General features: G+C 73.1%; 42 protein-coding genes and 1 other RNA gene (1 of these 43 running past the window's edge). 13 read left to right on the top strand and 30 right to left on the bottom strand.

Features of this window, described 5'->3' with window-relative positions; translation table 11 throughout:
- Positions 1-92: 92 nt before the first annotated feature.
- Genes IE180_RS30775 through IE180_RS30785 form a run of 3 tightly spaced genes read left to right on the top strand, consistent with a single transcriptional unit; the run spans position 93 to position 5,351 of the window.
- Positions 93-1,025 carry a protein kinase family protein gene (locus IE180_RS30775; protein WP_190160237.1) on the top strand — a complete coding sequence of 311 codons (933 nt, stop codon included), beginning with the start codon at positions 93-95 and terminating at the stop codon, positions 1,023-1,025.
- Positions 1,026-1,029: 4 nt separating this feature from the next.
- Complete coding sequence (locus tag IE180_RS30780) at positions 1,030-3,195, top strand: serine/threonine-protein kinase (protein WP_190160238.1); 2,166 nt, start codon at positions 1,030-1,032, stop codon at positions 3,193-3,195.
- Between the two features lie 50 nt (positions 3,196-3,245).
- Positions 3,246-5,351, top strand: a complete 2,106-nt coding sequence (locus IE180_RS30785) for a serine/threonine-protein kinase (RefSeq protein ID WP_190160239.1) — start codon at positions 3,246-3,248, stop codon at positions 5,349-5,351.
- A 12-nt stretch (positions 5,352-5,363) separates the two neighbouring features.
- Here the strand turns inward: IE180_RS30785 and IE180_RS30790 are convergent, their stop codons facing one another.
- The 13 genes from IE180_RS30790 to IE180_RS30850 form a co-directional block, all read right to left on the bottom strand.
- A complete protein-coding gene (locus tag IE180_RS30790; protein WP_190160240.1) occupies positions 5,364-6,011 on the bottom strand; it encodes a hypothetical protein in 648 nt (215 codons plus the stop codon).
- Positions 6,012-6,023: 12 nt separating this feature from the next.
- A complete protein-coding gene (locus tag IE180_RS30795) occupies positions 6,024-6,689 on the bottom strand; it encodes a hypothetical protein (RefSeq protein ID WP_190160241.1) in 666 nt (221 codons plus the stop codon).
- 8 nt (positions 6,690-6,697) lie between these two features.
- Positions 6,698-9,016, bottom strand: a complete 2,319-nt coding sequence (locus tag IE180_RS30800; RefSeq protein WP_190160242.1) for a DUF6571 family protein — start codon at positions 9,014-9,016, stop codon at positions 6,698-6,700.
- Between the two features lie 52 nt (positions 9,017-9,068).
- A complete protein-coding gene (locus IE180_RS30805) occupies positions 9,069-9,488 on the bottom strand; it encodes a hypothetical protein (protein ID WP_190160243.1) in 420 nt (139 codons plus the stop codon).
- 49 nt (positions 9,489-9,537) lie between these two features.
- Positions 9,538-10,770 carry a type VII secretion-associated serine protease mycosin gene (gene mycP / locus IE180_RS30810; RefSeq protein ID WP_190160244.1) on the bottom strand — a complete coding sequence of 411 codons (1,233 nt, stop codon included), beginning with the start codon at positions 10,768-10,770 and terminating at the stop codon, positions 9,538-9,540.
- A 17-nt stretch (positions 10,771-10,787) separates the two neighbouring features.
- On the bottom strand, positions 10,788-12,239 hold the full coding sequence (locus tag IE180_RS30815) for a WXG100 family type VII secretion target (RefSeq protein WP_229861061.1): 1,452 nt from the start codon (positions 12,237-12,239) through the stop codon (positions 10,788-10,790).
- A gap of 92 nt (positions 12,240-12,331) precedes the next feature.
- On the bottom strand, positions 12,332-12,787 hold the full coding sequence (locus IE180_RS30820) for a DUF2563 family protein (RefSeq protein WP_229861063.1): 456 nt from the start codon (positions 12,785-12,787) through the stop codon (positions 12,332-12,334).
- Between the two features lie 120 nt (positions 12,788-12,907).
- Positions 12,908-15,211 carry a xanthine dehydrogenase family protein molybdopterin-binding subunit gene (locus IE180_RS30825; protein WP_190160246.1) on the bottom strand — a complete coding sequence of 768 codons (2,304 nt, stop codon included), beginning with the start codon at positions 15,209-15,211 and terminating at the stop codon, positions 12,908-12,910.
- A complete protein-coding gene (locus IE180_RS30830) occupies positions 15,208-16,704 on the bottom strand; it encodes a (2Fe-2S)-binding protein (RefSeq protein ID WP_190160247.1) in 1,497 nt (498 codons plus the stop codon). Before IE180_RS30830 ends, IE180_RS30825 begins: the two co-directional genes overlap by 4 nt.
- The gene (locus IE180_RS30835; RefSeq protein ID WP_093875856.1) at positions 16,701-17,576 is read right to left on the bottom strand and encodes an FAD binding domain-containing protein; all 876 of its coding nucleotides are present in this window, start codon (positions 17,574-17,576) and stop codon (positions 16,701-16,703) included. The genes IE180_RS30830 and IE180_RS30835 overlap by 4 nt, the downstream gene beginning before the upstream one ends.
- Before the next feature lie 224 nt (positions 17,577-17,800).
- Positions 17,801-19,435 carry a beta-N-acetylhexosaminidase gene (locus IE180_RS30840; protein ID WP_190160248.1) on the bottom strand — a complete coding sequence of 545 codons (1,635 nt, stop codon included), beginning with the start codon at positions 19,433-19,435 and terminating at the stop codon, positions 17,801-17,803.
- Positions 19,436-19,721: 286 nt separating this feature from the next.
- Complete coding sequence (locus IE180_RS30845; RefSeq protein ID WP_056558193.1) at positions 19,722-20,006, bottom strand: DUF3039 domain-containing protein; 285 nt, start codon at positions 20,004-20,006, stop codon at positions 19,722-19,724.
- A gap of 30 nt (positions 20,007-20,036) precedes the next feature.
- Positions 20,037-20,597 (bottom strand): YqgE/AlgH family protein, encoded by a 561-nt coding sequence (locus IE180_RS30850; protein ID WP_190160249.1) that lies wholly within the window; start codon positions 20,595-20,597, stop codon positions 20,037-20,039.
- A gap of 278 nt (positions 20,598-20,875) precedes the next feature.
- On the opposite strand from IE180_RS30850, the gene murA reads away from it, so the two are divergent.
- Positions 20,876-22,216, top strand: a complete 1,341-nt coding sequence (murA, locus tag IE180_RS30855) for a UDP-N-acetylglucosamine 1-carboxyvinyltransferase (RefSeq protein ID WP_190160250.1) — start codon at positions 20,876-20,878, stop codon at positions 22,214-22,216.
- 133 nt (positions 22,217-22,349) lie between these two features.
- Here murA and IE180_RS30860 read toward each other — a convergent pair whose 3' ends face one another.
- The 6 genes from IE180_RS30860 to IE180_RS30885 form a co-directional block, all read right to left on the bottom strand.
- Positions 22,350-22,631: an HU family DNA-binding protein gene (locus IE180_RS30860; protein ID WP_015033921.1), complete on the bottom strand. Its 282-nt coding sequence runs from the start codon at positions 22,629-22,631 to the stop codon at positions 22,350-22,352.
- A 383-nt stretch (positions 22,632-23,014) separates the two neighbouring features.
- Positions 23,015-24,445 carry an NAD-dependent malic enzyme gene (locus IE180_RS30865; RefSeq protein WP_190160251.1) on the bottom strand — a complete coding sequence of 477 codons (1,431 nt, stop codon included), beginning with the start codon at positions 24,443-24,445 and terminating at the stop codon, positions 23,015-23,017.
- A 413-nt stretch (positions 24,446-24,858) separates the two neighbouring features.
- Complete coding sequence (locus tag IE180_RS30870; RefSeq protein WP_190160252.1) at positions 24,859-27,138, bottom strand: HelD family protein; 2,280 nt, start codon at positions 27,136-27,138, stop codon at positions 24,859-24,861.
- Between the two features lie 587 nt (positions 27,139-27,725).
- Positions 27,726-28,862 (bottom strand): uroporphyrinogen-III synthase, encoded by a 1,137-nt coding sequence (locus IE180_RS30875; RefSeq protein ID WP_190160253.1) that lies wholly within the window; start codon positions 28,860-28,862, stop codon positions 27,726-27,728.
- 84 nt (positions 28,863-28,946) lie between these two features.
- The gene (locus IE180_RS30880; protein ID WP_190160254.1) at positions 28,947-30,302 is read right to left on the bottom strand and encodes a nitrate/nitrite transporter; all 1,356 of its coding nucleotides are present in this window, start codon (positions 30,300-30,302) and stop codon (positions 28,947-28,949) included.
- 156 nt (positions 30,303-30,458) lie between these two features.
- The gene (locus IE180_RS30885) at positions 30,459-31,502 is read right to left on the bottom strand and encodes a LysR family transcriptional regulator (RefSeq protein ID WP_190160255.1); all 1,044 of its coding nucleotides are present in this window, start codon (positions 31,500-31,502) and stop codon (positions 30,459-30,461) included.
- A gap of 68 nt (positions 31,503-31,570) precedes the next feature.
- Here IE180_RS30885 and IE180_RS30890 point away from each other — a divergent pair, with 68 nt between their 5' ends.
- Entirely contained in the window at positions 31,571-32,836 is a 1,266-nt protein-coding gene (locus tag IE180_RS30890) for an MFS transporter (protein ID WP_229861066.1), read from the top strand.
- Between the two features lie 71 nt (positions 32,837-32,907).
- Here IE180_RS30890 and ssrA read toward each other — a convergent pair.
- From ssrA to ftsE, 5 genes are all read right to left on the bottom strand, one after another.
- Positions 32,908-33,301: a transfer-messenger RNA gene (ssrA, locus tag IE180_RS30895) on the bottom strand.
- Between the two features lie 102 nt (positions 33,302-33,403).
- On the bottom strand, positions 33,404-33,943 hold the full coding sequence (gene smpB, locus IE180_RS30900; protein WP_229861068.1) for an SsrA-binding protein SmpB: 540 nt from the start codon (positions 33,941-33,943) through the stop codon (positions 33,404-33,406).
- Between the two features lie 18 nt (positions 33,944-33,961).
- On the bottom strand, positions 33,962-35,149 hold the full coding sequence (locus tag IE180_RS30905; protein WP_190160256.1) for a S41 family peptidase: 1,188 nt from the start codon (positions 35,147-35,149) through the stop codon (positions 33,962-33,964).
- Positions 35,150-35,227: 78 nt separating this feature from the next.
- On the bottom strand, positions 35,228-36,145 hold the full coding sequence (ftsX, locus tag IE180_RS30910) for a permease-like cell division protein FtsX (RefSeq protein WP_190160257.1): 918 nt from the start codon (positions 36,143-36,145) through the stop codon (positions 35,228-35,230).
- A gap of 21 nt (positions 36,146-36,166) precedes the next feature.
- The gene (gene ftsE / locus IE180_RS30915) at positions 36,167-36,856 is read right to left on the bottom strand and encodes a cell division ATP-binding protein FtsE (protein ID WP_030692056.1); all 690 of its coding nucleotides are present in this window, start codon (positions 36,854-36,856) and stop codon (positions 36,167-36,169) included.
- 234 nt (positions 36,857-37,090) lie between these two features.
- On the opposite strand from ftsE, the gene IE180_RS30920 reads away from it, so the two are divergent.
- Positions 37,091-37,273 (top strand): hypothetical protein, encoded by a 183-nt coding sequence (locus tag IE180_RS30920; RefSeq protein WP_030692057.1) that lies wholly within the window; start codon positions 37,091-37,093, stop codon positions 37,271-37,273.
- Between the two features lie 79 nt (positions 37,274-37,352).
- Here IE180_RS30920 and IE180_RS30925 read toward each other — a convergent pair whose 3' ends face one another.
- From IE180_RS30925 to IE180_RS30940, 4 genes are all read right to left on the bottom strand, one after another.
- Positions 37,353-38,336, bottom strand: a complete 984-nt coding sequence (locus IE180_RS30925; protein WP_190160258.1) for a hypothetical protein — start codon at positions 38,334-38,336, stop codon at positions 37,353-37,355.
- A gap of 1,177 nt (positions 38,337-39,513) precedes the next feature.
- The gene (gene prfB, locus IE180_RS30930) at positions 39,514-40,617 is read right to left on the bottom strand and encodes a peptide chain release factor 2 (protein WP_190160259.1); all 1,104 of its coding nucleotides are present in this window, start codon (positions 40,615-40,617) and stop codon (positions 39,514-39,516) included.
- Between the two features lie 48 nt (positions 40,618-40,665).
- Positions 40,666-41,904 carry a serine/threonine-protein kinase gene (locus tag IE180_RS30935; RefSeq protein ID WP_190160260.1) on the bottom strand — a complete coding sequence of 413 codons (1,239 nt, stop codon included), beginning with the start codon at positions 41,902-41,904 and terminating at the stop codon, positions 40,666-40,668.
- 107 nt (positions 41,905-42,011) lie between these two features.
- Positions 42,012-43,739 carry a serine/threonine-protein kinase gene (locus tag IE180_RS30940; RefSeq protein ID WP_190160261.1) on the bottom strand — a complete coding sequence of 576 codons (1,728 nt, stop codon included), beginning with the start codon at positions 43,737-43,739 and terminating at the stop codon, positions 42,012-42,014.
- Between the two features lie 509 nt (positions 43,740-44,248).
- Between IE180_RS30940 and IE180_RS30945 the strand changes: the two genes are divergently transcribed.
- From IE180_RS30945 to IE180_RS30960, 4 genes are all read left to right on the top strand, one after another.
- The gene (locus tag IE180_RS30945) at positions 44,249-48,184 is read left to right on the top strand and encodes an FHA domain-containing protein (RefSeq protein WP_190160262.1); all 3,936 of its coding nucleotides are present in this window, start codon (positions 44,249-44,251) and stop codon (positions 48,182-48,184) included.
- A gap of 136 nt (positions 48,185-48,320) precedes the next feature.
- Positions 48,321-49,682: an ABC transporter substrate-binding protein gene (locus IE180_RS30950; RefSeq protein ID WP_190160263.1), complete on the top strand. Its 1,362-nt coding sequence runs from the start codon at positions 48,321-48,323 to the stop codon at positions 49,680-49,682.
- Between the two features lie 7 nt (positions 49,683-49,689).
- On the top strand, positions 49,690-50,997 hold the full coding sequence (locus IE180_RS30955) for a carbohydrate ABC transporter permease (RefSeq protein WP_190160264.1): 1,308 nt from the start codon (positions 49,690-49,692) through the stop codon (positions 50,995-50,997).
- Positions 50,994-51,905, top strand: a complete 912-nt coding sequence (locus IE180_RS30960) for a carbohydrate ABC transporter permease (protein ID WP_190160265.1) — start codon at positions 50,994-50,996, stop codon at positions 51,903-51,905. Before IE180_RS30955 ends, IE180_RS30960 begins: the two co-directional genes overlap by 4 nt.
- A 10-nt stretch (positions 51,906-51,915) precedes the next feature.
- On the opposite strand, the gene IE180_RS30965 is transcribed toward IE180_RS30960, so the two are convergent.
- The gene (locus tag IE180_RS30965) at positions 51,916-52,515 is read right to left on the bottom strand and encodes a TetR/AcrR family transcriptional regulator (protein ID WP_229861070.1); all 600 of its coding nucleotides are present in this window, start codon (positions 52,513-52,515) and stop codon (positions 51,916-51,918) included.
- Positions 52,516-52,682: 167 nt separating this feature from the next.
- On the opposite strand from IE180_RS30965, the gene IE180_RS30970 reads away from it, so the two are divergent.
- Genes IE180_RS30970 through IE180_RS30980 form a run of 3 tightly spaced genes read left to right on the top strand, consistent with a single transcriptional unit; the run spans position 52,683 to position 55,835 of the window.
- Positions 52,683-53,606 carry an ABC transporter permease gene (locus IE180_RS30970; protein ID WP_190160267.1) on the top strand — a complete coding sequence of 308 codons (924 nt, stop codon included), beginning with the start codon at positions 52,683-52,685 and terminating at the stop codon, positions 53,604-53,606.
- Positions 53,599-54,384 carry an ABC transporter ATP-binding protein gene (locus IE180_RS30975; protein ID WP_190160268.1) on the top strand — a complete coding sequence of 262 codons (786 nt, stop codon included), beginning with the start codon at positions 53,599-53,601 and terminating at the stop codon, positions 54,382-54,384. Before IE180_RS30970 ends, IE180_RS30975 begins: the two co-directional genes overlap by 8 nt.
- Before the next feature lie 38 nt (positions 54,385-54,422).
- The gene (locus IE180_RS30980) at positions 54,423-55,835 is read left to right on the top strand and encodes a glycosyltransferase 87 family protein (protein ID WP_373302836.1); all 1,413 of its coding nucleotides are present in this window, start codon (positions 54,423-54,425) and stop codon (positions 55,833-55,835) included.
- Between the two features lie 48 nt (positions 55,836-55,883).
- Here the strand turns inward: IE180_RS30980 and IE180_RS30985 are convergent, their stop codons facing one another.
- Positions 55,884-57,671, bottom strand: the end of a protein-coding gene (locus tag IE180_RS30985; protein ID WP_190160269.1) for an NAD-glutamate dehydrogenase. 3,180 nt of this gene lie beyond the right edge of the window; the window shows 1,788 of its 4,968 coding nt (coding positions 3,181-4,968); its start codon lies beyond the right edge, outside the window; its stop codon occupies positions 55,884-55,886.

The following is a 57,671-nucleotide window of genomic DNA, read 5'->3' on the forward strand; positions in this document are numbered from 1 at the left end:
GCTGTCCCTGGCACGGGCCCTCTCCTCCCGTCTCGATAGGCTCGTCCCGCCTCCGTCGTCACGGGGTGCCGGAACGACGGGGGGACGCACACGTGGAACAGTCGCGCACGAGGGAGGGATCCGCGCGCCGGATCGGCCCGTACCGGCTGATCACCCGCCTCGATCCGCCCGACCGGCCCGACCGGCCCGACCGGCCCGGCTCCGCCGTCCCCTGCCGCCGTTTCATCGCCCGTACGGGTGACGGCGAGCGCACGGTCCTCCTGAGCGCCCCGCTGCCCGGCGCCGACCCGGCCCGCTTCGCCGCGGAGGCCGACGCGGCCCGCCGCCTCCTCGGCGCCTGGATCGCGCCGGTGACGGACCTGGCCGCCCCGGGCGAAACCCCCTGGTACGCGACCCCCTACCTCCCTGCGCTCCCCCTCCCCGTGGCCCTCGCCGTCCACGGCGGGCCGCTGCCCGAGGCGACCGTACGGGCCGTGGGCAGCGCCCTCGCCGAGGCGCTCGCCGCCGCACACGCCCAGGGCCTCACGCACGCCGGAGTCTCCCCCGCCGCGGTCCTGCTCACCGCCGACGGCCCCCGGCTGACCTGCTTCGGCGCGGTACGGGCCGCCTCGGCCGACGGTGAGCGGCGCACCGGCCTCCCGGGCCTGGACCCGGGCTCCCTCGCACCCGAGCAGGCGACCGGCGGCCGCCCGCGCCCCCCGGGCGACGTCCACGCCCTCGGCGCCGTCCTCGCGTACGCCGCGACCGGCCACACCGTGCCCGAACGTGACGAACTCCCGGCCGGGCTCAGGCCCGTGACCTCCTCCTGCCTGGCGCGCGACCCCGCGGACCGCCCGACCGCCGCCGACCTGACGACGGCCCTCGCACCGCCCACCCCGCACCGGACGGTCCTCGACACGGCCGGCGCCCTGTTCACGCCCGGCTGGCTGCCGGGCCGGGTGGTGGCGGCGCTGGCCCGCCAGTCGTCCGAACTCCTCGCGGCCGAACTCCCCGCCGACGCCCCCGACACCCCCTCCCGGACCTGACCCCATGCTGTCGCCCCTGACCCACGACGACCCGGCCGCCGTCGCCACGTACCGCCTCCTCGCCCGCCTCGGCTCCGGCGGCATGGGCACGGTCTACCTGGCGCGCACGCCCGGCGGCCGCACGGTCGCCCTCAAGACCGTGCACGCGCGCCTGGCCACCGACCCGGCCTTCCGCAGCCGCTTCCGCCTGGAGACGGACGCGGCACGGATCATCGGCGCGCGGCACGGAGCGGCCGTCGTCGACGCCGACCCGCTGGCCGAGACACCGTGGCTGGCCACCGAGTACGTCCTGGGGCCGCCGCTCGACGACGCCGTCGCGCTCGGGGGCCCGCTCCCCGAACCGACCGTCCGCGCCCTCGGCGCCGCACTCGCCGGGGCCCTCGCCCAGCTGCACTCCTCGGACGTGGTCCACCGCGACCTGAAGCCCTCGAACGTCCTCGTCACCGCGTACGGCCCGAAGGTCATCGACTTCGGCATCGCCCGCGCGGCCGGCGACGACCACCTCACCCGCACGGGGGCGGCGGCCGGCACGCCCGCCTTCATGTCGCCGGAGCAGGCGAGCGGCGAGGAACACACCGCGGCGGGCGACGTGTTCGCCCTGGCCGGCGTCCTCGTCTTCGCCGCCACCGGCCACGGCCCCTTCGGCACGGGCTCCCCCGCCGACCTCCTCTACCGCGTCCGCCACGCCGAACCCGACCTCACCGGCGTCCCGGAAGCCCTCGTACCCCTCCTGACGGCCTGCCTGTCCAAGGACCCGTCGTCCCGCCCCACCACGGGCACCCTGACGGAACACCTCCACGACGGCCACGGCGACTTCGCGGACCACCTGCCGCCCCTCCTCCTCGCCGACATCGCCCGCCGTGCGACGGACGTCTGGCTGCACACGCCCCACCGCCTGCCGGCACCGGCGGGATCCGCCGTGTCCGAGACCGTTTCCCACACCCCGCTCTCACGCCGCCGCGCCCTCCTCCTGGGCGGCGGCTCCGTGCTGGGCCTCGCGGGCGCGGGGGCGGGGGCGTGGACGTGGCTGAGCGCGCGGGACGACGCCGGGAGCAATCCGCCCACCGCGGGTCCGACCGCCGTCCCGGCCGCGACGGCGACGGCGGGGGACGGGGCGCCGGCGGCGCTGTGGCGGGGGGAGCACCTGGACAGCGGGGAGAGCATCACTCCGCTGCTCGCGGGGGACGTCGTGGGGTTCGCGGGGACGGCGGCGTTCCGGGCACTGAACACCTCGAAGGGCACCGAACTGTGGGCCGACAGGACCCCGCAGCCGAACCAGATCACCACGGACGGAACGTACTTCTACACGACCGGGCGCCCCAACGACGGCACCGTCGCGCTGCAGATCCGCACGCTCGCGCCCCGCACCGGCAAAGAGGCGGCCCGGTCCATCGAGCTCAAGGGCTTCGAAGGCTCCCGATTCGGCACGAACGTCCTCACCGCGTCCGGCGGGCGGCTCTACGCCACCTCCCACATCGATGACGGAGGGTCCGGCAACCACACCGGCCGGTACCTGATCTCCGTCGACCTGCGCACGGGCAAGGAAGTCTGGCGGCAGCCGTCCACGTGGGACGACTCCCGCCTCTGGCTCTCCCGAATCGTCGGCGGCCTGCTGCTCCTCGCCAAGAACAGCGGCGACCTCAAATCGTTCGACCTCCAGGTACGGGACGTGCGCACCGGGCGCCGACTGTGGCTGCGGAGCATCCCGCTCGAGGACTCCCTGCACTACCGGCCCGGCCAGCTCGCGACCGACGACCGGCACGTGTACCTCGGCGGTGACCGCCTCCGGGCGCTGCGTCTCGCCGACGGCGCCGTCGCCTGGGAACACGGCAAGGGCTCCTCTTTCGGATTGCCGGCCGTCTCGGGCGGTCTCGTCCACGCCAACGAGGCCGGCCGCGGTCTCGTGGTCGTCAGCGCCGACAGGGGTGCCGAGCGCTGGGAGGAGGCGCCCTCGGGCCGCAGCCTGTCCCCCGAACTCACCAGTGTCCCGGTGGTCGGAACGAAATACGTGTACGCCCCCGTCCGGGGCGGACTGAGCGCGGTCGACCGGACGACCCGCCGTTCGGCCTGGGTGTTCCCGACGGACGCGACCCGGTACGTCGTCGACAGAACGCGGGCCCGGATCCTCGGGGCGGGGGCGTTGTCCGTCGTGGCCGTTCCGTTCGCCTGATCCCGTCCCGGCCCAAGCCCTCGCACCTCGTCGACCCGGAAAGCAGCCTCGTGACCCCACAGCCCCTCGCCGCCGGCGACCCGCTCCGACTCGGTCCGTACCGCCTGCTCGGCGTCCTCGGCGAGGGCGGCATGGGCAAGGTGTACGTCGGCCGGGACGGCACCGGTACGACCGCGGCCGTCAAGGTCCTGCGCCCCGAACTCGCCCACGACCGGCACCTCGCGCAGCGGTTCGTCCGCGAGGCCGACGTGGCGCGGGCCGTCACGAGCAAGGGCGTGGCGCGGGTCCTCGGCGCGCAGACGGAGGGCGGACGGCCGTGGATCGCCGCCGAGTTCCTCGCCGGTCCGACGCTCGACGAGGCCGTCCGCGCGTACGGCCCGATGGACGTGCCGGCGGTCCGCGCCCTCGCCGCCCGGCTGGCCCGCACGCTGCACGACATCCACGCGGCCGGCCTGGTCCATCGCGACCTCAAGCCCGCGAACATCGTGCTCACCTCCACCGGTCCCCGGATCATCGACTTCGGCATCGCCCGCCCCGAGCACGGCCTCACGCTCACGACGACGGGCCAGATCCCGGTCACGCCGGGGTACGGGGCTCCCGAACAGGTCCTCGGACAGCGCGTCGGCCCGGTGTCGGACGTGTTCTCGCTCGGCGCGGTCCTCGCGTACGCGGCGAGCGGGCGGCGCGCCTTCGACGGCGCGCACGTGGCCGCGGTCCAGTACGAGGTCGTGCACGGGGCACCGGACCTGAGCCTGGTGCCGCCGGAGCTCCGGGAGCTGATCGGCCCGTGCCTGGCGAAGGACCCGGCGTTCCGCCCGGCTCCCCCGCGGATCGCGGAGGCCTTCGCCCCGCCGAAGGGCGCCGTCCGCGCCTGGCGCAAGGGCCCGCTGGCCGAGGACATCAAGCGGCGCGAGACGGCCACGAAGCGTCTGGCCGCGCCCGAGGACACCGCCGTACCGTCCTCGTCGCCGTCCCGGCGCCGCTTCCTCACGACGACGGCGGCCGGTGTGGCCGTGCTCGGCGCGGGCACCGGGGCCGGGGCCTGGTGGCTGAACCGGGAGCGGTCCCCGACCGCCGACGTGCCGCCGGCCGTGGCGGCCCCGGAGGCGGCCTTCGCCTCCCTCATCGACAGCGAGCCAGGCAAAGCCCCGAAAGCCCTATGGGGCCCTCTGGACGTCACCGTCCCGCGCGGGAGCCTCCCCCTGCCCGTGCGGGACGTGCTGATCGTGCAGGCGAGGACGGGCGGCCTGCTGGCCCTGTCCGTCACGGACGGCAAGGAACGGTGGCGGGCCGAAGGCATCCGCGCGGACGCTGGTTTCGTCTCCGTCGCCGACCGACTCGTCGTCGGTGCCGACGGGAAGGGCGTCCTGAAAGCGTTCGTCGCCTCCACGGGCGCCCCGGTCTGGCAGACCGGCGGCGATGCCGACGACGTCCTCGCCGCCGACGGCACTCAGGTCTACCTGGTGACGAAGGACAACCGGCTGCGTGCCGTGAACGCCTGGACGCTGGAGACGTCTTGGGAGCGTCCGATGCTCTCCCCCCGTTCCCCCAAAGGTCCTGCGAAGGCGGCCGCGGGCGGAAAGCGGCTCGTCGTCCACGGCCGAGACGGACAGGTCGACGTCGTCGACACCATGACGGGCACGACCGTGTGGAAGGTCGAGGGCCAGGGCGTCCACGGCCAGGTCCCCGCGATCGGCGGCAACACCGTCTACCTCGGCGGCCCCAAGCTGATGGCCAGACGCCTGGACGAGGGCGGCCATCTGTGGTCGAAGGACACGCTCAACTTCGCCAACCGGGAACTGGGCTGGTCCACCCCCACCGTCGACGGAGAATTCGTCGTCGCCATCGACGGCCACTGGGGCTCCCGCTTCAGCACCCTCGCCACCATCGACATCCCCCACATCGAGTGGTCGGAATTCCTGGATCATCTGCGCAGCACAACCGGTGTCCCCACCGCCCCGGCGGTGGAGGGCGAGACGGTGTGGCTGCCCGAACCCGACGGCGGTGCCGTCCGGGTGCTGAGGAGGACCACCGGCAAGAGACTGTTCACCTTGAGAATGCAGCGTAAGGGCCCCTACCAGCTCGTCAGCGACGCCCACCGCGTCTTCGTCGCACGCGGCGGAGGGATCGCGGCCATGCCGGTCTACGACGAGTGAGAGCTCCCGCTCCTACCGCCGCGCCTTCGCCGGCACGCCCCTCACCAGTCCCGTCCCCGTACATCCCAGCTCGGCGGCGACGTGCCGGGCCGCCGCGTTGGCCAAGGTGATCTGCTCGTCCCTGATGCCCGCGTGGTCGGCCTCGTTCTCGTCCGCGCGTTCCAGTTCGGCGTCGAGGACGATCTCGTGGGCGGGCGCCGGCATCCGGCAGGTGAAGTAGACCGAGGCGAAAAGGTCGGACGAGGTCGCGAGACGCCCGGTGGAGTAGGCCGTCACGGACGTCTTCGCGGCCTCGCCCGTCGGGACGGCGAGGGCCTCCCGGAGGGTGATGTTCAGGACGTTCTTCTCGTCCCCGGCCGCCTCCAGCGTGCAGAACGGGATGCCCTCCATGCGCTGCTTCCCGCCCTGCGGCGTCCGCGCCGCCTTCCGCAGCTCGCCGAGGACCCGTTCCGGATCGGACCGGTCGGCCGTCAGCCGGACGTCCTTGCCGGCGATGGCTTCGAGTGCCGAGGCCGCGTCGGGCTCCCGGGCGAAGCCCCCGCAGACCTCCGAGGCCGGCTGTCCCTGGGGGGCGGCGTCGTCGCTTCCCGACGTGCAGCCGGCCGTCGCCATCGCGAGGGCGGCGACCGGGAGCAGGATGCTGTGGGCGGTGGGGCGCATGGAAGAACCTTCTCAGGAGGACTTCGCGGCACGGGTCGGCACGCCGGTCGCCAGTCCGTCCCCCTCACAGCCCAGCTTCGCCGAGACGTCCCGGGCCGCCGCGTTGGCGAGGGTGATCAGGCGGGTGCGCTGCTCCTCGTCCGTCTCCTCGACGTCCGCCGGGCCCCGGACTGCCGTCTCGACGACGATCGGGTGGGCGGGCGCCTCGAGGCGGCAGGAGAAGAAGAGCTTGCCGAGGGTGGACGAGGAGAACGCCTCGACCCCGGTGGCGTACGAGGTCACGGACGTGGCGAGCTCCGGGCCCAGGTACGGCCCCTTCCCCACCGCGTTCACCTCGATCTTGAGGTTCTTCGACGCCTCTTCGGCGGCCTGGAGGCCGCAGTACGTCACCGGCTGCGGCCGGTACGAGTCGGCCCACGGCGCGGCGGCGTCCCCGCGCAGCCTGTCGAGGGCCTTCTCCGGCTTCGACAGATCGTCCTCGAAGCGCTCGCCGCCGAGGACGGCCTCGAGCGCCGCCGCGACCGGGGCGTCCTCGGCGAAGCCCCCGCAGGTCTCGGCGGCCGTCAGGCCCTCGGGTTCCTTCGCCGTTCCCCCGCCGCCGCCACCGCATCCGGTGAGGACGGCGGCGACGGCGAGGGCCGTTGCGGCCCCGGTCAGTACGGACCGCGTGTGCGTCACTGTGTGCGTCACTTCTTCTCGTACGGGTCGGGCAGCGAGTTGTCGCGGGCGTGCATGCGCGAGTCCCGGACGTACTTGACCAGTTCCTCGTCGAGGTAGTTGCGGTCCTTCTCGCTCCAGCCGGGGGCGTTGGCGTAGGCGATGCCGGGGCGGAGGGCGTTCTCCTTGCCCATGGCCAGTGCCTCGTCCGAGAGGTCGTCCGACTTCTTCTTGAGCAGCTCGTCCTTCTCGTACTTCTCCGCCATGTCGTCGGCCTCCATGCCGATGACGGTCGTGACCGCGCCGCCCACCGTCTCGGCGGCCAGCGGGACCAGGACGCCGCCGGCGCCGCCGGTCAGGACCGCGATGCCACCGGCCGCCGCCGCGCCGACGCCGAACTTGACCCACTCGGTCGTCCTGCCGACGGCCTTCTTGTGCTCCTCGGAGTCCTTCTCGTAGTCCTTGTCGATCTGCGCCATGCGGGACTCGTCGAGGATTCCCTGCGTCTCCGACCCGATCCGCAGGGTGGTCCGCGCGTCGGTCAGGTCCCGGTCGTCGAAGGTGGAGCCGGGCTTGGGGCCGACCTGGTCGAGGACGCTGGTCGTGTACAGCGACTCGGCCGCCGAGAGCGTGGAGTGGCCGGTCTCGCTCTGCGCCACGATGCCCATGAAGTTGACGGCGTCGCCGCGGTTCCAGAGCAGGCCGGTGTCGAACTCGGAGCCGAACCGCGACCCGCCCTTGCCGTCGTTGAAGCCGAAGGGGGAGTTCCGCTTCTCCTCCATCGTCGTGTCGCTGTCCGTCTCCAGGGAGCGGTTCAGCTCGTCGATGTAGGCGGCGCCCATCTTGCCGAGGCTGTCGTCGATGCCCGGCTGCTCGTGCATGTACTTGGGGTCGCTGCCGTACCGCTCGACGACCTTCTGCATGACCTCCGCGTTCTCCTTGGTCCGCACGTCCTTGAGGCCCTCGGCCTCGGCGTCGTACGGGTGGCCGGTGGTCGCGGACTCCAGGGCGTGACCGAGGGCGTTGTAGCCGGGCTCCTTGGTCCGGTCACCCTTGTCGTTGATCTCCTCGGGCCACTCGCGGTCCTTGGTGAAGTAGTCGAACGGGTCGAGCTTCTTGTCGTCCTTGGTGTTCTCGGGCGTGAGGTCGATGTCGCCGTTGAAGAAGTCCGTGGACGCCTTGGGGTTGTGCCCGAGGCCCTCCATGAAGCCGACCATGGGGTCGTTGCCCAGGTCTCCGCCCATCCAGTTCAGATGGCTCGGGCCGCCGGTCAGCTGGTGCCAGGCCCGGTCGGCGGGCAGGCGTCCGTCGCCGGTCATCTTGCGTTCGGTGATGACGAGCCCGGTGCCGTAGTCCTTGAGGAACTTGTCGTCGTAGTCGCCGACCCGCATCAGGTTGCTCATGACCTGGAAGCCGTACGGGCTGGTGCCGCGCGTGTGGATCGGCTCGCTGCCGGCCTTGATGACGTCGGCCTTCCACTGCTCCATCTCGGGGCTCGTGGAATGGGTCGCGGTGGCGAGCGTCAGACTCCAGTTCGTCTGGAGTTCCTTCAGCTTGTCGCGGTGGTCGACGCCGAGCCGGGAGCCGTCGCTCGGGTCGCCCATGTCGGCCCAGTACTCCATGCTGCCCTTCGGTCCGACCTCCAGGGCGAACTTCTCGGCGAAGTACGGGTCCTTCTGATTGGCCTTGAACAGGGCGTTGAGCTTGTCGATCTCCTCGGGGGTGGCGTCGTCGCCCTTCTTGTACAGCTCGTAGGCGGCGTGCGCGTCCTCGGCGTCCTGCGCCTTGGAGGCGGCCTTGAGGGAGTCGTAGCTCGTGCCGGAGAAGTTCATCTTGTCGCTGCCGACGAGTCCGCGCAGGGCGCGGGAGGCGACGTCGTCGGCGTCGTTCGCCCGGTCGATCGCGGCCTTGATCGCCGACCGCATCGCCTCGAAGTCGGCCTGCTCGGGCTTGGGACCGTCGTAGTCCTTGGAGCGGCGGTCGGGGTGGACCAGATAGCTGACGACACCGTCGGGGTCGATGCGGATGCCCTTGCCCGGCGCTTCCTGGACCAGCTTCTCCAGCTCGGACTTGGCCGCCTGGAACTCGCCCTGCGCGTCCCGCAGGATGTTGCGGATGCTGCTCGCCTCGGTAAGGGCGTCGCCGAACTCCTTGGCGGTCTTGCGGACGAACGCCTGGGTCACGCCGGCGTTCTCGCCCTTCCAGTCGGCCTTGTCGGCCTTGCCCTGGAGGCCGGTCTCGGCCTTCTCCTTGGTCTTCTCCAGCTTGGTCACCGTCTCCCCCCAGACGGTGACGGCCTCTTTGAGGCCGCTGAGGTTGGCATGGAGGACCTGTTCGAACTTCAGCATCTGTTTCCCTCGTCAGCCGTGCGCGATCGTCGTGGCCGTCACCGGCTCCGGCTTATGTGAAGTGCTTGTCGAGATCGGACATGGAGAAGTTCGCGATGAGCGACTCCTCGTGGTTGACGTGGCTGACCACGGTGTCCTCGAGGTGGTTGTGGATGTGCGCGCAGGCGCTGAGGAGCGCCTCGGCCTGGTCGCGCCAGGTGTCCCACATCGTCCACATCGCCGATCCGGTCAGGAACCCGTCGCCGTCGAGGCTCTTGGCGGCGGTGTCGGTCTGGGCGCCCGCGTGGAAGGCGTCCCGCTCGAACCAGTGGAAGAGTTCCTGGGCCTCGTTGCCGATGGCCTTGAGGTCGGCGGAGGTCACCTTGTAGTCGCTGGCACCGCCACCGCCGCCGCCACCCTCGGCGGGCACGCTGTTGAGCCTCATCGCCGCGGTCTCGCTGCGGACTTGGCTCCATTCCTCGTCGAACGACATCTACTTCCCCATGAGTGAGTTACGGACGGCCGACGGCAGGGGGTCGGGCTCAGCCCCGCCGCGAACGGAGTACGGGTACGGCGACGGCGGCACCGATCAGCACGACGGCACCGATCCCGAGGCCGATCCAGAGGCCGGTGTTGCCGCCGGCGTCGTCGGTTGCGGCGGCCCGGGGGGCCGGGGCGGGGGTGGACTGCGACGGCAGGGGATCCGCGGAAGCGGAGCCGGACGGGGTCGCGGTCGCGGTGTCGGCGAGGTCGTCGATGGGCCGGACGTCGGCGGGGCCGGGGTCGCCCGACGTCTTCAGGGTGCGAAGAGGACGGATGGCGCCGAAGCCGATGTAGTCGCTGCGCTTCTCACCGCCCTTGGGCTTCGCGGCCGTGTCGAGCATGACCTTCAGGACCTGGTTGTTGGTCCAGTCGGGGTGCTTCGACCAGAGGAGCGCCGCGGCGGCCGAGGCCAGGGCGGTGGCGTCACTGGTACCGGACGACTTGCACATGCCCGTGCCGCCGCCGCAGGCGTGCACCATGTCCTTGCCGGGGGCCACCAGGTCGACCTGGGAGCCGTACTGGGACGTCGAGACGTGCTTCGCCTTGTCGTCGACGGCGCCGACACCGACGACACCGGGGGTCGCTGCCGGGTACTCGACCTCATTGCCCCTGTCGGCGGTGTTCCCGGTGGCTGCGAAGACCAACGCCCCCTTGCCCAGGGCGTACTTCACCGCCTCGGTGAGCTGTGTCGAACCTTCCGACGCGCCCTGCGAAATGTTGATGACCTTCGCCCCCGAGTCGGCGGCATAGCGGATGGCCTGCGGCATGACCCTGTTGAATTCCTCGTTGGCCGCCGCCTGACTGACCTTGCCCGTGTCCGCCCCGGGCACACGAACGGGAAGGATCTTGGCTCCCGGCGCCAGTCCGAAGGATCCGCTGCCGCCGTCGCGCGCACCCGTGCCGGCGATGAGGCCGGCCATCCCCGTGCCGTGCCCGGTGTAGTCGGTGTACTCGTCGCCCGGCTTGTCCGTGGCGAAATCCTTGCCCTGGAGGACCTGGCCCCGGAGATCCGGGTTCCCCTTCTCCACACCGCTGTCGAGAACCGCGACGGTGACGCCCTCGCCCGTGCTCAACCGCCAGATCTCCTCCGCGCCCATGGCGTCCAAGTGCCATTGCTGGGCGCGGAAGTTCTCCGCGTGGGCAGGCACGGAAGCGATGCCCACCAGCAGCATCCCCAAGGCGGCCGAGGCGGCGCCCCGGACACTGCTCCGACGAACACTGCTGGTACGCATCTGCTTCCTCGCGCTGATCAGTCGATGACGGGCGGCGCCACGCGGCGGCCCTGCTGCCAGGTCTCCTCGTCCTCGACGAGGTAGTCGGGACGCTCTCCGTTCTGCTCCTCGCGCTCGCCCGGCTTCGCGGCGTTTCCGCGGACGAGGCCCGAGCCGCCGGCCGTGAAGGGCTTCCCGCCGCCCGCGGCACCGGCGCGCTGCGCCTTGCCGCCGACGACTCCGCCGGTCTCGCCGGCGAGACGACGGCCGCCGGTGATGCCGCTCTGGCCGGACGCGCCACCCATGGAGCCGCCCATGCCGTGCGCGCCGCCCATGCCGCGACCCATGCCCGTACGGCCCTGCCCGGCGGGCTCGTTGCCGATGACGGTGCTGCGCGGGATGCCGGTCTGCGGCCGGCCCGTGGTGCTGGGAACCTGGCGGCCGCCGCTGATGCCCTCGCGGGGCGTGCCGGGGCCGGTACGGAGGCCGCCGGTCACCGGGCCGCGGGGGTTGCCGGTGCCGCCGGTGACGGGCGAGGTGGGACCGAAGGGGCCGGGTCCGCCCTTGACGGTCAGCGGAGGCACGCCGGTGGTCACGAACGGAGGCGTGCCTCCGTCCGGCTTCGTGATCGGCGGCGGACCGCCCGGGAGCTGCGTCGTCGGCACGGTGATGTCCGGCTTCGGCGGCGTCTTCACGCTGTCGATGCCCAGGTCCACGGAAGGCTCGGGCCGGATCTCGGGCTTGACGACGTGCGTCGGCCTGGTCGGGTCATCCGCGGGCGGAGCCGTGGGCGCGTCAGGAGTGGTCGGGGTGCCGGGCGGCGGGGTGTGCGTGGTGTGCGTCCCTGTGCTCGTGCCCGTACCTGTGGAGCGGTCGCTGCTCTGCGATGTGGACCCGATGTAGCTGCCCGTGCCGCGATCACCGGTGTAGTCCGGCACGAACGCCCCCGGCGGCGGCGGGAACGTGGGCGGCACCTCGTTCTTCATGCGGAAGCTCGACCACTGGTAGGTGGAGGAGAGGCGTTCCATCTCGGCCGCAGCCGCCTGCTGGTTCTCTCTCTCCTTGGCCTCGATGGCCGCCAGCTCCTCGCTGGGGGACATCTGGTTCCTGGCGTTGCGGGCGATGGTCTGCGCGTCGGGGTCGTTGTGGTACTTCTGCGCCGCCTGCAGGTTCGCCTTGGCCGCCTCGTGCGAGGTGTACCGGGGGATGGCGCTCTGGGCCGAGGCGATGGCGGTCGAGTTGTCCTCCATGCAGACAGCGCCGTGCTCGGCGTAGTCCGAGAGGCTCGTGGTCGTGTTGGCCACGTTGGTGGCCCACTCGACGAACGCCTTTTCGGCCTCGCCCTCCCAGTCCATGTTCCTCATGCTGGCCCGCAGCTCACCGGCGATCTTGGCCATCTGCTGCGAGACGCTCTTCAGTCGCCGCGCCGCTTCGCCCACCTGGAAGCTGCTCGCCTCGTCCAGCCACGCCAGCATCTGCTCGTGCTTCATGGCAGCGAAGTTGGTTCCGCCGCCACCGCCGCCCTCTGCAGGCCTCATTCCTCGCCTCTTCCCCGTGTCCCCGAAATTCTGTCCGCGCCCGACTACTTGAAGGAGCCGTCGCCCTCGGCGGCGTCGTTGCCTCCGGCGCCCGTCTCCTTGTCCGCCTTCTCCTTGGCGTCGTACGTCCGCTGGTGGATCTGGATCATCTTGCGCTTGATGTCGTCGTCCATCTCCTCCATGCCGTTCTTGGAGGCGACGACCGCGATCCCGAGTCCTTCCAGGCAGTCGTTGAGCAGGCCGGAGAGCTCCACCAGCTTGCCGAGGACCTCGTCATAGGCTGCGTAGGCGCTCTGGGCCTCGGCCCAGGCGGCTCCTCCCCCGCCGAACTGCGTGCGGGTGACCGGGTCGGCCTTGAGCTTGCCGGGGCTCGCGTCGGAGCCCTTGAGCTGGGTGATGAGCTCGTCGACACCCTGCTTGAACTTCTGCATGGAGTCGGCGCTGTACTTGACGGCCTGCGTCCGCATCCCGGACGCCATTCCTTCCATCGCAGCAAGCATGCTCGCGCTCCTCCCCCGGTGAACCACCATGCCGTGTACCGCACAAGTCAAAAGTCCACTGTAGTCAGGAACGACGACAGTCCGCACCTCTCAGTTGCACAAGCAACGGACATCACATGGTTACGAATTGGGCACGGCGACCGCCGCCTGGGGGCGGATCGGGAGGCGGTTGACCGGGCGGCCCGTCGCCGCTCGCACGGCTGAGGCCACTGCGGCGGGTGAGGTGACGACGGGGACGGCGCTCGCCGCCTTCGCGCCGAAGGGGGCCACGACGTCGCGTTCCTCGACGAGTTTCACGATGCGAATGTCCGGGGCATCCAGGGATGTCGGGAGTGCGTAGCCCGTGAAGTCGGGGTGGCGGACCAGGCCGCGGGCCGTGCGGAGGTTCTCCGTGAGGGCCGCGCCGACGCCCTGGGTGACGCCCGCCTCGATGCGGGCGGCCAGCTGGGCGGGGTTGAGGACGCGGCCGACGTCCTGGGCGACGGCCATCTCCACCACGCGTACCGCGCCGAGTTCGATGTCGACGTCCACGACCGCGCGGATCGCGCAGAAGGCGAGGCCGACGAAGGCGTCGCCCTGGCCGGACTCGTCGAGGGGTTCGGTGGGGTGGGGGCGGCACTGGGCGGTGGCCCAGAGTTCCTTGCCGTCCATCGCCTCCGTGACCGTGGTCGAGAGGACCCCGTCGTACGAGGTGATCTTGCCGTCCGTGATCTGGAGCAGCTCGGTCGACATGCCGAACTTGTGGGCCAGCGGCTGGAGCAGCTGCGTGCGGACCATCTTCGCGGCGCGTTCGACCGCGCCGCCCGACACCCACGTGTGGCGGCCGTGGGCGGCCGGGCCTGCCGGCGGCTGGTCGGTGTCGACGGGGGCGACGTGCACCTCGTCGACGCCGAGGGTCTCCTGCACGATCTGGCGGGCGAGCGTCGAGAAGCCCGAACCGGTGTCCACCGCCGAGCAGATGACCGTCGCCGTCCCGTCCACGACGCGGACGGTGGCCGTCGAGACCTCGTCGGTGCCCTCGGCGCCCAGCATGTGCACCATGCCGAGCGCGTAGCCCACGCCCCGCCGTACCGCGCCGGGTTCGCCCGCGCCCTCCAGGCCGCCGGGCAGCAGCCAGTCGCCCTCGGGGGTGTCCTTGGGGAGGGCGGGCAGCGGGAAGTCGCGTACGGCGGCGAGGAGTTCGGCCACCGGGGCCGGGCACGTCACCGTCTGGCCCGTCGGCAGGATGTCGCCGGTCGCCATGGCGTTCCGCATGCGCAGCTCGGCCGGGTCCACGCCCAGCTTCGCGGCCAGCTTGTCCATCTGGGCCTCGTACGCCGCGCACACCTGCATCGCGCCCTCGCCCCGCACGTGGCCGGACGGGGGGTTGTTGGTGCGGACGGCCCAGCCCTCCACGAAGGCGTGCGGGACGACGTACGGGCCGCAGGCGAAGGCCACGGCCGCCGCCAGGGACTCGGAGGAGGAGTCGGCGTACGCGCCCGCGTCCAGCAGGATCTGCGCCTCCACCTTCACCAGGCGTCCCTCCGCGTCCGCGTGGTGGCGGTAGCGCAGCAGGGTGGGGTGGCGGTGGGCGTGGCCGAGGAAGGACTCCTCGCGCGTGGCGGTGAGTTTGACCGGGCAGCCAGTGCGCAGCGCGAGGAGGCCCAGCGGGATCTGGAAGCCCGGGTCCTCGCGGTCGCCGGTGGCGCCGGGGACTCCGGTGACGACGAGCTTGACCTGCTCGGGCGGCAGGCCGAAGCAGGCGGCGGCCAGGTCGCGGTCGGTGTGCGGGTCGGTGGAGGCCGTGTAGAGCTCGACGCCCCCGTCGGGACGCGGAACCGCGAGGGCCGCCTCGGCTCCGATCGGCGCCGGGTCCTGGCGGCCGATCCGGTACAGGCCCTCGACGACGACCTCGCCCGTCGCCTCGGGGTCGCCGAAGCGCAGCGGGATGTGCCGGATCAGGTTTCCGTCGGGGTGCAACGCCTCGGCCGCGAAGGCCTTCTCCGGGTCGGTGACGGGTTCGAGGACCTCGTACTCGACGGCGATCGCCGCGGCCGCGAGGCGCGCGGTGTCCGGGTGGTCGGCGGCGACGGCCGCGAGTGCCTCGCCGTGGTGCCGGACCAGGTCGGAGGCGAAGACGGGCCGGTCGGCGACCCTGCGGCCGTACGTCGCCGCGCCGGGGACGTCGGCGGCCGTCACCACGGCCCGTACGCCCGGCATGGCGGTCGCCGCCGTGGTGTCGATCGACACGATCCGCGCGTGGGGGTGCGGCGAGCGCAGGATCGCGGCCCAGAGCAGCCCTTCGGCCCACAGGTCGGAGGCGTACGGGAAGGTGCCCTCGGCCTTCGCCCGTGCCTCGGCCTGCGGGAGGGAGGCGCCGATTCCGCGCGTGGCCTGTTCCTGATCGGGGGTGTCCAGAGCCGCGGTCGTCGCGTCGCTGCTCACGCCATGCCTCCGTCGTGCGGGTGGGGAATCTGGTGCGGGACACGGACCTCGTCGGCCGCTTCGGGCGAGGTCGCCGCGGCGGCCTCGCGTTCGGCGACGACGTCCCGGACGGCGTCGAGCACGCCGCGGTAGCCGGAGCAGCGGCAGAGGTTGCCGGCGAGGGCCTGGCGGGTCTCCAGCTCCGTGGGGGCGTGGTTGCCCTCCAGGAGGTCGTGCACGGTCATGCACATCCCGGGGATGCAGAAGCCGCACTGGACGGTGCCGCACCTGGCCATCGCCCGCTGCACGTCGGAGGGTTCGCCGTCGACCGCGAGGCCCTCGACCGTCCGCACCTCGCTCCCGGCGGCGGTCGCCGCGGGCACCAGGCAGGAGGCGACGAGCCGGCCGTCGACCTGTACGTTGCACGCGCCGCACTCGCCCTGCGAGCAGCCGTCCTTGGCTCCGGCGAGGCCGAGGCGCTCGCGCAGGACGTAGAGCAGCGACTCGCCGATCCAGGAGTCGGTGACGGGGCGGTCGGTGCCGTTGACCCGCAGCGTGTACGAGGTGTGGGGGTGCTCGTCGCTGTCCGTGCTGCCCGTGGTCTCCGTGACGTGCACGCCGTCCGTGGTCACGGGGTCGACGACGACGGTCGGCACGGCGACCGCGGGGGCCGCCCCGTCCGGAGCGGTCTCCGGCACGGCCTCGGGGGCGGGCTCGGTCTCGGGGGCGGTTTCCTCCACGGCCTCCGGCACCGCCTCGTGAGCCGCCCCCGGCTCCTGTGCCGGCGGCTCCTCCGGGAGCGCCCAGGGCGCGGGCGCGCCGCCCGGCAGCGTCACCGGGGCCTCGGCGTAGGGGGCGGGGGGCGCCGGGGCCTCCCCGGGCTCCCCCTGCTCCCCCGGTCCGGCCTGTTCGGCCGGGTCCGGGACGGCGGGGATCTGCCACTGGCCCGTGGAGCCCGGCTCCGCGGCGGGCGCCACGGCCTCGTCGAAGCGCCACTCGGCCGTCGCCTGCGGGTCCTCGACGTGCTCGACGGTGTTCTCGACGTACGCCGGCGGCCGGAAGTGCTGCCCGCCGTGGAGCGAGCCGTCCTGGAACGAACCGTCCTGAGGCGAGCCGCCGTGGAGCGAACCGTCCTGGGGCGAGCCGCCGTGGAGCGGTCCCTCCTGGAACGGCCCGTCCCGGAACGGTCCTTCCCGGAACGAGCCGTCCCCGGGCGTGCCGTCCCGCTCCCCGTACTCGCCCCCCTCGTACCCCTCGAAGTACTGCGTCTGCTGCGCCTCCGTCGGGGCGTGCACCGTCCAGGTGCCCGTCGCCGCGGGGTCCGTCGCCGGGGCGAGCGGCTGGAGCGGGGTGATCATCGGCGGTACGTAGCCGTGGCCCGGCGCCTCCAGGGGGACGCCGTCCAGCATGAAGTCGGGCGGCAGCTGGACGAAGGCGGTCGCGTCGCCGTCGTAGCCCTCGCTCTGCGGGATCGGCTCCCAGCCGCCCGTCTGACCCGTGTGCTCGTCGCTCATGCCAGTGCCCTCCCCAGTGCCCGTCGGGCGAGTGCGGCGACCGTGCGCCGCAGGTGCAGTACGGCCGGCGGCAACTGTTCGTCGCCCGGCGGGTCCGGGATGCAGGCGGCGGCGACGTACTCGCCGAACGCCGCGAGCGCCTCCGGCGCGAGCCCCCGGTCGTTGTCCCAGTCCACCAGCGAGGCGATCCAGCGCTCGGCCTCCAGGGGGCGCAGCGGCATGGGCGCGACGGCGCCGACGGCGCAGCGCACGCCGCGCCGGGCCGGGTCGAGGACGACGGCGACGGAGGCGGTGGCGCGGGCCGGGCCGGTGCGGCCGGTGGCCTTGAGGAAGACCTGGGGGGCGTGGAGGAGCGGGACGCGGACGAAGCCGACGAGCTCGCCGGGGGCGAGCAGGTCGCGGCCCGCGAGGAGGTGGGAGACGGGGATCTCGCGGCTGCCGAGGGGGCCGAGGACGACGAGGTCGGCCTCCAGGGCGGCGAGGACGGGCAGCGAGTCGCCGGTGGGCGCGGCGGTGACGATGTTGCCGCCGAGGGTGCCCGCGTTGCGGATCTGGGGCGGCCCGGCCGCGCGGGAGGCGGCGGCGAGGGCCGGGATGAGGGCGGCGAAGTCGGGGCGGCCCATCCGGGCGTGGGTGAGGCCCGCGCCGAGGAGGGCGTGCCCGTCCTGGTACTGCCAGCCGCGGATCTCGTTGATGCGGCTCAGGCCGACGAGTCCGGCGGGGCGGAGCTGGCCCTTGTTGACGGCCGCCATGAGGTCGGTGCCGCCGGCGACGGGCACGGCGGCCGGCATGGCGGTGAGGGCTGCCACGGCCTCGTCCAGCGAGGCGGGCAGCGTCACGGACTGCGTTGTTTGTGGTGCGTGCGTGGTCAACCCGCTGCCCCTTCCCGGTGTCCCGGTGGTCCCCGACTGTGCCCGGCCGTCGCGCCTGCGTGTGGGCGTACCGTACGTGCTCACAGGCCGGACGTGGCAACTCTGGCACATCTTCCGAGGAGTCCGGTGCGAGGGTCCGCGAAGGACCGTTCGTCCGGGACGTCCCGGGTGTGACGGCGACTTCCGTTTCGCCGCTCCCGGGTGACGGGGGGACAGGGGGTCTCTCACACGTTCGGGGGTGCGCCCTCCAGGGGCCTGCCGGCCACTCCCGGCCGCCGCTGCCAGGGGCGGGGCCCGGTGGGCGGGCGGTGGTCGACGCCGAGGGCTTCCAGGCGCCGGTAGTGGGTGCGCATGCGGCGCTCGAACCCGGCGTGGTCGCGCGCCTCCGGCGCGGGCAGCGCGGACCAGGCGACCTCGGCGAAGGCGGCGAGGCGCGGGAAGACCTGGTAGTCGACGCGGGAGCGGTTCTCCATCACCTCGGTCCAGACGTTGGCCTGGGTTCCCATGATGTGGGCGGCGGCCTCCGCGGAGAGCCCGGGCGGGACGGGTTCGAAGCGGTAGACGTCCGCCAGGGTGCGGACGTGTCCGACGGGCACCGGCTCGTCCTCGCCGGGTGCCTGGCGGTGGTCGAGGTAGACGTGCTGTTCGGGGCACATGACGACGTCGTGGCCTGCTTCGGCGGCGGCGATCCCGCCCGCGTACCCCCGCCAGGACGACACGGCAGCGCCCTCGGCGAGGCCGCCCTCCAGGATCTCGTCCCAGCCGATGAGGCGGCGGCCGCGGGCGGCGAGCCAGCGGTCGAAGTGGCGGATGATCCAGGACTGGAGGCCGTCCTCGTCGCCGACCCCCAGCTCCGCGATGCGGGCCTGGGCGGTCGGGGAGGCCTTCCACTGGTCCTTGGGGCACTCGTCGCCGCCGACGTGGACGAAGGGGGACGGGAAGAGGTCGAGGACCTCCTCGAAGACGCCTTCGTAGAAGCGCAGGACGGCCTCGGTCGGGGCGAGGACGTTGGGGTTGACGCCCCAGGTGTCCCAGACGGTGAGGGCCGCGGTGTCGACGACGTCGGTGTTGCCGAGTTCGGGGTAGGCGGCGATGGCGGCCTGCGCGTGGCCGGGGAGGTCGATCTCGGGGACGACGGTGATGTGCCGCTCGGCGGCGTACGCGACGATCTCGCGGATGTCGTCCTGGGTGTAGAAGCCGCCGTGCGGGGTCTCCGTCCAGAGCGGCGAGGCCCGGTGCCCCCACTTGGTGCGGGCCCGCCAGGCGCCGACCTCGGTGAGCTTCGGATGGCGCTCGATCTCGACGCGCCAGCCCTGGTCGTCGGTGAGGTGGAGGTGGAGGACGTTCAGCTTGTGGGCGGCGAGCAGGTCGAGGTAGCGCAGGACGTCGTCCTTGGGCAGGAAGTGCCGGGCGACGTCGAGGAGCAGCCCGCGCCAGCCGAAGCGGGGGGCGTCCTCGACCGTGGCGTACGGCAGGTCCCAGGTCGCGTTCCGCCGTACGGGTGCCTTGCGGTGCGCGTCGGGGCCGAGGAGCTGGCGGAGAGTCTGGGCGCCCCAGAAGACCCCGGCGGGGCCGCCGCCCTCGATGACGACGGCGGCGTCCGGGTCCTCGGTGGTCAGGCGGTACGCCTCCGGGCCGCGTCCTCCGGCGATCCGCAGCCGGATCGCGTGCGGCCCGGCGCCGTCGGCGAACGGCAGCCCGGTGGCGGCGCCCAGCGCGGTGCGGAGCCAGCGGGCGGCGGCCCCGGTGCCGGGGCCGGCGTCGAGCGTGGTCAGCCCGTCGAGCGGTCGGCGGCCCGGGGCGCCGCTCCGGCACTCGGTGGACGAGGGGGCCGGGATCAGGTCCAGGGGGAAGGTCATCGTGTCGGTCCTCCACCGCCGAATGCACGTGTTGCAGCATGCGCAACGGATGTTTCGCACTGCACAACAGACGTGAGACTAGGCGTGCCCGGGCGGGCCGACAAGAGGTCTCGACCACTTCGCCCGCGCCGCCCGCCGCGCCCCCGCGACGCGAAACGCCGCCGCCCGGCCGCCCCGCGACGCGAAACTCCCCCGCCCGCCCCGTGGCGCGAAACGGCCCCCGCCGCGCGCACCGGAGTGCGCGCGGCGGGGGCCGCGGAAGGGTCGCCCCGACGTCAGGGCCGCGCTACTTGTCCTTGCCGCCCTTGTCCTTGTCGCCGCCGGCGCCCATGGAGTCGTAGATCTCCTTGCACATCGGACAGACCGGGTACTTCTTGGGGTCGCGCCCCGGCACCCAGACCTTTCCGCACAGTGCCACGACGGGCGTGCCGTCGAGGGCGCTCGCCATGATCTTGTCCTTCTGGACGTAATGGGCGTAGCGCTCGTGGTCGCCGTCACCGTGGGACACCTGCGGCGTCGGCTCGACGAGGGTTCCCGTACCTGCCCCGCGCTCGGGCTCGAGAGTGCTCATAACCGCCAAGGGTACTGAAAGCCCGGGGCCTCAGTTGAGGGACGGGTCGTCGGGGTACGTGGCGATCATCGCGAGGTCGCCGCGCTGCCGCCGCAGCACCTGCCGCCAGAGCGTCTCGGGGTGCGGCGAGGAGACGTCGCCGGGCTCCGACTCGACCACGTACCAGGCGCCGTCGTCGAGCTCGGTCTCCAGCTGGCCGGGGCCCCAGCCCGCGTACCCCGCGAAGATCCGCAGCGAGCCGAGGGCCGGTCCGAGCAGCTCGGGCGGGGCCTCCAGGTCGACCAGGCCGATCGCGCCGTACACCCGCCGCCAGCCGAGCGGGCCCTCGTCGCCGGGGATCACCGCCACCCCGAGGGCCGCGTCCAGGGAGACGGGGCCGCCCTGGAAGACGACGCCCGGTTCGCCGGCGAGGGCGGCCCAGGGGGCGAGGATGTCGCCGACGGTGACCGGCGTGGGCCGGTTGAGGACGACGCCGAGCGAGCCCTCGTCGTCGTGGTCGAGCAGCAGGACCACCGCGCGGTCGAAATTCGGATCCGCCAGCGCGGGGGTGGCCACGAGCAGCCGTCCTGTGAGCGAGGACACCTCGGTCATGCGACACATGATCCCGCATCTTCGGCATTCGCGGGGGTTGTCGGGCGGGATGGCGGGAAGGCGGTCCCCACCGCAGTTCAGGACGGACGGGGGCGCGGCGCCGGGCCGCACGGCGAGAACAAACGGACGGTAACACTCCGCAAGATCATGGGAACAGAGGGTGTTGTGCCGAATTCATTACATCTGACAGGCCCCATGGGGCACCCGATCGGGGTCTCATGGGCCCTTACCCTTTTCTCTGGCCACCCGTCGGACCCCACTTTCGGAACGCGAGATTCATGACCGGCACAGACGATGTCCTGCTTGTCCACGGCGGAACCCCGCTGGAGGGCGAGATCCGCGTCCGCGGCGCGAAGAACCTCGTGCCCAAGGCGATGGTCGCCGCCCTGCTCGGCAGCGGCCCCAGCCGCCTGCGCAACGTTCCCGACATCCGTGACGTCCGCGTGGTCCGCGGGCTGCTCCAGCTGCACGGAGTGACGGTCCGCCCGGGCGAGGAGCCCGGCGAGCTCGTCCTCGACCCGACGCACGTCGAGTCCGCGAACGTCGCCGACATCGACGCCCACGCCGGCTCGTCGCGCATCCCGATCCTCTTCTGCGGCCCGCTGCTGCACCGCCTCGGCCACGCCTTCATCCCGGGCCTGGGCGGCTGCGACATCGGCGGCCGGCCCATCGACTTCCACTTCGACGTGCTGCGCCAGTTCGGCGCCACCATCGAGAAGCGGGCCGACGGGCAGTACCTGGAGGCCCCGCAGCGCCTTCGCGGCTGCAAGATCCGCCTCCCGTACCCCTCGGTCGGCTCGACCGAGCAGGTGCTGCTCACGGCGGTCCTCGCGGAGGGCGTCACCGAGCTGTCGAACGCGGCCGTGGAGCCCGAGATCGAGGACCTGATCTGCGTCCTGCAGAAGATGGGCGCGATCATCTCCATGGACACCGACCGGACCATCCGGATCACCGGTGTCGACCGCCTCGACGGCTACACCCACCGGGCGCTGCCGGACCGCCTGGAGGCGGCCTCCTGGGCGTCGGCGGCCCTGGCCACCGAGGGCAACATCTACGTGCGCGGCGCCCAGCAGCGCTCGATGATGACCTTCCTCAACACGTACCGGAAGGTCGGCGGCGCCTTCGAGATCGACGACGAGGGCATCCGCTTCTGGCACCCGGGCGGCTCGCTGGACGCGATCCACCTGGAGACGGACGTGCACCCCGGCTTCCAGACGGACTGGCAGCAGCCGCTGGTCGTGGCCCTCACGCAGGCCTCCGGCCTCTCCATCGTCCACGAGACGGTGTACGAGTCCCGGCTCGGCTTCACCTCCGCGCTGAACCAGATGGGCGCGCACATCCAGCTGTACCGCGAGTGCCTCGGCGGCTCGGACTGCCGCTTCGGCCAGCGGAACTTCCTGCACTCCGCGGTCGTGTCCGGCCCGACGAAGCTCCAGGGCGCCGACCTGGTCATCCCGGACCTGCGCGGCGGCTTCTCGTACCTGATCGCGGCGCTGGCGGCCCAGGGCACCTCCCGGGTCCACGGCATCGACCTGATCAACCGCGGCTACGAGAACTTCATGGAGAAGCTCGTCGAGCTGGGCGCGAAGGTCGAGCTGCCGGGCAGCGCGCTGGTCTGACCGCCTTGCGGGGCCCCGCCGGGCGGCGGGGCCCCGCAAGGCGCCACGGGCCTCCACGGGCCCGTACGCGCACGAACGGAAGGGCGGCCACCCCCTGACAGGGTGGCCGCCCTTCCTGCGCCTACAGGCCGCCTTACTTGCCCTTGGCGGCTTCCTTGAGCTTCGAGCCCGCGGAGACCTTCACGCTGTAGCCGGCCGGGATGTCGATCGGGTCGCCGGTCTGCGGGTTACGAGCGGTGCGAGCGGCACGGTGGGTGCGCTCGAAGGTCAGGAAGCCGGGGATGGTGACCTTCTCGTCACCCTTGGCGACGACCTCACCGACGGTCTCGGCGAGAGCGGCCAGCACGGCGTCGGCGTCCTTGCGGGTCACCTCGGCGCGGTCGGCCAGGGCGGCCACCAGCTCACTGCGGTTCATGTTGTTACTCCCGTGTTCTTCTTGCCTGTGAGGCGTGCCACGCGGCGGAAGCCGCGCGATTGGGTACAGCGAAGCCGATGCTGCCAGGGCCCTCGGACAGTCCCCGGACCCGGGTCAAATGACAGACCCTCGCGCCCAAACACGCATCCTGCCCCCACCAGCGGCGGGAACGCCAATCCGGCACCCCCTCGGGTCACACGAAAAGCGCCGGAGCCCCGTGGTGGTGACGTTGTGTCGACACCACGAAAACCGCGCGGAGCCGAAAAGCCACCCTAAAGGCGGGTTTACGGCTCCGCGAATCGCGACGCGCCGTCAGCGCCGGTCGGCGGGGTGCCGTGGCGCGGCTCGGCGGGGTGCCGTGGCGCCCGTCGGCGACGCGCCCGTCAGCGCCCGCTCGGCGCCGTGCCCGCGCCCGCGGTCTTCGCCGCGGTCCGGACCGCGCCCGCGACCGCGCCCGCGACCTTGTCGTTGAAGACCGACGGGATGATGTAGTTCGGGTTCAGCTCGTCCTCGGTGACGACGTCGGCGAGGGCGGAGGCCGCCGCCAGCATCATCTCCGTGTTGACCGTGCGGGACTGGGCGTCGAGCAGACCGCGGAAGACGCCCGGGAAGACCAGCACGTTGTTGATCTGGTTCGGGAAGTCCGAGCGGCCGGTGGCGACGACGGCGGCCGTCTGCCGGGCGGCGGCCGGGTCGACCTCCGGGTCGGGGTTCGCGAGCGCGAACACGATGGCGCCCTCCGCCATGGCGGCCACGTCCTCCGCGCCCAGCAGGTTCGGGGCCGAGACGCCGATGAAGACGTCCGCGCCGACGACGGCCTGCCTGAGGGTGCCGGTGACGCCCTCGGGGTTGGTGTTGTCGGCGATCCAGCGCAGCGGCGAGTCGGCCGGGGCGTCCACGAGGTCCTCGCGGCCCGCGTGCACGACGCCGTGGATGTCGGCGACGACGGCGTGCTTCACGCCCGCCGCGATCAGCAGCTTGAGGATGGCGGTGCCGGCGGCGCCGGCGCCGGACATGACGACCCGGACGTCGCCGATGCCCTTGCCGACCACGCGCAGCGCGTTGGTGAGGGCGGCGAGGACGACGATCGCGGTGCCGTGCTGGTCGTCGTGGAAGACGGGGATGTCGAGGGCCTCGCGCAGCCGGGCCTCGATCTCGAAGCAGCGGGGCGCGGAGATGTCCTCCAGGTTGATGCCCGCGAAGCCGGGGGCGATCGCCTTGACGATCGCGACGATCTCGTCGGTGTCCTGGGTGTCGAGGCAGATCGGCCAGGCGTCGATGCCGGCGAAGCGCTTGAAGAGGGCCGCCTTGCCCTCCATGACGGGCAGCGAGGCCATGGGGCCGATGTTGCCGAGGCCGAGGACGGCGGAGCCGTCGGTGACGACCGCGACGGAGTTGCGCTTGATGGTGAGGCGGCGCGCGTCCTCGGGGTTCTCGGCGATCGCCATGCACACGCGGGCGACGCCCGGAGTGTAGATCATCGAGAGGTCGTCGCGGTTGCGGATGGGGTGCTTCGACGCCATCTCGATCTTGCCGCCGAGGTGCATGAGGAACGTGCGGTCCGAGACCTTGCCCAGGACGACGCCCTCGATGCCGCGCAGCTGCTCGACGATCTCGTCGGCGTGCGCGGTGGAGGTGGCGGCGATGGTGACGTCGATGCGGAGCTTCTCGTGGCCGGAGGCGGTCACGTCGAGGCCGGTGACGGATCCGCCGTGGGACTCCACCGCCGTGGTGAGCTGGGAGACCGCGGTTCCGCTGGCGGGAACCTCCAGCCGGACCGTCATCGAGTACGAGACGCTGGGCGCCGTTGCCATGGCCGAGTTCCTCTGCTTTCCCTGAGCTTCGTTGCTACGCCGCCCTGGGCTGGTTGCCCTGGCGGCGCCCTCCGATGGTCGCACCTACCTGCCGGTAGCAGGTAATACGGTCATTTTGTTTTCGGAAAGTAGTTTCCACCATACGAGAAGTCGCGGGGAAACAGAAGAGGCCCCCGTCACCGGAGGTGACAGGGGCCTCATCTTTGTACATATGTCTAAGTGGCACCGACCCGCCATGCTCGCCTCGCGGCAAGTGGTCCCTCTGAGGGACGAAGGTTGGGCCCGGGGGCTTGGATCGAGCCGGTGCCACGACAAGGCTAACAAACCACCCTGCTCGGTGATTCCAGCGCCGCAGGTTGACCTGAAATCAGCCCCGCCCGGCGGAACGGACCGACCCCCGCGCCCCTGCCCGCTCAGTCCCGCAGCAGGTCCGGGACCCCGGCCCCGTCCGGCACGTCCCGGTCGCCCGAGAGCACCGTCAGCGCCTGCGTGGACCGGGTCAGCGCCACGTAGAGCACCCGCAGGCCGGCCGGGGACTCGTCCGCGATCTCCGCGGGAGAGACGACCACCGTCGCGTCGTACTCCAGGCCCTTCGCCTCCAGGGAACCGAGCGCCACCACCCGCTCCCCGAGCCCCGCGAGCCAGCCCGCGGCCTCCGCGCGCCGGTTCATGGCGACGACGACACCCACCGTCCCGTCCACCTCACCGAGCAGCCGCTCGGCCTCCAAACGCACGGTTTCGGCCAGATCCGCCCCCTTGCCGAGGGCGACGAAGCGGGGCTCGACCCCCGTCGAGCGGACCGCCCGCGGCGACTCCTTGCCCGGCATGGCGAGCGCGAGGACCTTGGCGGCCAGCTCGGCGATCTCCGCCGGGTTCCGGTAGTTCACGGTGAGCTCGAAACGGCGGCGCGGCCGCGAGCCGAGCGCCTCGTCCCGGGCCTCCGCGGCCTCGTCCGGATCCGACCAGGAGGACTGCGCCGGGTCGCCGACGACCGTCCAGGTCGCGTGCCGGCCCCGCCGCCCCACCATCCGCCACTGCATGGGCGTCAGGTCCTGGGCCTCGTCGACGATCACGTGCGCGTACTCGGTGCGCTCCGCCGCGAGCCGCTCGGCCCGCTCCCGCTGGGTCTCCTCCCTTACGGGCATCAGCTCCTCGAGACCCGTGAGCTGGTCCAGCGGGTCGTACTCCCGCTTCTTGCGGGGCCTGGCCGGGGCGCCGAGCAGCGTGTTCAGCTCGTCGAGGAGGGCGACGTCGTGGACGGACAGCTCCCGGCGGCGCAGCGAGCGCGCGACCCGCCGCACCTCGCCCTGGTTGAGGATCCGGCGGGCCCAGCGGCCCAGCCGCCGCTCGTCGGCCATCGCGTCGAGGACCTGCCGGGGCGTGAGCTCGGGCCACCAGCCGTCGAGGAAGGACAGGAACGAGTCCTCCGTGGACACGTCCTCGTCGAACGACGAGCGCAGCTCGGCGGCGAGCTCGGGGTCGCTGTGCCGGCCGACGGCGCCCGACTTGGCGTACAGCGCGTCGAGGAGCAGCCGGCGGGCACGCGGCCGCAGCAGGTTCACGGGGGCGGTGCCGCCGAGGACGTTGTGCCGGATGCGGCGCAGCTCGTCGGCCTCCAGCTCGAGGCGCCGGCCGAAGGCGACGACGCGCAGCAGCTGCGGGGCGCCGGGGCCCTCCAGGGCTCCCCGGGCGGCCTTCCGCAGCACGTGCACCATGCGGGAGGAACCCTTGACGCGGGCGACGGCCGGATCGTCGTACGCGGTGGCCTCGGCCCCGTCGACGAGCGAACCGACGGCCCGGATCGCCACCTGCCCCTCCTCGCCGAGCGACGGAAGCACGCCCTCGGTGTACGAGACGAGGAGCGGGGTCGGGGAGACGATCAGGATGCCGCCCGCGTACCGCCGCCGGTCCTGGTAGAGCAGGTAGGCGGCACGGTGCAGCGCGACCGCCGTCTTCCCGGTGCCCGGCCCGCCCTCGACGTACGTCACGGAGGCGGCGGGCGCCCGGATGACCAGGTCCTGCTCGGCCTGGATGCTGGAGACGATGTCCCGCATGGTGTGGCTGCGGGCCTGGCCGAGGGCTGCCATCAGGGCCCCGTCGCCGATCACGGGCAGCTCGCGCCCGTCGAGGGTGGCCCGCAGCTCGGGGCGCATCAGGTCGTCCTCGACGCCGAGGACCCGGCGGCCCTTGGACCGGATCACCCTGCGGCGCACGACCCGGCCGGGGTCGACGGGGGTGGACCGGTAGAAGGGCGCGGCGGCGGGCGCGCGCCAGTCGATGACGAGCGGCGCGTAGTCGGAGTCGAGGACCCCGATCCGCCCGATGTGGAGGGTCTCGCCGATGTCGGCGGTGTTGTCGGCGCGCACGGCGTCCTCGGCGGGCTCGACGGAGGTGTACGCGCCGTCGGGGCCCTTCTTCCCGTCCTTCCCGTACAGCAGGTCGATCCGGCCGAAGAGGAAGTCCTCGAACTCGTTGTTGAGCCGGTTGAGGTGGATGCCGGCCCGGAAGACCTGGGCGTCGCGCTCGGCGAGCGCGCCGGGCGTGCCGACCTGGCCCCGCTGGGCGGCGTCGTTCATCAGGAACTCCGCTTCGTGGATCTTCTCCTCCAGACGGCGGTAGACCTGATCCAGATGTTCCTGCTCGACACCGATCTCACGGTCTCTGACCGTGTCCACGGCTTCCTGCGCGGCCACCTAAGGCCCCCTTCTCACGTGCACTGGGCAGCCGTCGAGCGTACGCCACGGGGGGCCACCGTGTCAGGCGCGGGCCCGCTTCCCCCCGACACCCCCACCCGACCCCGCCCATGCCCGGCGGGGCGGCGCCCCTTCCACCACCCACCCGTGTGAACCCGCCGCCCGGGTGAACGGCGCCCCCGCCCACCCGCCGTGTGGGCCCGCACCCGGCGGGCGGAGCCGCTTCCGCCACCCGCCGTGTGGGCCCGCACCCGGGTGGGCGGAGCCGCTTCCGCCACCCGCCGTGTGGGCAATCGTCCCGCAGGGGCGGGACGGGTGGGCACACGGGACGGCGCCCTGAGTGGCGCCTCCGCGTTCCGGGCCCGGACCCGCACCACGTCGTGCGGCGCACGTTCCGGTGCGGGTCAAGGCGCAGCAGCCTCGGGCGCCGACAAGGGGCGCCGTTCCGTTGTGCCCACCCTCCCCCGAGCTCTCGGCTCCGCTCGAGCAGGGGGGACCCCCTTCGCCCCGGCGGAACGACCGCCCACAACGGGGGCTCGAGGGCGCCGGTCCGGCAGGGCGCGCGTCCGCGGCCGGGGACGGCGCGGTCAGCCGTCGTACTTCTCCTCCGGTGGGGCGTCCAGAGCCAACCGGTACCCCCGCTTCACCACCGTCTGGATCAGCTTCGGCGTGCCGAGCGCGGAGCGGAGGCGCGCCATCGCCGTCTCCACGGCGTGCTCGTCCCGCCCCGCCCCCGGCAGCGCCCGGAGGAGGTCGGCGCGGGAGACGACCCAGCCGGGGCGGCGGGTGAGGAGCCCGAGGAGGGCCATCCCGGCGGGTGGGACGGGCCGGAGGCCGCCGTCGACGAGGACGGCGTGCCCGCGGATCTCGACGCGGTGCCCGGCGACCGGCAGGACCCGGGAGCGGGCGGGCAGCTCCCTGCAGAGGAGCTGGACGAGCGGACCGAGCCGGAAGCGTTCGGGCTGGTGGGTGTCGATGCCCTCGGCCTGGAGCGGCAGCGCCGTGACGGGCCCCACGCACACCGCGAGCACGTCGTGCCGGAGGGCCGCGACGAGTTCGTCCCGTACGCCCCGCTCCGCCGCCCGGGAGAAGAGGGAGGCGGCGGCCGGCGCGCTGGTGAAGGTCACGGCGTCGAGGCCGCGGGCGAGGGTCGCGTCGAGGAGCCGGTCGAGGGGGCCGAGGTCCTCGGGGGGCATCCAGCGGTAGACGGGGACGCCGACGACCTCCGCCCCACCGGCCGTCAGGGCCTCCACGAAGCCCGGCAGGGGCTCGCCGTGGAGTTGGAGCGCGATCCGCCGTCCGGCCACGCCTTCGTCGAGGAGCCGGTCGAGGACCTCGGCCATGGATTCGGAGGAGGGCGACCAGGTCTCGGTGAGGCCGGCGGCCCGTACGGCTCCTTTGACCTTGGGTCCGCGGGCGAGGAGTTCGACGTTCCGGAGGACGGCGAGGAGTTCGTCCCCGTGTCCCCAGCCCTCGGCGGCCTCGACCCAGCCCCGGAAGCCGATCGCCGTGGTGGCGACGACGACGTCCGGGGCGTGGTCGATGAGCTCCTTGGTGGCGGCGAGGAGTTCGGTGTCGTCGGCGAGGGGCACGATCCGCAGCGCGGGGCCGTGGACGACGGCCGCACCGCGCCGGCGCAGCAGCGCGATGAGCTCGTCGGCGCGTCGTGCCGCGGTGACGCCGATCGTGAAGCCGGCGAGGGGGCCGTGTTCTTGCTCGTCCATGGGGTCTGAGCCTGACGGGGATGCGTGTCGGTCTGGGTTCGCCCGTATTTCCTGGTCGTTACGGTACGCGCCGGGCATCGGGGGTCACACCCGCGCGTAGCCGGACCGGGGCTCGGGTTCCGTGACGGCCTCGGCGGTGTCGGGGGCGGTGCCGGGGGCCCGAAGGTATACCGCCCAGGTGACGGCCATGCAGGCCGCGTAGAAGGCGAGGAAGGCGACGAAGGCGGCGGTGCCGGTGCCGGCGGTCTGGAAGGACTGGCGGAAGGCGAGGTTGATGCCGAGGCCCCCGATCCCGCCGACGGCGCCGATGAGGCCCATGGAGGCGCCGGAGAGCCGTCGTCCGTAGGCCTCGGCGGCTTCGCCCGTGAGGCCCTTGCGGTGGCCCTGGGCGAGGAAGATCGCCGGGATCATCTTGAACGTGGAGCCGTTGCCGAGGCCGCTGAGGACGAAGAGGCCGATGAAGCCGACGAGGAAGACGGTGAGGGACTCGGTGACGGAGGCGTAGATCACGACGCCGGTCGCGACGGCCATCGCGGCGAAGGTGCCCAGGGTGATGCGGGCGCCGCCGTGCCGGTCGGCGAGGGAGCCGCCGACGGGCCGGATGAGGGAGCCGAGGAGCGGGCCGATGAAGGTGAGCGAGGCGGCCTGGAGCGGGGTGCGGCCGAACTGGGTCTGGAGGACGAGGCCGAAGGCGAAGCTGTAGCCGATGAAGGAGCCGAAGGTGCCGACGTAGAGGAAGGCCATGATCCAGGTGTGGCGGGCCGTGGCGGCTTCCCTGAACGCTCCGGTGTCGTTCTTCACGGGGGCGAGGTTGTCCATGAAGAGCGCGGAGCAGACGGCGGCGACGACGATCAGGGGCAGGTAGACGCCGAGCACGATCCTCGGGTGCATCGCTCCGGCGGTGCCGATGACGAGGAGGCCGACGAGCTGGACGACGGGGACGCCGATGTTGCCGCCGCCCGCGTTGAGGCCGAGGGCCCAGCCTTTCTTCCGCAGCGGGAAGAAGGCGTTGATGTTGGTCATCGAGGAGGCGAAGTTGCCGCCGCCGACGCCGGTGAGCGCGGCGACGAGGACGAAGGTGGTGTACGGGGTGCCGGGGTGCATCACCGCGAAGGCGAGGCCGGTGGGCAGCAGGAGCAGCAGGGCGCTGAAGATCGTCCAGTTGCGGCCGCCGAAGCGGGCGACGACGAAGGTGTACGGGATGCGGATCAGCGCGCCGACGAAGGTGGCGGTGCCGATGAGGAAGAACTTGCCTGCCGGGTCGACCCCGTACTGGGGGCCCATGAAGAGGACCATGACCGACCAGAGGCTCCAGATCGAGAAGCCGATGTGCTCGGAGAGGACGGAGAAGAGCAGGTTCCTCCGGGCGATCCGTTCGCCCTTCTCGCGCCAGAAGGTCTCGTCCTCCGGTTCCCAGCGTTCGATCCAGCGGCCACCCATCTCGCACCTCCACGGAGTCGGATCCCTGATGCGACCGACGCTAGGGAGGGCGCGTTTCAGGCCGGTGCCATGAGGTGACGGTGGCGGAACCTTGCTCTCACCCGGCGTGCGGCCGCCGTGTGAGCGCCCCCGCCGAGCCCTGCTCCGCGCCCTGTCCTACGCGGGCGCCCCCGACTCCCCCTCGGCCACTCCCGGCTCCCCCTCGGGCGCCCCCGGTCCCCCCTCGGGCACTCCCGGCTCCCCCTCGGGCAGCCAGGCGTCGGCCGGCCGGGTGAGCCAGCCCTCCCGGGCGCCCAGTTCCGCCGCCGCCCGGCGCAGGGCGTCCAGGCCGAGGTGACGGAGTCCCTTGCGCCACACCAGGCTCACGGGCGAGAGGGGGACGGGGTCGACGAGGGGCCGGATGACGCAGTCCGGCATGGGCGGGAAGTCGATGACGGCGAGGACCGGGTGGCGGTACTTGGCCATGAGCCGCCGGAACTCCTCCTTGCCGACGGCGAGCGGGGCGGGCGGGGCGATCTCGATGCCCCGGCCGGCGAAGAGGCGGGCGGCGAGGTCGGTCCACTCGGGCGTGCGGTCGTTCCCGGCCCCGGCGTAGATTCGCTCTCCGGCGAGCCGGCCGAGCGGCACCTCGGGCAGGCCGGCGAGCGGATGGTCCTCGGGGAGGATCACGGCCATCGGCTCGTACCGGACGAGCTGGGAGTCGAGCCGCACCCGGATCCGGGCGTCGAGTCCTCCGTACCGGCCGAAGGAGGCGTCGATCCGGCCGGCGAGGATCTCCCGCGCGGCGCCGGTGAGCCCGCTCTCGTAGCGGGCCATCAGCTCCTGCTCGGGGGCGAGTTCGCGGGCCCGGCGAAGGACGTCCTCGGGGGCGAGGCCGGGGCTGTTGAGGTCGACGAGGAGCGGCCGGGGCTCGGCGCGGAAGGCGTCGGTCAGCTCGTCGTGGGCGGCCAACACCCGGCGGGCGTACGGGAGGAGGCGCTCGCCGTCGGCGGTGAGGGTGACCTGCCGGGTGGTCCGCACGAAGAGTTCGGTGCCCAACTCCCGCTCCAGGCGCCGGATGTCGCGGCTGAGCGCCTGCTGGGCGAGGTAGAGGCGGGCGGCCGCGCGGGTGAAGTGCAGTTCTTCGGCGACGGCGGTGAAGCCGCGCAGGAGGCGGGGGTCGATGTCGTACGAGGAGGTCGCCACCGCCGCATTCAACATCACAGGTGCGTCAATCGCCACCGAGAAGGTGTTGGACCGGCCGGGCCCCGCCCCCGGACCCTTGGTCCATGCCGCCACCGGACCTCACCCTCACCCCGACGGGCCCGGCCCTCGCCCCCCGCTACCGCCCCGCCGCCGCGAGACCCGCGAGGTTCGCGAGGCCCGCCGGCCCCTACCTCCGTCTCTTCGCCCACCCCGGCACCCGCGCCTTCACCGCCGGCAACCTGATCGCCCGGCTGCCCATGGGTATGTTCGGCGTCAGCGCCGTGATCATGATCGCCGCGGCGTACGGCTCCTACGCCCTGGCGGGCGCTGTCACCGCCACCAACCTCGCCGTCGGATCCGTCACCGGCCCGCTGATCGCGCGGCTCGTCGACCGGTACGGCCAGGCCAGGGTCGCGGTCCCGGCCACCGCCTACGCGGTCCTGGGCCATCTGGTGCTGCTGCTCTGCGTCCACGAGCGGACCCCCGCCTGGGCGCTCTTCCTCACGACCGCCGTCACCGCCACCGCCCCGAACACGGGCGGCATGTCCCGGGCCCGCTGGGCGCACCTCTTCCGCGACGACCCGGACGCGCTGCACACCGCCAACGCCTTCGAGCAGGCCGCCGACGAGCTCTGCTTCATGCTCGGCCCGGTGCTGGCCGCCGTCCTGTGTGCGGCGCTCTTCCCCGAGGCCGGCACGCTCACCGCGGGGCTCCTCTTCCTCTCCGGCGTGCTGCTCTTCGCCGCCCAGCGCTCCACCGAGCCGCCGGTCGCCCCGCGCACGGCGGCGGGCTCCCCGCTGCGCACCCCCGGCATGGCGCCGCTGCTCGTGGTCTTCCTCGCCACGGGCGCCGTCTTCGGCTCCATGGAGGTCGTCGCCCTGGCGTACGTGGACGGGCCCGTCGCGGGTCCGGTCCTCGCCCTCCAGGCGGCGGGCTCCTGCGCGGCGGGCCTCCTCTACGGCCGTGCCCGGCGCACCGTCCGGCTGCGCACCTCTCTGGCCGCGATGACCGTCCTGATGGCGATGCCGCTGCTCGCCGCCTCGACGGGTTCCCTGCTCGCGCTGGCCGGCGGCCTCCTCGTGGCGGGCATGGCGACGGCCCCGACGATGGTGACGGGCATGGGCGTGATCCAGCGCCTCGTCCCGGCGGCGCAGCTCAACGAGGGCATGGCCCTCGTTGTGACCGCCCTCCTGGCGGGCGTCGCGGCGGGCTCGGCCGGCGGCGGCTGGGCCGCCGACCACGCGCCCTTCGCGTCCTTCGGGTTCCTGCTCCCGGTGACGGCGGCGGCGGTGGCCCTGGCCCTGTGTGCGGCGACCGGGGCGGGCCGGGGCCCCCGCGACCGGGCGTGACGGGCCCGCGTCCACGCATGACAAAGGCCCGGCGGTCGCGAACGACCACCGGGCCCGTGCCCACATGGGATGAGTGGAGATGGCGGGAATCGAACCCGCGTCCAACGGTGCAGAATCAGGGCTTCTCCGTGTGCAGTCTGGTACGAGTTTCTCAGCCCTCCGGATCACCCAGACAAGTCCGGAACGGGCTCAGTCACTGTTTGATTTCCCTCCAACCCCCGTGACCGGGGCTAGAGGTTTAGATCCCTAGATGACGCCAGGATCCGGGTCGGGACCGTCCCCGGGCTGACGCTCCTCACAGAGGCTTCTGTTCGTTACCTAAAATTAGGCAGCGAGGGCGAAGCGGGAGTTATCGCTCTTGGTGTTGGCGATTATTGGTTGCGACATATGGTTTACGAGATCATTGCCGCTTCCTCGACACGCTTCCCACTGCTTCGACATCCGCTGTCGAAACCGATCATCCCCATGTTGTTTTTTCAAAAGACACACCCTCTGTGGGGTGCAGCACCCATGGTACGTGACCGACGGGTGCGGTTGCCAGCGCATTAACCTCGGAGGCGGGCGACGCTAGGCGCCCTGCGCGGCCCGCTGCCTCCGCCGTGCCGCCGCGATCGCCCGGTTCGTCTCGCGCGTGTCCTGCTTCTCCCGCAGGGTCTGGCGCTTGTCGTACTCCTTCTTGCCCTTGGCCAGCGCGATCTCGCACTTCACCCGGCCGTTCAGGAAGTACAGCGAGAGGGGCACGATCGTGTGGCCCGTCTCCTGCGACTTCGACTCCAGCTTGTCGATCTCGGCCCGGTGCAGCAGCAGCTTCCGCTTCCGCTTCGCGTGGTGGTTGGTCCAGCTGCCCTGCAGGTACTCGGGCACGTGGATGTTGTGCAGCCACGCCTCGTGGCCGTCGATCTGGACGAAGCCGTCGACCAGCGAGGCCCGCCCCATGCGCAGCGACTTCACCTCGGTGCCCATGAGCACCACACCGCACTCGTAGGTGTCGATGATGTGGTAGTCGTGCCGCGCCTTCTTGTTCTGCGCGATGAGCTTGCGCTCCGGCGCCTTGTCCTGGTTCTTCTTGGCAGGCTTGCCCTGCACGTTCACGAGTCCCTTTGCCATAGTGCGGTCATTTTCGCACTACGAGCCCCCTCCGAGGCCACTCAATACCGTTCTCGCCCGCTCCTCGGCCCCCTGCCCCGCCGCCAGGTCCGGAGTGATGCCACGGCCGTCGACGGCGTGCCCGGCGGGGGTGCGGTAGTGGCCGACGGTCAGCTCGGCGACGGAGCCGTCGGGCAGCGCGCTCGGCATCTGGACCGACCCCTTGCCGAAGGTCCGCGAGCCGACGGTCACCGCCCGCCCCCGGTCCTGGAGGGCCCCGGTGAGCAGCTCGGCCGCGCTCATCGTGCCCCCGTCGATCAGCGCCACCAGGGGCCTGCCGGTGTCGCCGCCGCCCTCCGCGTACACGGCCCGCTCCTCGCCCTCCACGTCGTACGTGGCGACGAGCCCGCCGTCGAGGAAGGCGGAGGCGGCGACGGCGGCCTCCGTGACCAGGCCGCCCGAGTTCCCCCGCAGGTCCAGGAGGACCCCGGCGCCGGCCGGGGCGGCCCGTACCGCGTCACGCACGCGCGTGCCCGCCCCCTTGGTGAAGGCGGCGACCCGGATCAGCACGGCCCCGTCGTCGAGGCGGCGGACGGTGACCGGGTCCGTCGCGAGCCGGGCCCGGCGCAGGGTCTGCGTCCAGGCCGCGCGGCCGCGCTCGACGCGCAGGACGACGGTGGAGCCGGGAACGCCGTCGCCGCGCAGCAGGGAGACCGCCTCGGAGACGGAGAGCCCGTCGACCGGGCGCCCGTCGACGGAGACGAGCCGGTCGCCGGCCCGCAGCCCGGCCCGGTCGGCGGGGCCGCCGGGCTGCACCCGCGTCACCCGCACCCCGTCCTCACCGGCGCGGCCCGCGGAGAGGCCGACCCCGGTGTAGGCGCCGTCGAGGGCCTGCTCGAACTCGGCGTACTCCCTCTTGTCGTACACCGCGCCCCAGCGGTCCCCGCTGCGGCTGACGAACTCCTCGGCGGCCTTCTTCCCCGACTTCCCGTCGGCCATGGCCGCGGCGGCGGCCCGCGCGAGAGCGGCCCTGTCGACGGTCGCACCGCCCGCGGCGCCCCCCTCGTCACCGCCGGACGCGCGCGCCGCCCTCGCCGCGGGCTCCTGCCGGGGCAGCGCACCGGTGACGGCGGCGGTGGCGAGGACGCCGGTGAAGACCAACGTCAGAACGGCCCCACGGAGCACTCCGCGGGGCCGGATGCAGAGATCGTCGGTGCCGGCCGGCATGCCGCCCACTCTAGGACAAGGCGATGGCGCCGCACGGGCTTTGGCCGTACGACGCCATCCACTGTCAGAGGTGACTTGTCACACCTTCAGGTACTTGCGCAGCGCGACGAAGGCGGCCACGGCGGGCATGAGGAGCCCGATGGCGATCACCAGCGGCAGCTTGGCGAGGACGGCGTCCCAGCCGATGAAGTTGACCAGCTGCATCTTCTCGGCGAGCGCGATGCCGTGGTCGATCAGGAAGTACCGGCCGACGAGCAGCAGCACACAGGCGACGCCGCCGCCGAGGAGTCCGGCGAAGGCGGCCTCCATGATGAACGGCATCTGGATGTAGAAGCTGGACGCGCCGACCAGCCGCATGATGCCGGTCTCACGGCGGCGGCTGAAGGCCGAGACGCGGACCGTGTTGACGATCAGCATCAGCGCGATGATCAGCATCAGGCCCATGACGCCGAGGGCGGCGATGTTCATGCCGTTCATCAGGTCGAAGAGGTTCTGCAGGATGTTCCGCTGGTCCTGGACCGACTCGACGCCGTCCCGGCCGGCGAAGGCCGTGGCGACGACCTTGTACTTCTCCGGGTCCTTGAGCTTGACCCGGAACGACTCCTGCATCTGGTCCGGCGTCACCACGGAGGCGATGGCGGTGTCGCCGTACTGCTCCTTGTAGTGCTTGAACGCCTGGTCGGCCGACTCGTGCTGGACGGACTCGACGATGTCCATCTTCCTCAGGTCGGCCTCGATCTGCTCCTTCTGCTGGCCGGTGACCGCGCCCTTGGCGCACTTGGCCGCCGTGGCCGCGTCCGCCTTGTTGCAGAGGAAGATGGAGACGTTGACCTTGTCGTACCAGTAGTCCTTCATCGTGCTGACCTGCTCGCGCATGAGCAGCGCGCCGCCGAAGAGGGCGAGCGAGAGGGCCACGGAGACGATGACGGCGAAGGTCATCGTGAGATTGCGCCGGAGACCGACACCGATCTCGGAGAGCACGAACTGAGCGCGCATGGTGTTCTGATTCCCCCGCCGTCAGTGCTGGTATCCGTAGACGCCGCGCGCCTGGTCGCGGACGAGACGGCCCTTCTCGAGCTCGATGACGCGCTTGCGCATCTGGTCGACGATGTTCTGGTCGTGGGTCGCCATGACGACGGTGGTCCCTGTCCTGTTGATCCGGTCGAGCAGCTTCATGATGCCGACGGAGGTCTGCGGGTCGAGGTTGCCGGTGGGCTCGTCGGCGATCAGCAGCATCGGCCGGTTGACGAAGGCCCGGGCGATGGCGACGCGCTGCTGCTCACCGCCGGAGAGCTCGCCCGGCATCCGGTCCTCCTTGCCGCCGAGTCCGACCAGGTCGAGCACCTGCGGCACGGCCTTGCGGATCTCGCCGCGCGGCTTGCCGATGACCTCCTGGGCGAAGGCCACGTTCTCGGCGACGGTCTTGTTCGGCAGGAGGCGGAAGTCCTGGAAGACGGTGCCGAGCTGACGCCGCATCTGCGGCACCTTCCAGTTGGAGAGCCGGGCCAGGTCCTTGCCGAGGACGTGCACCTGGCCCTGGCTGGCGCGCTCCTCGCGCAGGAGCAGTCGCAGGAAGGTCGACTTTCCGGAGCCGGAGGAGCCGACGAGGAAGACGAACTCGCCCTTCTCGATCTCCAGGGAGACGTCCCGGAGCGCGGGGCGGCTCTGCTTCGGATAGGACTTGGAGACGTTGTCGAATCGGATCACGGATGCACCACGGTCGGCCGGGAGTAGGTGTGCGTGACCTTACGCGACCGGGGATGGCCTGCGCAGTCGCGGTCCTGGCTTGCGCCGTTTATCCTTTTTGGCCCCTGCGGACGGAAGCCGGGCGATCCGGCGGGGCGCGCCGAAACGCCCCGGAGCTGGCACAGTGGTAGGGGAACGTCCCGATCCCCCCGGACGTTGTCCTGGTGTGTACCCCGTGCGGGAGGAGGAGAGCGCATGACCTACGACCGACTGGTGTGCGCCAACTGCGCGGCCCCGGTCGCCGAGGGCCGCTGTCCCGTCTGCCGCGCGAACCGGGAGCGTCTGACCCCCCAGGGGCTGTCCCCCGCGATGCTGCTGACGTTGGCGATCGCCCTGCTCGCGGCGATCGCGCTGCTCGCTGCCGTCCAGACGGTGTAGACCGAGCCGGATGTGCGAGAAGGGCCGGGGAGCGAGCTCCCCGGCCCTTCGCCGTGCGTCACGCGCCCGGGCGAACGCCTCAGACGGCGGCGCGGCCGCCGCCGACGAGACGCGGCAGCATGCGGAAGCCGATGCCACCGGCGATCATGGTCGCGGCACCGATGATCAGGAACGAGGTCTCGGCCGCACCGGTCTCGGCGAGCTCCTCCTTCGCCTCACCCTGCTGGACCGGCTGCGAGCCGCCCTGGTTGGGGTCGGCGTTGTTCGGGGTGTCCACGCACTCGGCACCGTCGAGGTCGACGGTGCAGGTGCCGGCGTCACCGGTGGTGGACGAGCCACCCGTGGTGGTGGAACCGCCGGTGGTCGAGGAACCGCCGTTGCCGGAGGAACCGCCGTCAGTGCCGGTCGAGCCGGAGGCGTCGGAGCCCGAGCCGTTCGAACCGGAGCCGTTCGACGAGTTACCGCCGTTCGACGAATTGCCACCGTTGCTGCTGTTGCCACCGTTGTTGCTGCTACCGCCGTCGGCCGCACCACCATCGGCAGCGCCACCATCGGCCGCACCACCATCGGCAGCGCCACCGTCAGCCGCACCACCGTCAGCAGCGCCACCGTCAGCCGCACCACCATCGGCAGCACCGCCGTCAGCCGCACCACCATCGGCAGCACCGCCATCGGCCGCACCACCATCGGCAGCGCCACCGTCAGCAGCACCACCGTCAGCCGCACCGCCATCGGCGGCAGCGCCACCGTCAGCAGCACCACCGTCAGCCGCACCGCCATCGGCGGCCGCGCCACCGTCAGCAGCACCACCATCGGCCGCGCCGCCATCAGCAGCGCCACCGTCAGCCGCACCGCCATCGGCGGCCGCGCCGCCGGCGATGCCGCCGCCGATGATGCCGTTGTCCTCGTCCTGGATGCCGATACTCACGTCCACGGTCTGGCCGGAGTCGGTTCCGAAGCCGCCGACGGCCTGCGCGGCACCGGCCGCCGTCAGGGACGCACCGGCGACGATCACGGCGCTGGCCGCGACCCGCACCAGGCGGACTCGCGTCTTGTTGGTCATCTGGCTGCTACCCCCAGTAGCTCATCTCGTCATGGGGCAGCGCTCGGGCCCCGCGCGGCAGGGGCGGGGTCACGACTGGACCGGCCCCCGTTCACACGCGTCCCAGAAAAGCGCATGCCAGTACGTCACCCTTCCGAGTTTCCGATGAGGCGTCAAGGCCGTTGCGGGCGCAATGCCCGAAAGATCACCAGCTGACCGACATGCGACGATGCAACTGTGACGTAAACGCGGAACTTGCGGCTCTCCCCGAACAGTTACCGTGTCGACAAAGCGAGGAAACCGCGAGGATTCCGCTTGCGTCAGCGAATCAGCCCGCCGTTCGACGAGCGAGCGAAGCCGGTCGCTCGTCGAACGTGATGCCCTCGATTTCGCCCACCGCGTGGCAGCGCGGCTCCTCGGGCGCCACAAGGCGTCGCTCGCCCTTCCCGGACGGGCGCGCCCCGTGACACCCGTGGAGCGGCTCACCTCTCGCAGTACGCCTGGGAGTTGACCTCGCCGCGGGCCCACTGCTCGTGGTGCGCCCCCTCGTGTCCGGCCTCGGCGCGTCGCTCGTCCACGGTTCCTCGTTGTTCCCCGCGCACCCGTAGCCGTTCACGGACCGGTGCTTCACGGACTCCGGCTTCGGGCCCGCGCCCAGGAACCGGGCGATCCCCGGGCCGTACTCGCGCGCCCCGACGGGGGTGAGGCCCGTCCCGGGTCCGCCGGTTCGCCGGTTCGCCGAGGAGCGCCGATCGTCGGGCCGCGTGCCCGCGGCTCCCGCGCGCGGCCCGCCGAAGGGGGTGGTGCACCGCTTCGTCACCGCCTGCGCGGTGGCGTCCAGGGCCGGGCCGCCGGCGCCGCGATGGTCCCCGGCCAGGAAGAACGGCTCCGTCGTGCCGGTGACCCCGTGGTGCGGCTCCGTCGCGCCCAGGCGGACGACGGACTCGCCGTCGCCGGCCTCCGCGCGCCGGACGAGCAGAGCACCCTCCGCGCCGTAGGGGTACGACGCCTTCTTCGTGCCCTCCGTCGGCGTCGCGAGCTCGTCCTCGGCGTTCGGGTCGGGCTCTGCGCCGCCCCGGCCGGGCCGGGGCGTCCTCGTACTCGTCGTCGACGTACGTGCCCAGCGGTACGACAACGGCGCCGACCCCCGGGCAGGGGCGGCGCCGTTGTGCGAGCGGTGGCGGGGTCGGTCTCCCGACTACTTGTCCTGCTGCTTGCGCCAGCGGATGCCGGCCTCCAGGAAGCCGTCGATCTCGCCGTCCAGGACGGCCTGCGGGTTGCCGACCTCGAACTCCGTGCGGAGGTCCTTGACCATCTGGTAGGGGTGCAGGACGTACGAACGCATCTGGTTGCCCCAGGAGCTGCCGCTGTCCTTGAGGGCGTCCATCTTGGCGCGCTCCTCCTGGCGCTGGCGCTCCAGGAGCTTGGCCTGGAGGACGTTCATGGCGCTCGCCTTGTTCTGGATCTGGGAGCGCTCGTTCTGGCAGGAGACGACGATGCCGGTCGGGAGGTGCGTGATCCGCACGGCCGAGTCGGTCGTGTTGACGCCCTGGCCGCCGGGGCCGGAGGCGCGGTACACGTCGATGCGCAGGTCCGACTCGTCGATCTCGACGTGGTCCGAGGACTCGACGACCGGGAGGATCTCGACGCCGGCGAAGGACGTCTGACGGCGGCCCTGGTTGTCGAAGGGCGAGATGCGGACGAGGCGGTGGGTCCCCTGCTCGACGGAGAGCGTGCCGTAGGCGTACGGGGCCTTCACGACGAAGGTGGTGGACTTGATGCCGGCCTCTTCCGCGTACGACGTCTCGTAGACCTCCGTGGAGTAGCCGTGGCGCTCGGCCCAGCGCAGGTACATGCGCTGGAGCCGCTCGGCGAAGTCGGAGGCGTCGACGCCGCCGGCCTCGGCCCGGATGTTGACCAGGGCCTCGCGCTCGTCGTACTCGCCGGAGAGGAGGGTGCGGACCTCCATCTCGTCGAGGGCCTTGCGGACGGAGACGAGCTCCGCCTCGGCCTCGGCGAGGGTGTCCGGGTCGTCCATCTCCTCGGCGAGCTCGAAGAGCACTCCGAGGTCGTCGATCCGGCCGCGCAGGGTCTCGGCCTTGCGGACCTCCGCCTGGAGGTGCGAAAGCTTGCTCGTGATCTTCTGCGCCGCCTCCGGGTCGTCCCACAGGGACGGGGCCGCGGCCTGCTCTTCGAGCACGGCGATGTCTGCCCTCAGCTTCTCGAGGTCCAGGACGGCCTCGATCGACCCCATGGTCGAGGAGAGGGACTTCAGCTCTTCGGATACATCGACGACTGCCACGCGTCCAGCGTAACGGCTCCGGGCCAGGAGCCGAACCTGTGACGGGTGCTACGGCCGGGAGGACTGCTTGGAGTCCTGTGGCGGGGCCTCCCCGTCGCCGGAGGCCGCCAGGTAGCCGCCGACGCCGAGCGCGCCCGCGACCACGACCGCCGCGACGGCGAGGGTGATCCTCCTCTTGCGGACCACGCCCGCCTTGTGGCGGGCCGAGCCGGGGCGGCGGGCGCCGGAGGGGCGCGGGGCGCGGGCGGTGCCGAGGGGGCCGCCGGAGAGCTCGTCGGGGGCCGGGACCCGCATGGAGGTGTGGGTGTCGCGGTTGGAGTCGGCGGAGGCGCCGGGGACGAGCGGGACGGCGGAGCGGCGGGGGCCCTGTTCGCCCGCGCCCGCGGCGGTGGCGAACGTGTCCTCCTCGTACGGCTCCGGGGACGGTTCCGCGCCCGGCTCGTCGACGTCCAGCGGCGGGATGCCCTTGAGGAGCGGCAGGACGTCCCCGAGGCGGGCGGCCAGCTCGGAGGCGCGCAGTCGGGAGGCGGGGGCCTTGGCGAGGCATTGGACGATCGTCTGCCACAGCTCCTCGGGGATGCCGGGGAGCGGGACGACGGTCTCGGTGACGTGGCGGCGCAGGACCGCGCCGGGGTGGCCGCCGCCGAACGGGGTGAAGCCGGCCAGCAGTTCGTACAGGACGGTCGCGAGGGCGTAGATGTCGACGGCGGCGCGCGGCGGGAGGCCCTCGACGATCTCGGGGGCGAGGTAGTCGGGGGTGCCGATGATCCGGGTGGCCTTGGTGCGGCCGGGGGTGTCGATCAGCTTGGCGACGCCGAAGTCGGTGAGGAGGGCGGGGTGGGCGCCGCCGGGGCCGAGCGGGCCCTCCATGTCGAGCAGGATGTTCTCCGGCTTGACGTCCCGGTGGACGACGCCGGCGGCGTGTGCGGCGGCGAGGGCCTCGGCGACGTCGGCGACGATCGCGACGGCGGCCTCGGGCGCGAGCCGCCGTTCGCGGTCGAGCCGGGTGCGCAGGTCGGTGCCGCGGACGAGGTCCATGACGAGGGCGAGGTCGTTGCCGTCGACGACGAGGTCGCGGACCTTGACGACCCGGGGGTGGTCGAGGCCGAGCAGTGCGGTCCGCTCCTGGACGAAGCGGCCGACGAGTTCCTGGTCGGAGGCCAGGTCCTCGCGCAGCAGTTTGACGGCGACGGGTCCCTCGGGTCCCTCGCCGAGCCACACCGTTCCGGCGCTGCCCCGTCCGAGGATCTGGTGGGCGGTGTAGCGGCTGCCGATGTTCCGTGCCAAGACTGCTCCCTCAGCGGCTGCGGTTCTCGACAAAGCTACGCGTCCACGGCCGCCGGTCTCGACCTCCGAGGGGAAATCACCCCTCGGAAGTCGACAAATCGGCAGCGTTACTGCCCCGTACCGCCGGTAGCACCCCCGGAACCGGTGGAGTCCCCGAGCGAGGAGACCCAGTCGCTCACGGCCGAGATGCCGTCGCCGATGGCCTGCCAGTAGCTCTTGCCCTGGGCGACCCAGTCCTGGAGCGGGGTGAGCTCCCAGACGAGCCAGCCGGCGACCACGAACAGGACGATCATGATCAGGCAGCCCTTGAGGCAGCCGAGACCGGGGATCCGCACCGGGTTGGCGCTCCGCCGGCGCGGCGGGCGCGGCTCGCGGGGCGCGGGGGCCTGGGGCGGCGGCTGCGGCGGCGCGTACTGCTGCTGGGGCGGGGCGTACTGCTGCGGCTGAGGGGGCGGCGGGGGCGCGTACTGCTGCGGGGGCTGCTGCTGGTACGGCTGGGGCGCGGGGCGCTGCGGGGCCGGACGCTGCTGCTGGTACGGCTGCTGTCCGTACGCGCCGGGGCGGCCGTCCTGCGGCTGCTGCTGCTGCGGCCGCCGCTGCGGGCGGCGGCGCAGGGGGTCCTCGCTCGGGTCGAGGTACTGCACCTGCGTCTGCTCGTTGCGGTCGCGGACCTGCCGCAGCTGGCTCTGCCAGGGGTGCGGGTCCTCCGGCTGACCGGACTGGGGCGGCTGCGGCGGCACGGGGGGCATGACGGCCGTCGGGTCGGCGGCGCCCGCCGGGCCGCTGGTCGGCATGACGCTGGTCGCGGCGGCGGGGTCGTACTGCGGGGGCGTCCCGGCGCCGGCGGCGCCGGTGGGCAGCACCTGGGTCGGGTCGGCGGCGCCGGGGACCGGCGCCTCCGGGGTGCCCGGGACCGGCGCGGGCGCCGGGTCCGGGGCGAGGAGGGCGCCCACGCCCTCCGCCGCCTCGATCTGGGCGGGGGTGGCGTGCACACCGATGCCGGCGGCGACGGCGCGCAGGCCCCGGGCGAGGTTCACGGCGCTCGGCCGCTGGTCCGGGTTCTTGCTGAGGCAGCGCTCTATGACCGTCCACAGGGGTCCGGGCACGGTCGAGGGGCGGCGCGGCTCCTCGCTGAGGTGGCGGTGGAGGACCTCCAGGGCGGTGCCGCCCGCGAACGGGGGCCGGCCGGTGACCAGCTCGTAGAGGAGGATGCCGGCGCCGTAGATGTCGACGGCGGAGGTCTGCGGGCGGCCCTCGGCGGACTCGGGCGCCACGTACGCGGGCGTGCCGACGAACTCGTGGGTGCGGGTCAGGCCCGGGGAGTCCGCGAGGCGCGCGATGCCGAAGTCGGTCAGCATCGGGTGCATCTCGCCGCCCTGCTCGGCGAGCAGGACGTTGGCCGGCTTGAGGTCGCGGTGGACGACGCCGTCGGCGTGGCTGGCGGCGAGCGCGTCGGCGATCTGGGCGGTGAGGAGGGCGGCGGCGACCGGGGTGAGCGGGCCGCTCTCCCTGATGTACCGGTGCAGGTCGGGGCCCTCGACGAGGTCCATGACGAGGGCGAGGACATCGCCCTCGACCACCAGGTCGCGGGTGCGCACGATGTTCGGATGGGTCAGCCGGAGCAGCACGGACCGCTCGCGCAGGAAGCGCATCACGATGTCCGCGTCGTTGGCCAGCTCCTCCTTGAGGACCTTGATCGCCACGGTCTCGCCGGGCTGGCCGGGCACGGCCGCCTCGGCGCCCGCCGTCTCCCGCTGGCGGGCTCGCCAGACGGTGCCCGTGGCGCCGCGGCCGAGCGGCTCCTCGAGCAGGTACTTGCTGCCGATAGGCCGCACGTCACGCGCTCCCTGCTGATCGTCGGTCCTGGGGTGGTTCCCGGGGTGTCCCGGGGTCCCTGTCCGCTGTCGCCCCGGGTCCCTGTCCTCTGTTGTGACCCCGTCCGGGTGTCCGACCCACTTTAGTGCCGCCGAACGGGTCACAGACCGGTCGTCCACAGGCCGGTCCCGCTGCCGTGCCCGGGTCTCGCCGGGGGGTCGGAGCGGACGGAACTTGTCCGGAAGAAGACGCTCCACGGCGGGCTCCGGTTGCCAGGCATGGTCCGAAGGCATGCCCAACCAGGCTATTTCCCGCCCACTGCCGAACATTCAAGATCACTTGTGACCGACCCGTGGGCGTGTTGTCGGTGGCAGGTGCGAGGATGCCTCCAGCACGTCGCGTCGACGGGGTCGGGAGCCCCCGCGCCGTGCCGACCTGTACCGGGCGACGCGTCCGTGCCGGGTGGGGGGAGACACAGGGCGGTTCCCCCCTGCCGAGCCGGCTCGCGCAGAAGGGACCGCTGACGGCGATGCAGATCCGGCTGACCGTCCTCGCGCCGTACGCCGGCCATGGCGCCGGGCGCGCCTGCGACGTGCTCGTCACGGCCCCCGCCGGGACGGCCCTCGCCGCCGTGGCCTCCCACCTCGCCGCCGCCGTCACCGGCCCCGACACCTCCGCCTCGGGCACGACCGTGCTCTACGCGGGCGCGGAGCGGCTCGACGGCCGGCGCTGCGTCCTCGGCGAGCCCCCGCTGGTCGACGGCGCGGTCCTCTCCCTCCAGGTCCCCGGCCCGGACGACCGGGTCGACGAGACGGCCTCCGCCCGGCTGCACGTGGTGGCCGGCCCGGACGCGGGCGGAGTGCACCTGCTGCACGGCGGAGCGATCAGAATCGGCCGTTCCGCCGACGCCGACGTGCCCCTCGACGACCCCGACGTCTCCCGCGCCCACTGCACGGTGACCGTCGGCGGGGACGGGCGGGTCACGGTCTCCGACCGCGGCTCCACGAACGGCACGACGCTCGACGGCGTGCCCGTCGGCGACCGCCCCGTGCCGCTCCGCCCCGGCGCGCTGCTGCGCCTCGGCGAGTCCGCCCTCCGGCTGACGGGCCCCGTCGGCGCTCCTGGCGCCCCCGGCGACACGGACGCGGTGGCGACCGCCCCGGACGGCGAGGGCCATCTGCGCGTCGCGCACGGGACGCGCCCGCCGGACCGCACCGACCGGGTGGGACCGGGCGACGACACCACCCACGGCGGAGCGCGCGGCATCGCGTACGGCGAGGTCCACGACGGGGGCCACGCGCACGCGGGGGACCCGCACGACGGCCCCGCCCCCCGCGACGGGGACGAGCCGCACGGCAGGCCCCTGGGGACCGACCGGACCGGGGACCCGGAAGACGCGCCCACCGTTCCCGCGCGCGGCGGCAGGCGCGGCCTCGGCGCGTGGGCCCGGCGGCTCGCGGGCGGCGGCCGCGAGGAGCTCCCCGCCCCCGCCGGCCTCCACGACTCCCCGGACACGCACGCGGGCACCCGGCCCGACCCCGGCGTCCGGGACGGCGCCCCCGGCCCCGTGCCGCGCGCCGACACCTGGCCCGACCCGGCCACCGTCCTGCTCACCGCCCTCGGCCCGGGCCCCCGGCTCTGGGAGCGGGCCCAGGACCACCCCGAGTCCCTGGTGGTCCGGCTCGGCACGACCGACCGCGCCGAACTCTCCGGCGTGCCGGTCACCGTCGGACTGCGCGAGGCAGGGTCCCTCGGCCTGGCGGGCCCCGGCGACCGGCTCGCCGGCCTCGCGCGCTCGGTCGTGGCCCAGCTCGCCGCCCTGCACTCCCCCTCCGACCTGGAGATCGTCCTCATCAGCGCCGACCGGAACCGCTCCCTGGAGGAGCGGCGCCGCGCCTGGGGCTGGCTCGGCTGGCTCCCGCACGTCCGGCCGGCCCACGGGCAGGACTGCCGGCTGCTCCTGGCGTACGACCGCGACCAGGCCCACGCGCGTACGGCCGAGCTGACCCGCCGGCTCGACGACGGGCCGCTCGGCCCCGGCTGGCCCAGCGCCGACCGCGCGTCGATCGCCGAGGCCGCCTCCCGGCACGACGGGCCGACGACGGTCGTCGTCGTCGACGGCGACCCCGGATCGGCGGCCCTCCGCGAGACGGTCGCGCGGCTCGCGGGCGTGGGCGCGGCGGCCGGAATCCACCTCCTGTGCCTCGCCGAGGCGCCCTCCGCCACCCCGGAATCACCCGTGGCCGCCACGTACGAGGCCGCGTGCGCCGCGTCCCTCGCCTTCCGCGAGTGCGGGGCCGCGGTGCTCCTGAGCGGTGACGTGGCGACGGCCCTGCGGTTGCTCCGGACCTCCGGCGGGCGGCTCGCGGGCCACGGCACCGTCGGTGTCGTCGACGCGGTCTCCGTCGCCTGGGCCGAGCGGTTCGGCCGGGCCCTCGCCCCGCTGCGCCCCGAGACGGCCGCGGCGCCCGGTGCCCGGGCCGCCGCGCTGCCCCCGTCGGCCCGGCTCCTCGACGAGCTCGGGCTCGCCCGTGCCACCCCCGCCTCCCTGATGGCCCGCTGGGCCTCCGCCGGGGACGGCACGGCCGTCCTGGGCGCGGGCCCGCGCGGACCGCTCTCCGTGGACCTCACCAAGGAGGGCCCGCACCTGCTGATCGAGGGCCCGGCGGGCAGCGGACGCACGGAGCTGCTCCGCTCGATCGCCGCCTCGCTCGCGGCGGGCGGCCGTCCCGACCGGCTCGGCCTGCTCCTCGTGGACGGCGCGGGCGGCGAGCGCGGCGAGGGCCTCTCGGTCTGTACGGAGCTGCCGCACGTCACCGAGCACCTGGTCGCCTCGGACCCGGTGCGGATGCGGGAGTTCGCGCAGGCGCTCGGCGCCGAGCTGAAGCGCCGGGCGGAGCTTCTGGGCGACGGGCACTTCGCCGACCGCCGGGGCGGCCGCACGCCCGTCGCGGACCGGCTGATCGGGCAGCGCGCCCCGAGCGCGGCGGAGACCGTGCCCCAGGGCGCCCGCGCGACCGTCCGCGTCCCGGACACCGGCGACCTCGCGGACCGCGCGAGCGGCCGCACGCTGCGCACGGGCGACGGCACGATCGGCTCGCTCCCGAACAGCGGCCGCGTTCCGCGCGCGGCCGCGGACGACGTGACGGGCCGCACGAGCAGCCGCGTCCCGTACCCGGGCGCCGACGACGTCACCGGCCGGAGCAGCAGCCGCACCCCGTACCCCGGCGGCGAGGACCTCACCGGCCGGAGCAGCAGCCGCACGCCGTACCCCGGCGCCGACGACGTGCCGGGCCGCACGAGCAGCCGTGTCCCGTACCCGGGCGCCGACGACGTCACCGGCCGGAGCAGCAGCCGCACCCCGTACCCCGGCGCGGGCGATCTCGGCGACCGTCCGAGCGGGCGCGTCCCCCGTGCCGGGAGCGGGGCGCTCGACGAGCGGTCCGGTGCGCGGGCGCGGTCCGGCGGGGACGCCTTCCTGGCCGACACGCCCAGCGGGCGGCTGCCGCGGCGGGACGGCGGGACCCCCGACGACCGCCCGAGCAGCCGCACCCTCCGCACGGGCGACGGCGACCTCACCGAGCACCCGGGCGCCCGCACCCCGCGCCGAGGCGCCGCCGACGTGACGGGCCGTACGAGCGGCCGCGTCCCGTACCCGGGCGCCGACGACGTCACCGGCCGGAGCAGCAGCCGCACCCCGTACCCCGGCGCCGACGACGTGACGGGCCGCTCCAGCGGCCGCGTCCCGTACCCCTCCGCCGGCGACGTCACCGGCCGGAACAGCGGACGTGTCCCCCGCCCCGCCGCCGGCGACGACCTCGCCACCCGGGCAGGTGGTCGCATCCCCCACCCCGCCACCGAGGACTCCGCGGGGCGGATCCCCCGGCCCGCTTCCGGGGAGCAGGGGTACGGACGGGCGGCGGGAGCCGGGCAGCTGCCGCGGCTCGTCGTGCTCGTCGACGACTTCGACGCCCTGGTCGCCCCCGCGCTCGGTGCCCCCGGCCGCCCGGCCGCCGGGTCCGTCGTGCGGGTCCTGGAGGCCATCGCGCGGAACGGCGAGCGGCTCGGGGTGCACCTCGTGGCGACCTCGGCGCGCCCGGACCGGACCGTCGACACGGAGCTGGCCCACGGGGCCCGGCTGCGGATCGTGCTCGACGCGCCGCCGGTGGCGCCGGGCCCGGACGTGCCGGCGGCCGGGCGGGGCCGCCTCGGGCATCCGGACGGCCGGGTGACCCCCTTCCAGGCGGGTCGCGTCACGGGCCGGATCCCCCGGACGGCGACGCTCCGTCCGACGGTCGTCCCGCTGGAGTGGGAGCGGATGGGCGACCCGCCCACCCGCCGCCCGGTCCGTGAGCTGGGCAACGGACCGACGGACCTGGCGCTCCTGGCGAGCGCGCTGGACCGGGCGGCGCGCTCGGTCGAGGCGACGCCGGTGCCCCCGCTGTCCCCGGCCGCGCACGGCTGACCGCACGTCACGAGGGCGTCACGATCGCCCACTTGACGCGGGAGGCGGTATTGCGGGGCTCCGCGGCCCGGCGTAGACCTGTCGGACGGACAGCGAAACGCACGGGACAGCGACGCACGGGAGAGACGGGGCAGCGATGCGCACAACTCTTCGTCCACGCAGGACCGCAGTGACCCTCACGGCGTTGACGGCGGTGGCCGCGCTCGCCCTCGCGGGTTGCGGCGACGGGGCCGACAAGGACAAGGGGGAGCCCGCACCGGACCGCGACCTCTCCCTCAAGGGCGAGAAGATCGAGGTCGCCGCCGTCTGGACGGGACCGGAGCAGGAGAACTTCACCAAGGTCCTGAAGGAGTTCGAGAGGCGCACCGGCGCGACCGTCACCTTCGTGCCCGCGCAGGACCCGATCGTGAACTTCCTGGGCACGAAGATCGCCGGCGGTGCGCCGCCGGACGTGGCGATGCTCCCGCAGGTGGGCGCGATCCGGCAGGCCGCCGCGCAGAAGTGGCTGAAGCCGGCCGGCCCGGAGGTCAAGTCCCAGCTGGCGGCGAACTACTCGCGCGGCTGGCAGGAGCTCGGCGCGGTGGACGGCACCCCGTACGGGGTCTACTTCAAGGCCGCCAACAAGTCCCTGGTCTGGTACAACACCGCCGTCTTCGAGAACGCGGGCGCCTCGGAGCCGAAGACCTGGAAGGAGTTCCTCGGCACCGCCGAGACGGTCTCGGCCTCCGGCGTGACCCCGGTCTCGGTGGGCGGCGCGGACGGCTGGACCCTCACCGACTGGTTCGAGAACGTCTATCTCTCCCAGGCCGGGCCGGCCAAGTACGACCAGCTGGCGAAGCACGAGATCAAGTGGACGGACCCGTCCGTCGCCGCCGCCCTGAAGACCCTCGCCGAGCTCTTCGGCAAGCCGGCGCTGATCGCGGGCGGTCCGACCGGTGCGCTGCAGACGGAGTACCCGGCCTCGGTCACGCAGACCTTCACGGGCGGCGACCAGCCCAAGGGGGCGATGGTCTTCGAGGGCGACTTCGCCGCCGTCAACATCGCGCAGACCAAGGCGGAGATCGGGAAGGACGCGAAGGTCTTCCCCTTCCCGAAGGTCGGCGACGGCGGCACCGCCCCGGTGGTGACGGCCGGCGACGCGGCCGTGGCCCTGAAGGACACCAAGGGCGCGCAGGCGCTGCTCGCCTTCCTCGCCTCGCCGGACGCGGCGAAGATCTGGGCGGCCGAGGGCGGGTTCCTCTCCCCGAACAAGAACCTGGACCCGGCGGCGTACCCGAACGACGTCCAGCGCGAGATCGCCGAGGCGCTCATCGGCGCCGGTGACGGCTTCCGCTTCGACATGTCGGACCAGATGCCGCAGTCCTTCGGCGGGACGCCGGGCAAGGGCGAGTGGAAGGCGCTCCAGGACTTCCTGAAGGACCCGAAGGACGTCGCCGGGACCCAGGCGCGTCTGGAGGCGGACGCGGCGAAGGCGTACAAGGCCGCCGCGAAGGGCTGAGTCCGAGATGCCGGCCACCAGGACCAGAGGCAGGAGCAGGAGCAGGGCGGTCGCGGCGGGGTTCCTGCTCCCCGCGCTGCTCCTGCTCGGCGCGCTCGTCGTCTACCCGATCGGGTACTCCGTCCGGCGTTCGTTCTTCGACCGTTCCGGCGGCTCCTTCGTCGGCCTCGACAACTACCTCGCGCTCGTCACCGACGACTCGCTGCGCACCGCCGTCCGCAACAACCTGATCTGGCTGGTGGTGGCCCCGGCGGTCGCCACCGCGCTCGGTCTGGTCTTCGCGGTGCTGACCGAACGCGTCCGCTGGGGGACGGCGTTCAAGCTGGTCGTCTTCATGCCGATGGCGATCTCGATGCTCGCCGCCGGGATCATCTTCCGGCTCGTCTACGAGCAGGACCCGGACCGCGGGGTCGCCAACGCCGTCTGGGTCGGGGTCCACGACACCTTCGCCGAGTCCTCCGGTTTCCCCCGGGCCCGGCCGCTGCCGGTGCACCCGTTGAGGGCGGCGGGGGGCGGGGCGTTCGAGACGAAGGCGCCGGTGCGCGCCGGGGTGCCCGTGCTGCTCCCGCTGGTGGGGGTGGCTCCGGCGCGGATGCCCCGGGACGCCCGCCCGGCGCACGCGCCGACGCCCTCGTCCACCGGGGTCACCGGCACGGCCTGGCTGGACTTCACGCGGGGCGGCGGCGGGAAGCCGAACGCGGTCGATCCGGAGGAGCTGGGCCTGAAGGGGCTGCGGATCGAGGCGGTACGGGACGGGAAGGTGGTCGCCACGGCCACGGCGGCGGCCGACGGCAGCTTCACCCTGCCGGCGGACCGCGCCGACGGGGCCGTGCTGCGGCTGCCCGCGAGCAACTTCCGGGAGCAGTACGACGGCGTGGAGTGGCTGGGCCCCTCGCTCGTCACCCCGGCGGTGATCGGGTCGTACGTGTGGATGTGGGCCGGGTTCGCGATGGTCCTGATCGGCGCCGGGCTCGCGGCCGTGCCGCGCGAACTCCTGGAGGCGGCGCGGGTGGACGGGGCGAACGAGTGGCAGGTGTTCCGGCGGATCACGGTGCCGCTCCTGGCGCCCGTCCTCGTGGTCGTCCTGGTCACCCTGATGATCAACGTGCTCAAGGTCTTCGACCTGGTCTTCGTCATCGCGCCGGGCTCCGCGCAGGACGACGCGAACGTGCTCGCGCTCCAGCTGTACCGCTCGTCCTTCGGCACGGACGCGGACCTCGGGGTCGGCTCGGCCATCGCCGTCGTCCTGCTCCTCCTCGTGCTGCCGGTGATGGTGGTCAACATCCGCCGCATCCGAAGGGAGTCCCGCCGATGACGTCGCTCACCACCGAGACCGCCGCCGGGGCCGCCCCCCGGAGCGTCCCCGGGTCCGGCGCGCGCCTCGCCGCCCGGATCGCCGGCGGGGCCGCGTCCGGCGCCGTCCGGGTCTTCCTCGTCCTCGCCGGCCTGTTCTGGCTGATGCCGACGGTCGGGCTGCTGCTCTCCTCGCTCCGCTCGCCGTCCGACATCGCGGCGAGCGGCTGGTGGGAGGTGTTCACGGCTCCCGCGCAGCTGACCACCGAGAACTACACCCGGCTCCTCTCGAACGACACGATCACCGGTTCGCTGTTCTCCACCGTCCTGATCACCGTCCCGGCCACCCTCCTGGTGCTCCTCATCGGCTCGTTCGCCGGTTACGCCTTCGCGTGGCTGGAGTTCCCGGGCCGGGACTGGTGGTTCCTGGGCGTGGTGGCGCTCCTCGTGGTCCCGGTGCAGGTGGCCCTGGTGCCGGTGTCGAAGCTGTTCGGGGCGGTGGGGCTCTTCGAGACGACGGCCGGGGTGGTCCTCTTCCACACGGCCTTCGGCCTGCCGTTCGCGATCTTCCTGCTGCGGAACTTCTTCGCGGAGATCCCGCGCGAACTCCTGGAGGCGGCGCGGCTCGACGGGGCGGGCGAGATCCGGCTCTTCACGCGCGTGGTGCTGCCGCTCGGCGGCCCGGCGATCGCCTCGCTGGGGATCTTCCAGTTCCTGTGGGTGTGGAACGACATGCTGGTCGCGCTGATCTTCGCGGACTCGCAGTCGCCGCCGATCACGGTGGCGCTCCAGCAGCAGGTGCGCCAGTTCGGCAACAACGTGGACGTGCTCGCGCCGGGGGCGTTCGTGTCGATGGTGGTGCCGCTGGTGGTGTTCTTCGCGTTCCAGCGGCAGTTCGCGTCGGGGGTGATGGCGGGCGCGGTGAAGTAGCGCCCGGGGGTCACGCCTTGAGCGCCGCCACCGCCGCGCGCGCGAGTTCGTCCACGTACCCCTTCGGCAGGGGCGTACGGACGACGACCAGGCGCCAGTAGAGCGGGCCGACGGCGAGGTCGAGGGCTTTGCCGGGGTCGGCGCCCTCGGGGAGTTCGCCGCGGGCGACGGCCTCGCGGACGATCTGGGTCATGACGCCCTGCTGCCCGTCGAGCAGCACGGCCTTGACGGTCTCGGCGATCTCGGGGTGGCGGGCGGCCTCGACGAGCAGGTCCGGGATGACCTGGGAGGCGACCGGGTGGCGCAGGGCGTGCGAGGCCACTTCGAGGAGGGCGCGCACGTCCCCGTAGAGGGAGCCGCTGGCGGGGGCCGGGAGGCCCTGGGCGGCGAAGGCGCCGACGAGGTCGAGGACGAGGGAGAGCTTGGACTTCCAGCGCCGGTAGACGGCGGTCTTGCCGACGCCCGCGCGGCGCGCGATGCCCTCGATGGACATCCGGGCGTAGCCGACGGCCGCGAGTTCCTCGAAGACGGCGGCGCGGATGGCCTCGGTCACGTCCTCGCGGAGTACGGCGGCTCCGGCGGGGGCGCGGCGGGGGGTCGGGGCGGTCATGAACGGCATCCTAACCAATGCCGATCTCCCGGAGTCGTTACGACGATACGGTTGCGTTCCGGCGTGGGGACGCCCTAACCTCACCGTAGCGACGATACGACCCCGTCCCATCGCCGACGGCGCATGCGTCCACGCATGCGCGCACCCCTCGTCGAAAGCGCCCGCCCGTGACCACGACCCTGGCCCCGCCCGTACCGCAGACGCCGACACCGGCCGCCCCCACGGAGGACCTCGGCGCCCTCGCCCGCCGCCACGGCCTGAGCGTCAGCGGCGCCCGTCCCTCGCTCCCCTCCTACGTGCGGCAGCTCTGGTCCCGCCGCGACTTCATCACCGCCTTCGCGACCGCCCGCCTCACCGCGCAGTTCAGCCAGGCGCGCCTCGGCCAGGTCTGGCAGGTGATGACCCCGCTCCTCAACGCGGCCGTGTACTACCTGATCTTCGGCGTCCTGATGAACGCGAAGAGCGGCGTGCCCGACTACGTGCCCTTCCTGGTGACCGGCATCTTCGTGTGGACCTTCACGGCCAACACGGTCCAGGCCGGCACCCGGGCGATCAGCGGCAACCTGGGCCTCGTCCGCGCCCTGCACTTCCCGCGGGCGAGCCTGCCGATCTCGCTCGCCCTCCAGCAGCTCCAGCAGCTGCTGTTCTCGCTCGGCGTGCTCGCCGTGCTCCTGGCCTGCTTCGGCGAGCTCCCCGCCCGGAGCTGGCTGCTCGCCGTTCCGGCGCTGTTCCTGCAGACGCTGTTCAACACGGGCGTGTCGCTCGTCCTCGCCCGGCTCGCGGCCCGCACCCCCGACATCAGCCAGCTGATGCCCTTCGTGCTCCGCACCTGGATGTACGCCTCGGGCGCGATGTGGTCGATCCAGAACCTGGCGACCAGCGGCCGCTTCCCGGAGGCCGTGGTCCTCGCGCTCCAGTGCAACCCGGCGGCGGTCTACATCGACCTCATGCGCTTCGCCCTGATCGAGAGCTTCACCGGGGCGCAGCTGCCTCCGCACGTGTGGGCGCTCGCCGCGGGCTGGGCCCTGCTGGCCTTCGGGGGCGGTTTCATCTGGTTCTGGAAGGCGGAGGAGACCTACGGCCGTGGCTGACCCCTCGAAGACGCCCACCGTCGTGGCCGACGGCGTCCACATCACGTACACCGTCCACGGCGGGCACCCCGGCGGCCGGGGCGGCGCCACCGCCGCGCTCGGCCGGGTGCTGCGCCGTCGCACGGCTCCGGCCGGCCGCCGGGTCCACGCCGTGAGGGGCGTCAGCTTCGTCGCACACCGGGGCGAGGCGATCGGCCTGATCGGTTCGAACGGATCGGGGAAGTCCACCCTCCTGAAGGCCGTCGCGGGCCTCCTGCCCGTGGACCGGGGGCGGATCTACACCCACGGGCAGCCCTCCCTCCTCGGCGTGAACGCGGCCCTCATGAACGATCTGACCGGCGAACGCAACGTGGTCCTGGGCGGCCTCGCGATGGGCATGAGCCGCACGGAGGTCCGGGAGCGCTACGACGGGATCGTCGACTTCTCCGGCATCAACGAGAAGGACGACGCGATCTCCCGCCCGATGCGGACCTACTCCTCCGGGATGGGCGCGCGGCTGCGCTTCTCCATCGCCGCCGCGAAGAGCCACGACGTGCTCCTCATCGACGAGGCCCTGTCGACCGGCGACGCGCGTTTCCGCCGCCGCAGCCAGGAGCGGATCGACGAGCTGCGGGCGGAGGCGGGGACGGTCTTCCTGGTCAGCCACTCGAACTCCACGATCACGCAGACCTGCGACCGGGCGCTGTGGCTGGAGGCGGGGACGCTGCGGATGGACGGCCCGGCGGAGGAGGTGGTGGCGGCATACGAGGAGTTCACGGCCGGGCCGCGAGCGAAGTAGACGAACAAAACAGACATCGCGGTCTAAAGTGCGGTGGGATGACGAACGATCGCCCTGAGTCGCCGCCCCGCCCCGGAAGAGAAGCCCGCCGCCGCCCCGGAGGCGAACCCCCGCTCCCGCCCTCCTCCGGGGGCGAACCCCCGCTCCCCTCCCCCTCCGGGGACGAGCCCCCGGTCCCGCCCCGCTCCGCGAGCGACCCCCCCGCCCTCACCAAGTCCCCCTTCGACTCGGACACCTTCACCTTCGCCACCTTCGTCACCGTCGGCCGCGGCCCCGACCTCGCCCTCGCCGTCGTCTGGATCCTCGCCCGGGCCGGCATGCTCCTACTGCTCGTCCGCGACGACCTCGGCATCGGCGGAGTGGGCCGCGAGGTGGGCCTCTACCAGTACTGGTACGGGCAGTTCGCCGCCGGCACCTTCCCGCCCGGCGACGCCATGTGGCAGTACCCGCCCGGCGCGGGACTCGTGGTCATGGCGCCGGGCCTCCTCCTCCCCTGGCTCACCTACTTCAAGGCCTTCGTCGCCCTCACCCTCCTCGCCGACGCCGTCGTCACGCTCGCACTCGCCCGCGCCGACAGCGCCCGCCTCACCCACGGCGCCTGGATCTGGGTCTGCGGCCTCCCCCTCCTCCTCCACCTGCCGCTCGCCCGGTACGACGTGCAGACCACCGCCCTCGCCGTGCTCGCCCTGCTCGCCCTCGGCGCCCGCTCCACCGCCGCCCACCGGCTCGGCGGCGCGTTCGCCGGGATCGGCGCCATGGTCAAGGTGTGGCCCGCGCTCGCCCTGATCGGCACGCCCCGGGGCCGCACCACCCGGGAGGCCTGGACCGCCGCCGCCGTCACCGTCCTCGTGCTCCTCGCCACCCTGGCGCTGCTCTTCTCCGAGTCGCTGGGCTTCCTGCGCCAGCAGGGCGGCCGCGGCATCCAGATCGAGTCCCTGGGCGGCACGGCCCTCGCGGTGGCCCACGCCACCGGAGCCTGGACGGGCAGGGTCGACTTCCGCTACGGGGCCTTCGAGTACGTCGGCCCGTACGTCTCCACCCTCGGGCACCTCGCCCTGCTGCTCACGGTCCTCGCCTTCGGATGGCTGCTCCTGTGGCGCCTCCAGGCCCGCCGCTGGACCCCCGCCACCCCGCTCGACGCGGCCCTCGCCGCCGTCCTGCTCTTCACCGTCACCAGCCGGGTGATCAGCCCCCAGTACATGATCTGGCTGATCGGCCTCGCCGCCGTCTGCCTGACCTCCCGCGACACCGTGATGCGCCCGGTCGCCCTGCTGCTCCTCCCGGCGGCCGCCCTCAGCTCCCTCGCGTACCCCGTCCTCTACGCGGACGTGGTGGACGGCACCGCCACCGGCCTGGCCGTCATGGTGCTCCGCAACGGCCTGCTGCTCGCGGCGGCCCTGCTCGCCGCCCGCCGCCTGTGGACCTCGACGGCGACGCCCGACGCGGAATGAGGAAGGGCCCCGACCGGAACACCGGCGGGGCCCTTCCTCATGCACGGATCAGCTGTGCGAGCGCAGCAGCGTCCGCATCGTCCGCATCGCCACCGACAGGTTCGCCAGGTCGAAGGTGTCCGAGCCCTGGATCTCCTCCAGGGTCGTCCGCGCGCGGCTCAGGATCGCCGCGTTCTTCTCCTCCCACTCCTTGAACCGCTCCTCGGGGCTGGTCGTGCCGTTGCCGACCGTCAGGACGTCGGCGGTCAGCGCCGCGTGCGCCGCGAAGAGGTCCTCGCGGATCGAGGCGCGGGCCATCGACTGCCACCGGTCGCTGCGCGGCAGCTCGATGATCCGGTCCATCAGGTCGGTGATCCGCAGCCGGTCGGCCAGGTCGTAGTAGACCTCGGCGACCGCCAGCGGATCCTTGCCCATCCGGTCCGCGATCGCGACGACGTCGAGGATCGGGAAGGCGGAGGAGAAGCCGGCGACGCGCACCGCGAGTTCCTCCGGCACGCCGACCTCGGTCAGCTCGTCCAGGATCGACCGGTACCACTCCAGGTCCGCGCCGCGCAGCAGCTGCGGCAGCTGCCCCCAGACCTCCTCGACGCGTTCGGCGAAGAACCCGATGGTCTCGCTGAGCTGGAGCGGCTGCGGCCGGTTGTTGAGCAGCCAGCGGGTGCCGCGCTCGACGAGCCGGCGGGAGTGCAGCCGCATCCGGGTCTGGACGTCGGCCGGCACCACGTTGTCGAGGGCCTCGACGGCGTCCCAGACCTGGCCGAGGCGGAAGACCGTCCGGGCGGCGGTCTGCGCGCGGACGATCTCCTCGATCGACGCGCCGGTCTCCTCGCGGAGGCGGTGCAGGAAGGTCGAGCCACCGGTGTTGACGGTGTCGTTGACCAGGACCGTCGTGATGATCTCGCGGCGCAGGGCGTGGTTGTCGACGGCCTCGGGGAACCTCTCGCGCAGCAGCGTCGGGAAGTACGCGTGGAGCAGCCCGCGCAGGTACGGGTCGTCCGGCAGCTCCGTACCGATCAGCTCGTCGGCCACCGTGATCTTGGTGTACGCGAGGAGGACGGCGAGCTCGGGCTGGCTCAGGCCCCGGCCGTTGTTGAGGAGTTCGCGGATCTGCCGGTCGTTGGGCAGGAACTCGAGCTGGCGGTCGAGGGCCCCGTCGCGGCCCAGGCGGCGCATGAAGCGCTGGTGGGCGTGGAGCAGGGACGGCGACTGGGCGACGGCGTTGGCCAGGGCCGTGTTCTGCGCGTAGTTGTTGCGCAGGACGAGCCGGCCGACCTCGTCCGTCATCTCCGCGAGGATCTTGTTGCGCTGCTTGACGGTCATGTCGCCCTCGGCGACGAGCCCGTTGAGCAGGATCTTGATGTTGACCTCGTGGTCGGAGGTGTCGACGCCGGCGCTGTTGTCGATCGCGTCGGTGTTGACCTTGCCGCCCTGGCCCTCGGGGCCGCCGGCGCGGGCGAACTCGATGCGGCCCAGCTGGGTCGCGCCGAGGTTGCCGCCCTCGCCGATGACCTGGGCGCGGACGTTCTGGCCGTCGACGCGGATGGCGTCGTTGGCCTTGTCGCCGACGTCGGCGTTGGACTCGACCGAGGACTTCACGTACGTGCCGATGCCGCCGTTCCACAGCAGGTCGACGGGCGCCTGCAGGATCGACTTCATCAGCTCGGCCGGGGTCATCTTGGTGACGCCGTCCTCGATGCCGAGGGCGGCCCGCATCTGCGCGTTGACCGGGATGGACTTGGCGCTGCGGGGGTGGACGCCGCCGCCCGCCGAGAGCAGCGAGGTGTCGTAGTCCGCCCACGAGGAACGCGGCAGGTCGAAGAGCCGGCGGCGCTCGGC

Origin of the sequence: Streptomyces litmocidini (assembly GCF_014649755.1) — a bacterium.
In the GTDB taxonomy this organism is placed as follows: domain Bacteria; phylum Actinomycetota; class Actinomycetes; order Streptomycetales; family Streptomycetaceae; genus Streptomyces; species Streptomyces litmocidini.

What these genes read in the sequence shown, in the direction of transcription:
- IE180_RS30950 (WP_190160263.1), top strand. Translation starts at nt 48,321, where the DNA reads ATGCGCACAACTCTTCGTCCACGCAGGACCGCAGTGACCCTCACGGCG.
- IE180_RS30890 (WP_229861066.1), top strand. Translation starts at nt 31,571, where the DNA reads ATGCCGCCACCGGACCTCACCCTCACCCCGACGGGCCCGGCCCTCGCC.
- IE180_RS30925 (WP_190160258.1), bottom strand. Translation starts at nt 38,336, where the DNA reads ATGACCAACAAGACGCGAGTCCGCCTGGTGCGGGTCGCGGCCAGCGCC.
- IE180_RS30875 (WP_190160253.1), bottom strand. Translation starts at nt 28,862, where the DNA reads ATGGACGAGCAAGAACACGGCCCCCTCGCCGGCTTCACGATCGGCGTC.
- IE180_RS30860 (WP_015033921.1), bottom strand. Translation starts at nt 22,631, where the DNA reads ATGAACCGCAGTGAGCTGGTGGCCGCCCTGGCCGACCGCGCCGAGGTG.
- ftsX (WP_190160257.1), bottom strand. Translation starts at nt 36,145, where the DNA reads ATGCGCGCTCAGTTCGTGCTCTCCGAGATCGGTGTCGGTCTCCGGCGC.
- mycP (WP_190160244.1), bottom strand. Translation starts at nt 10,770, where the DNA reads ATGCGTACCAGCAGTGTTCGTCGGAGCAGTGTCCGGGGCGCCGCCTCG.
- IE180_RS30840 (WP_190160248.1), bottom strand. Translation starts at nt 19,435, where the DNA reads ATGACCTTCCCCCTGGACCTGATCCCGGCCCCCTCGTCCACCGAGTGC.
- IE180_RS30850 (WP_190160249.1), bottom strand. Translation starts at nt 20,597, where the DNA reads ATGACCGAGGTGTCCTCGCTCACAGGACGGCTGCTCGTGGCCACCCCC.
- IE180_RS30880 (WP_190160254.1), bottom strand. Translation starts at nt 30,302, where the DNA reads ATGGGTGGCCGCTGGATCGAACGCTGGGAACCGGAGGACGAGACCTTC.
- IE180_RS30885 (WP_190160255.1), bottom strand. Translation starts at nt 31,502, where the DNA reads ATGTTGAATGCGGCGGTGGCGACCTCCTCGTACGACATCGACCCCCGC.
- IE180_RS30920 (WP_030692057.1), top strand. Translation starts at nt 37,091, where the DNA reads ATGACCTACGACCGACTGGTGTGCGCCAACTGCGCGGCCCCGGTCGCC.
- smpB (WP_229861068.1), bottom strand. Translation starts at nt 33,943, where the DNA reads ATGGCAAAGGGACTCGTGAACGTGCAGGGCAAGCCTGCCAAGAAGAAC.
- IE180_RS30960 (WP_190160265.1), top strand. Translation starts at nt 50,994, where the DNA reads ATGACGTCGCTCACCACCGAGACCGCCGCCGGGGCCGCCCCCCGGAGC.
- IE180_RS30830 (WP_190160247.1), bottom strand. Translation starts at nt 16,704, where the DNA reads ATGAGCGACGAGCACACGGGTCAGACGGGCGGCTGGGAGCCGATCCCG.
- murA (WP_190160250.1), top strand. Translation starts at nt 20,876, where the DNA reads ATGACCGGCACAGACGATGTCCTGCTTGTCCACGGCGGAACCCCGCTG.
- IE180_RS30780 (WP_190160238.1), top strand. Translation starts at nt 1,030, where the DNA reads ATGCTGTCGCCCCTGACCCACGACGACCCGGCCGCCGTCGCCACGTAC.
- IE180_RS30980 (WP_373302836.1), top strand. Translation starts at nt 54,423, where the DNA reads ATGACGAACGATCGCCCTGAGTCGCCGCCCCGCCCCGGAAGAGAAGCC.
- IE180_RS30815 (WP_229861061.1), bottom strand. Translation starts at nt 12,239, where the DNA reads ATGAAGCACGAGCAGATGCTGGCGTGGCTGGACGAGGCGAGCAGCTTC.
- IE180_RS30865 (WP_190160251.1), bottom strand. Translation starts at nt 24,445, where the DNA reads ATGGCAACGGCGCCCAGCGTCTCGTACTCGATGACGGTCCGGCTGGAG.
- IE180_RS30945 (WP_190160262.1), top strand. Translation starts at nt 44,249, where the DNA reads ATGCAGATCCGGCTGACCGTCCTCGCGCCGTACGCCGGCCATGGCGCC.
- IE180_RS30845 (WP_056558193.1), bottom strand. Translation starts at nt 20,006, where the DNA reads ATGAGCACTCTCGAGCCCGAGCGCGGGGCAGGTACGGGAACCCTCGTC.
- IE180_RS30965 (WP_229861070.1), bottom strand. Translation starts at nt 52,515, where the DNA reads ATGACCGCCCCGACCCCCCGCCGCGCCCCCGCCGGAGCCGCCGTACTC.
- IE180_RS30805 (WP_190160243.1), bottom strand. Translation starts at nt 9,488, where the DNA reads ATGTCGTTCGACGAGGAATGGAGCCAAGTCCGCAGCGAGACCGCGGCG.
- IE180_RS30955 (WP_190160264.1), top strand. Translation starts at nt 49,690, where the DNA reads ATGCCGGCCACCAGGACCAGAGGCAGGAGCAGGAGCAGGGCGGTCGCG.
- IE180_RS30800 (WP_190160242.1), bottom strand. Translation starts at nt 9,016, where the DNA reads ATGCTGAAGTTCGAACAGGTCCTCCATGCCAACCTCAGCGGCCTCAAA.
- IE180_RS30820 (WP_229861063.1), bottom strand. Translation starts at nt 12,787, where the DNA reads ATGCTTGCTGCGATGGAAGGAATGGCGTCCGGGATGCGGACGCAGGCC.
- IE180_RS30905 (WP_190160256.1), bottom strand. Translation starts at nt 35,149, where the DNA reads ATGCCGGCCGGCACCGACGATCTCTGCATCCGGCCCCGCGGAGTGCTC.
- IE180_RS30790 (WP_190160240.1), bottom strand. Translation starts at nt 6,011, where the DNA reads ATGCGCCCCACCGCCCACAGCATCCTGCTCCCGGTCGCCGCCCTCGCG.